This is a genomic window from Parafrankia sp. BMG5.11 (assembly GCF_004337455.1).
The window spans coordinates 56994-114132 of record NZ_SJXI01000061.1; the positions used below are offsets into that span (position 1 = coordinate 56994).

The window sequence follows — 57139 nt, forward strand, 5'->3', positions numbered from 1 at the left end:
CCCACTCCTCGTCCGTCCAGCCGCGGATCCGCTGGTAGAAGGCACGGTCGGCGCCGCCCCTGCTGACCCGCCACACGAGGCTCTCCGGGCCGTCCAGGCCCGCGGTGACGAGGGCGGCGACGTGCCCGTCGCCGCGGTGCTCCCGGAGCACGGTGGCGGCGTGCCAGATGATCTCCAGTGGGTCCTCGGGCCAGGGCAGCGCGGCGTTCGCCGCGCCCAGCACCCGTCCGGCGACCGGGACACGCTCCGCCGCCGCGCGCAGCAGCCCGGCGAGCTCCGCGAGTCCGGCCTGGTCGATCTCGGCGACCAGCGGGCCGAGTACCGCCGTGGCCGCGCTGAGCCGGACGGCCAGGGCCTTCTCCGGTGAGATGCGGGTCCAGACGTCCGGCAGCGCCCTGGCCACCATGGCCGGCGCGAAGCCGAAGAAGCTCCCGACCACCGGCCCTGGTCCGACCGGCCCGAGCGGGGCGACCCGGCCGGCGAAGTACGCGCGCCAGTACCCGCGCAGCCCGGCGTCCTGCCACGCTTGAAGGCAGCCCGGCGCGAAATAGGTGACGGCGTGCACCGGTTCGAACAGCCGCCACATCTCCTGGGCCACGTTCTCTTCGGCCATGACCCCACCTAATTGCGACCGTCCCCCCGGGTCAAGCTCTGAATGCCGACGGCTGTACCTGGCCGGGTGGACAGCACTTCGCCCGGAGAGCACTGTTCCTGGAGAGCACCGTGCCCCGCTCCGCGCGGTCAGGAACGGCTGAAGGTACGGCGGTAGTCGCTGGGCGACACCCCGCGACGTAGGACGAACTGTTCACGCAGGACGGCCGCGCTGCGGTAGCCGACCCTATCCGCGATCTGCTCGATGGACAGGTCGGATGTCTCCAGCAGTTCCTCGGCGAGGGACAGGCGCTGGCTGCGCAGCCACGCGTGGGGGACGTCCCGGTGGCCAGCCTGAAGTGGCGGGTGAAGGAGCGCCGGCTCATGAGGGCCCGGGCTGCCAGCAGGTCGACGGAGATGCGATCGCCCAGGTGCGCCCGAGCCCATGCCAGGACGGCGGCCAGCCGGCCGTCGTCGTCCGTGGGCACCGGAGCGCTGACGTACTGGGCCTGCCCCCCGTCGCGGTGCGGTGGGATCACCAGGCCGCGGGCGATCCTGTTCGCCAGCCCGGCGCACAGGTCATCGTGGGTGATCTGGACGACCGCGGGTCGCTGGACGCCGCCGCCGAAGGCGCCCACGGGGTGTTCAGCGTGCAACAGGGCGCACTGGGCACACCACCGGTTCCCTTCGAGGACGGGGCCGGAACGTGGCGGACGCGGCGGCGGCCGCCCGGGTGCCGCACCTGGTGTACGCCTCGGTCGCCGGTGTCGAGCGCGGCGGCGGTGGCCGTGCCTTCGCGAGCAAGCGGGCGATCGAGGAGCACATCCGTCGGATCGACATTCCGGCGACGATCCTGCGCCCGGCCTCGTTCATGGAGAACTACGCGGACCCGGCGTTCGGAGTGCAGACCGGCACGCTGGCCACGCCGTTCGCGCCGGACATCCCCGAGCAGCTGATCGCCCTCGACGACATCGGCGCCTTCGTCGCGCTCGCCTTCACCGATCCGGTGCGCTATCTGGGGCGGGCGGGCGGGCGGGCGGTCGCGATCGCCGGCGACGCGCTCCGGCCGGGCCGGACGGCCGAGGCGCTCAGCCGCGCCACCGGCCGCGAGATTCGCTACGTGCACGTCCCGGTCGACGCCGTCCGGACCCAGAGTGCGGACGGCGCGGACGTGGCGGGCTTCCTGAACGGTCACGGCGGGTACGGCGTCGACATCGCCGCCGCCCGCGCACTGCATCCGGGGCTGATGAACTTCGAGACCTGGCTGTCCGGTCAGGGCCGGGACAAGCTCGCCAAGTTGTTCGCGGGTGGGAACCGACCCGGCTGAGCGCCGACTCTCTCCGGCGCTTGACCTTCACGTGGGCGTCAGGGTTCAGCGTCCGGCGGCATGACCGGCCTTTCGCGTCCTGGCAGTCCGTCAGACAGCCCCACAGGCAACCCCGGAAGCAACCCCGGAGGCAGCCCCGCAAGCCTCGCCGGGGGCGGCAGTGGCTGGCAGGTGCACCTCGCCTTCGACAACACCGGCGGCGCGCGGCTCGAGGCGGCGATCGAGGTGATGAATCCGCACGGCCGGATCGCGCTGTGCGGGGCTCTGCCGGCGAAGAACGGTGGCACAGCGCAGAACGGCGGCACCGGCGCGGCCGGGGCCGTCGAACCTGACCCTGGCCATCGGTAAGCGGCTCACGATGCGGGGTTTCCTCACGAGTGATTATCTCGACCGCACGAAGCAGGCCCACACCGAAGTCGCCGGATGGCTCCGTGACGGCAGCCTGACCCTTGACCAGACGATTGTCGACGGGCTGGAGAACGCCCCACAGGCCTTCATCGCTTCAGGCACGGCCGGTGGAGGTATGTCCGGTGGAGGGGCGCCCGACGGGCTGGTCGAGGACCGCGGCGACCTGACCTCGCCGCGAAGGACACTGCAGGTCGCGGCCTCGGCATTCGTGGTGCGGGAGGCGCCGGGCAAGCCGTCCACGCCTTGACTTGCGTAGTGAGTATGTGCTTACTTTTGACTTGGCGTCGCGGCCCCACAGAGGTGAGTTCCGGCGGGAGGAGGATCGCCGAGCGCGCGGCCGAGTTCCTCCGCCTGGTGCGGGCGAGGTCCGCACCATCCTGTCCGTTCCGGTGTCCAGTTTTCGCGCGCCGCGAGGCGTGGGTGGGCGACGTACTGAGTGGGGAGCCTTCTCGTGAGTATCCAGCAACCCGAAACTCGTCCGGATCTCGGTTACCCGCTGATCGACGCCGACAATCACTACTATGAGCCGTACGACTGTTTTACCCGCCTGATCGAACCGGCCTTCGCTGACCGCGCCATCAACGTGCGGGTCGACGCCAGGGGCCGCGGCAAGCTCTACTTCGGCGACCGGCAGTTCCGTTTCATGCGGGTGATCCAGACCGACTACATCGGCGCGCCGGGATCGCTGCGCCAGATGCTGGACGACCCCGACAGCAAGGACGGCTTCGTCCACCGCGAGATCATCCGCGGCTGGGACCACCCCGACATGATGCAGCGCGACGCGCGCATAGCGAAGATGGACGAGCAGGGCGTCCAGGCGGGCCTGATGCTCGGCACGGCGATGCTGCAGGCCGAGAACGAGCTGCACGACGACGTCCCCGCGCTCTACGCGAACATCCGCGCCTACAACCGCTGGCTGGACGAGGAGTGGGGCTTCAACCGGGACGACCGGATCATCACCGCGCCGATGATCTCCCTGGTGGACGCCGAGCTGGCCACCGCCGAGATCGAGCGGGTCATCGCCGCCGGCGCCCGCGCCGTCGTCATGAAGCCCGGTCCGCTGTGGGGCCGATCCCCGGCCGACCCCGTGTACGACGGGTTCTGGTCGCGGTTGCAGGAGGCGGACGTCAAGCTCGTCTTCCACAGCACCGACCCGCGCTACCTGGCCACGCTCGGCGTGCAGTTCGGCGAGTCGCCGACGCCGCCCCTGCAGGGCCAGACGCCGTTCCAGTGGTACCTCGTCTCCGGCAGGCCGGTCGCCGACACACTCGCGTCCTACGTCCTGAACAACCTGTTCGGACGGTTCCCGCGGCTGACCGTCGTCGCGCTCGAGTGTGGCGTCAACTGGGTCGTCCCGCTGCTGCACGACGTCGACCACGCCGCGCACATGGGCCGTAAGGGGCACTGGCCGGGCGGTGAGGTGGTCGGCCGGCCGAGCGAGATCCTCCTGGAGCACCTCTACGTCTCGCCGTTCTACGAGGAGGACGTGGTCGGCCTGGTCAGGGCGATCGGCCCGGAGCGTGTGCTCTTCGGGTCCGACTACCCGCACCCGGAGGGGGTCCTGTGGCCGGTGGAGTTCGCGGCCAAGCTGGACGGCCTCGACGAGCGTTCGGTGCGCATGATCATGCGCGGTAACGCCGCGCGCCTGCTCGGCATCGAGGACTGATCCCGGCCGGCGCGAAACCCGGCCGGCGCGAAACCCGACCGGGGTGCAGTCCGGCCGGTACACAGTCCGTCTGGCATGCAGTCCGTCCGGGGTGCAGTCCGTCCGGGGTGCAACCCGTCCGGAATGAGAAGGGAGCGAGCGGAAACGGTGACCGAAGCTGTCAACCGGCCGGCCGGCATGCCCGACCCTGTCGTGGCCCCGGTCAACGAGGGGATGTGGCGGGCGGCCGCGGCCGGGCGCCTCGACGTCCAGCGGTGTGCGTCCTGCGGCGCGCACCGCTACCCGCCCACCGACGGCTGCTACCGCTGCAGCTCACCGGAGTGGGAGTGGTCGACGGTGCCCGGCACCGGCACCGTGTACTCCTACATCTGGGTGCCCGACCGGACGCGGGCGGCCGAGCCGCGACCGGCCGTCTACAACGTCGCCGTCGTCACGCTGGACGGCACCGAGGGAGATCCCGTGCGGATCCTCAGCAACGTCGTCGACGCCTGGACCCAGGACGACCTCCAGGTCGGGCAGCGGGTCGGGCTCGCGCCGGTGACCTTCGGCGACGGCCTGGCCCTGCCCTGCTTCCGGACGCTGGCATGAGCGGCGGGTTCATCCGGGACGCCGCGTGCATCGTCGGGATCGGTCACTCACAGTACGGAACCCGCGGCTCGCTGGCGGCGCTCGGCCTGACCCGCATCGCCTTCGACGCCGTCCACGACGCCTGCGCCGACGCCGGGCTCGACGTCAGGGACATCGACGGGTTCGCCGGCTACTGCGACGACCCGACCCTGCCCGCCGACCTGGCCGTAGCGCTCGGCACCCGGGAGCTGCGGTACGCCGGCATGACCTGGGGCGGTCGCGGCTCGGGGCTGCCCGGCGCGGTGGCGGGCGCCTACGCCGCGGTCGCCACCGGACTGGCCGACCACGTCGTGGTCGTGCGCTCGATCATCCAGCAGGCGCGGCTGGGGCAGTCGGTGGCCGCCGGTGTGCAGCCGGGGCAGGCGATTGGGCTGTCGGCGTCCTACACCTCGCCGTTCGGCATGGCGCTGCCGGCCGCGATCTACGCGATGAAGGCCCGCCGGCACATGACGCTGCACGGCACGACGACCGAGCAGTTCGCGCAGGTCGCCATCAACGCCCGGCGCAACGCGGCGAACAACCCCGACGCGCGTTTCCGCACGGAGATCACCGTCGAGGATCACCACGCCTCCCGGCTGATCTGTGACCCGCTGCGGCTGCTGGACTGCTGCATGGAGTCCGACGGCGCCGCCGCCGTGATCGTCACGACGCCCGAGCGTGCCCGGGACCTGCGCCAGCCACCCGTGCGCCTCCGCGCGGTCGCGGCGACCGGCGAGTACAAGTGGGCCACCGCGTCGTTCAACACCGTCGACGAGGATTTCGTCAGCACCGGGCACCGCCGAGCCGCCCGCGATCTCTACCAGCGGGCGGGTCTGGGCCCCGAGGACGTCGACGTCGCACTGATCTACGACGGGTTCACGCCGTCGGTGATCATGAGCCTCGAGGATTTCGGCTTCTGCGGTATCGGCGAGGGCGGCCCGTTCGTCGAAGGGGGCGCCATCCGGCGGGAGGGCAGCATTCCCGTCAACACCCACGGCGGGAATCTCGCCGAGGTCTATCTGCAGGGCATCACCCACCTGCTCGAAGGCGTCCGGCAACTGCGCGGGACGGCCGTCAACCAGGTGGCCGGCGCCGACGTCGCCCTCTACGCTTCCGGGGTCGGCGCCTCGCCGGGCGGCGGGGTGCTGCTCCGCCGCTGGTGAGCGGCGCCCATCCGGAAGGAGAATCATGAGCTTGTTGGAGAAGTACGGACCCTGGGCTCTGGTGGTCGGCGGCTCGGAGGGAATCGGCGAAGGCTATGCCCGCAAGCTCGCTGCCCAGGGATTCAATCTGGTTCTCACGGCGCGCAAGCCGGGCCCGCTGAACGCCCTCGCCGACGACCTGCGTGAAGCCGGTACGGAGGTACGGGTCTTATCCGTCGACCTGAGCCGGCCGGACGCCCTCGAGCAGACGCGGACCGTGACCGACGACATCGAGATCGGCCTGCTCATCTACAACGCCGGGGCCAACAGCGTCCGCGGGGACCTCGTCGAGCTGGATCCGGAGGTCTACCGGGCGGTCATCGCCGTCAACGTCCTCGGCCAGACCGAGTTCGCCCGGCACTACGGCGGCCTCATGCGCGGGCGGAAGCGCGGGGGAATCATCCTGTCCGGATCGAGCGCCGGTTACATGGGCGCGCCGTCGCTCGCCGCCTACTGCGGCTCGAAGGCCTTCAGTCGCATCTTCAGCGAGGCGCTGTGGATTGAGTGCGAGAAGTACGGAGTCGATGTGCTCCACTTCTGCGTCGGCTTCACGGCCACTCCCGCGATGGCCCGGCTGGGGTACCCACTGGACGCCGCTCAGCCCGCCGACGAGGCCGCGCAGGAGGCCCTGGACAATCTCGCGAACGGCCCGGTGTGGATCGCCGGCGGGCAGCGGTCCGTCGAGAACGCGATCAACCGGTCCAGAGTCGACGACCGAGCCGAAGCCGTTCGGACCTTCGCCACCCCGGGAAGATTCTAGGAAGGGAAGCCTCTAGGAAGAACTGACGGAGCCTGGGTGCGAGACGGTGCCGTGACCGCGGAGAAGCAGGTCGTCGTGGTGCCGGCGGGCGGCCAGGAGGTCGTCGAGGTTGTCCCGGGCCCAGCTCCGGGCCGCGTCGACCAGTTGCAGCAGCGACCGGCCGAGGGCGGTCAGCCGGTACTCGACCCGGGGCGGGTTCTCGTCGAAGGCGTTTCTGCTCACCAGGCCGTCGCGTTCCATCGCGCGGAGGGTTTCGGTCAGGACCTTCGCGCTCACCGAGCCGAGGATCTGCCTGAGCTCGGTGAACCGCCGCGGCCGCGCCTCGAGACACAGGACGACCATCGCGGTCCACTTGTCGCCGATCCGCACCGGGAATGCGCTCATCGGGCAGGCCGGATCGAACGTCGGGGCTTCGGCCGCGTTCTCCATTCGGCCAAGGGTAGCCGGTCACGTTGCGGTAACCGGCCCATCGTCCCCTAGTTTCTCCACCATGACAGGAACACAGCCCGCCGGGACGGGACCCCGGCCACCTGCTCAACTGCGCGCTGCCGTGCTCGGTGCCGGTGGCCGAGCCGGACGAGCCGTCAGCCGGGAGCTCGTCATCCGGGGACATCGAGTGACCGGGGTGGTGCGGGACATCCGTCGACACTCCTCACTCGGAGACCTCGGGGTCGACGTGGCAGAGGCGGATGCCACCCGCGGCGCCGACCTCGTCGAGATTCTGCGCGAGGCCGATGTCGTCATAGTCGCCGTGACGCCCTTTTCGGCGCCGCCGCCTTCGTTCGACGATTTTGACGAGGCATTTTACGAACATGTCGTGGCCGGGGTCGTCGGCGCCGCGCGGGGGTCGCCGGCGACCCGGCTGATCACGGTCGGGCTGTTCGCCACGCTGACCATGGCCGACGGGAGCACGGTCATGGACGACCCGGCGGTCTTCCCGCCACGGCTTCTGCCGTTCGCACGGGCCCACGCCCGCGAGCTGCCCGCGCTACGCCGCCTCGCGTCGGCGCACGACTGGTTGGTCGTCACCCCACCCGCGGGGCTGCGGGCCGATGGCGTCGATGACACGGCGGGCTACGCGCTCGTCGAACCGCCCGTCGACCACCGCGTGTTCGAAGGGGTGCTCGGGTACGGCCAGCTGGCGCGGGCCGTGGCGGATCAGTCCGAGACCCCGACCCTGCACCGGACCCAGGTGGCCGTTCTGCCCGCGCCGAGCACAGCCGTGGACGAGGCGGGCACCGGAATCGGGTGACCGCGGGCCGTGGCGCGAACGGGCGGCCGCCGGACGCCGGGACGGTGGGATGCCACCGCCCCGGCGTACCCGGATCAGGACCTCGTGTACGGCCCCGTCCAGAGTTCCTTGTAGCGCTGTGCGGCCGCCTGGTGGTAGTCGTAGCCGCATTCCTTGTCGTGCAGGGTGAACTTGCAGCTGTAGGCCTTCGAGCCGTCGAAGTAGGACTCGTAGGCCAGCCCGGTCGGCGACGCGGCGGCGTTGGTGAACACCGTGCGCATCTGCGTGATGAACGCCGGGTCGGTCGAGCCCCAGTCCTGGTCGTTGACGCCCCACTCGGGCACTGCCAGCGGGACGCCCTTCTCGGCGACCCAGGCCGCCCAGGCGCCGATGCCCAGCGGTTCGCCGTGCGGCCCGCGCTTGTCCGGGTCGCGCAGCTGGCCGTTGTCACTGATCGCGTAGAAGTCCGGCCCCGCGGCGTCGACGTACTGCGCGCCCGGCCAGAACTCGGTGACGTCGACGTCCTGGTTGGAGCTCTCGGCGTTGGGGTTCCACACCAGCTTGAAGTCCGGCGAGATGGACTTCACCACGTCGTGCCAGCGGATCCAGCAGGCCTTGAACGCCTCGGCGTCGCCCGGCTGCACACTCCAGTGGTACCAGTTTCCGTTGAACTCCCAGCCGAGCCTGATGAAGGCGTTCTTGGACGGCCAGTACTCGACGAGCTTGTTCATGAGCGTCGAGATCTGGTCCTCGGTCGCGCAGTCCTTCACGTTCTGGTCGCCGGCGAACATCGGCTGGGCGAGGCTGAGCTCACCCGGCCAGGCGGCGTCGGTGAAATACTGCTTGACCGTGTAGAGACCGTTCATCGACCCCCAGGTCGTGACGCCGGTCGCCGGGTCCTTGGCGTCGTTCCAGGTCTCGGAGATCTGGACCGGCCAGCCGCGCCACGAGGCCCATTCATCGTGGTCGGCGTAGCCGGTACCGCTCAGTGCGGCCGCGGCGGGAGTCCCGCCGCCTCCGCCGGGCGCCGGGCTGGTGCCCGGCGTCGCCCCGGCGGTGGGAGTGGCACCCGCGGTGGGCGGCGTGCTCGGGCCGGGCGTGCCGGCGGGAGCGGTGCTGGTCGGGGCGGTGCTGGGCGGAACCGTGCTCGTCGGCGCGGCGGTGACCGAGGCGGTCGCGCTCGGTACCGGGCCGGCGCCGCCGCCCGAGCCCTGGGCCGGAAGGCAGGCGGACAGCCCCACCGCGGCGGCCGCGACAACGAGCGCGGCTCGCGCGGGCAGCACGGCCCTGTTTCTGGCCGCTGGTTTCGCCCGCCGGTTTTTCTTCACTGTTGACAGCATTGTCGATTCGTCTCCTCAGACGTTCGGGTATGTCCCCCTCCCCATCCCGTCTGCAATTAACGGCGCCGGTCGCCGGCTTCTCCAAGGCCATCTGTCCGGACGCAGGGCGACCGTAGGAAAACGGTCGTCGGGTTGTCAACGACCGGGAGTTGGGTAACGCCGTGACCGTTGCGGCGACAACATCGCGCGCCGTGTGGCACATCGGCGGCGCCGGCCGGAATTGTGGCCCCGTCGTTTTCGGGGTGGTGTCCGCGGTCGGCGGTCGGCGGGTCACGGGGCGTCCCGGACCGGCTGCGGGGAGCGGACATCCCCGGTGGCGCACGTGGTCCGGGGGTGCCCGTGCGGCGGTGCCCGACGGGCCGGGTGCGACGCCGGTTGATCTACCGGTCGGTAGCGATGCCACTGTTCGAACCGCCAGCGGTGTCAGGTTCGCGACCGGCACCTTCGGGTCATGTCTTTCGTCCCTTTCCTACCCTTGTGGCCCCTCTTGGTCTCTCCGGCTCTCGGTGCCGCGGCGCCTGGGTGGCCGTCGCCGCACCGGAGCGGCGGGCTGGGCGCCTTCGGTGGTCGCCACCGCACCGCGGTGGCGGGCCGGGTTCCACGGTCGGCGGCGGGCCGCGCGTGCGGCCGGCGGGCCCGGGTGCGGCGATCGCCCCGTTGCGATGGCCGGCGGGGTGGGCCGCCGTCGGCGAGAACACTGGGAGCCACGCGGCGGCTGGTGTCGCGGCCACGACAGGTCGCCGCGTGGCGCCGGGCGTCGAGGCGTTTCTCCGCCGCGGCCGGGGCCTCGAATGCGTGCCGTAACCCGGGCACGTCGCCCCGAATCGCCAAACGTATCCGGACTTTCCTTCTGTTTCGGCCGGACGTGTGCGACACGTGTGCGACGGTGACATTCCGCCGGCCATTGCCGTCGACACGCGCCAGGTGGGCGTCCTGGACACCGACCGCCTCGCCCTCATATTTTCGTCGCGCATACGGGTTCTACTTATCCGGGCGGTGGTTTACGGTCGAAACGTGATCCGGCGGCAGGCGCGAAATGTGTCCGTCAGGTGGCGATTCGAGTCGTTGTCGATCTCGCGGTCAGGTCGGAGGGACACCCGGCCACATGATGCGTGAACGATTTCGATCAACTTTCCGGAGAGTGATCCAGATGCCGTCGCGGGAGCGGCACGCACGAACCGACCCAACTACGCAAGGAGCTTCTTCATGAACAGAACAGCCATTCGTCGCGGCATGGCCATCGCGTTCGGCGGGGCCTTCATGGCCGGAATGGTCGCGGTCGGGCAGCCGGCCGGCGCGGCCACCGGCCCCGTCACCAGCCCGAAGGTCGACGCGCCCGCGCCGGCGAGCGTCTCGAGCGTCGGGGCGGCCTCGACCAAGGCCACCCGTAACAGCACCGGGGGTGTCGGTGCCGCGCACCTGGACGGCGCCTGCAACCTGTACAGCAACGGCGACGGCGACCTCTGCCTGTGGTACTACCAGAACTACTCGGGCAGCCACGCGGACTTCTTCTTCGCGGACAGCAACCTCAACAACAACAAGTTCAACTCGCCCGGTGCCGGCCAGGGCGCCTATGTGGGCAACAACTCGGAGTCCGTCTGGAACTACGACCGCCACCTGACCGCCCGGGTCTACACCGGCGTGAACTACACCGGTACCAACGGAACCATTGCCCCGAACAGCGGGGGAAACTTCACCAGCACGTTCCGCAACAACGTCGAGTCGTTCCAGTGGATCTGAGCCGGACCAACGGCTGATCCGTCCTGATTTCACCGCTCCCGCCGACGGGACGCTGTGCGGAGCCGGTCCCCGTCACCGGTGACGGGGACCGGCTCCGGGTCCGTCGGCCGGAGTCCGGTGGTGGAACGAGAGGAGACTCGATGCCCCCCAGGGCGGGCCGCCACCGGTGCCCTGCTCCCCGCGGGTGGCTCGATGCCCGGTGGCCGCGGCGCGCCGCGCGCTGCCTGCTGGCATCCGCGCTGGTGCCGGCGGCGCTCGGCGCCGGCTGCGGTGCCGCGCCACCGCAGCCGGCGGCCACGGTGTCGGCGACAAGCCCGCCGGCGCTGCTCGACGGCGCCGCGCTGCACCTTCCGCTCGACCGCTACCTGCTCGGGCCGCAAGAGTCCGAAGCGGTCGCGCGGTCCTACCGGATCCTGCTCGCCGAGTGCATGCACCGGTTCGGGCTGCCCAGCCCGCAGCGGTCCGGCGCGGTGGACGGACCGGCCACGCTGAACGAGCGCCGTTACGGCATCACCGACCTGGAACAGGCCAGGGCGACCGGATTCCGGGTGTCGGAGCCCGGTCCCGACTCCGGTGCCGATCCCGAGTCCGGCCCGTCGAAGCCCGGGGGACCGGCGGGATCGGCGGGACCGGTCGATCCCCGGACGCTGGAGGTGCTCACCGGGACCGGCGGCGGGACGGTCGCGGGCCAGGCCGTGCCGGACGGCGGCTGCTCCGGTGAGGCGCAGCGCCGGTTGACCGCGGGCGCACCGCCGGTCGAGGACATGTACCTCGCCCAGCGGCTCGCCCAGGACAGCTATGTCGACTCCGGACGTGACCCCCGGGTACGCGCGGCGCTGCGGGCCTGGTCGGGGTGCATGCACGGCCATCATTTCGACTACCCGACGCCGCTGGCGGCCGCCGGCGACCCGCGTTTCCGCAGCGGGCCGGTGTCGGCGGCGGAGATCACCGTCGCGACCACGGACATCGCCTGTAAGCGGCAGACCAATCTGGTCGGCGTCTGGTTCGCCGTCGAGTCGGAGATCCAGCGCCCCGAGGTCGCCGCGAATCGGGAGCCGCTGGAGCGCATCAGGCGCACCAACGAGATCCAGCTGAAGGTCGCGCGGAGCCTCGGACTCGGTTAGCCCTGCCAGCCCGAGGAAGTCAGCGAAAGCGAACCGAAGTTCGGCTTCCAACCATCAAACGGAATCATGCGCGACGAGGCCGGATATCCTCCGGCCGGGTTAGGAGAAGTACGCAGCAGTGAAGAGACATCTACGCCGGGCCGCGGCTACCTGCGGATTCATCGGCGCAGTGGCGATGATTCAGTTAACTGCTCCGGGTGCCGCGTCCGCGGCGCCGCCCGACCTCACCGGCCGTTACATCGTGGTGCTGAAATCCGCGCCCTCGGCGGCCGCCTCCGCGGCGGCCGCGACCCGGGCCCGGGATCTCGGTGCCCAGGTGACCCGCGAGTTCCAGTACACGCTGAACGGGTACTCCGCGCAGCTCGACCCGGCTCAGCTTGCCGCCGTCCGGGCGGATCCCGAGGTCGCCTACGTGGAACCCGACCAGGTGGTGCGGGCCGATACCGAGCAGCGAACGGCAGACTGGGGCCTGGACCGCATCGACCAGCGCAAGCTCCCACTGAACCGGGCGTACACGTACGCCTCGACCGGCGCCAGGGTCACCGCCTACATTGTCGACACCGGTATCCGCACCAGCCACCGGGACTTCGGTGGCCGCGCCTCCGGCGGTTTCTCCGTCATCGATGACGGTTACGGAACCGAGGACTGCAACGGCCACGGCACGCACGTCGCCGGAACGACCGGGGGAACGGCGCACGGCGTCGCCAAGTCGGTGCGGCTCGTCTCGGTGCGTGTTCTGGACTGCGCCGCGTTCGGCACCGTCAGCGGCGTCATAGCCGGCGTCGAATGGGTCACCGCCCATCACGGCAGTGGCCCCGCCGTGGTGAACATGAGCCTGACCGGCGGCGCGTCGCGGGCGTTCGACCAGGCGGTGCGGCAGTCGATCGCCTCCGGCCTGGTGTACTCGGTGGCCGCGGGAAACAGCAACGACGACGCCTGCGCCATCTCGCCCGCGCGGGTGCCCCGGGCGATCACCGTCGGGGCGACGACGACCGCCGACAGCCGGGACACCACGTACTCCAACTTCGGCTCCTGCGTGGACGTCTTCGCTCCGGGGACCGGGATCACCTCGGACTGGAACACCTCCGACACCGCCACCAACACCATCAGCGGGACGTCGATGGCGACCCCGCACGTCACCGGTGTGGCGGCGCTCTACCTGCAGCAGCATCCCGGCGCCGGGCCCAACAAGGTGCGCGACGCGATCGTGGACACCGCGACCCGCGGCGCGCTGACCAACATCGGCGCCGGCTCGCCGAACCTGCTGCTCTACTCACGCGGGTCGGGCTTCTGACCCATCAAGATAGTCAACAATGTTGACGTTCCGCCTCAGGCAAAAACAATCTTGAAAACCTGAGACAGCCCAGTGCAAGGCCGGGCTCGGCGGGGGAGACGCGCTTCGCGTCAGCCCGCCGGGCCCGGCTCGCGCAGTGTGGCCAGGCCGTCCGCGAGGACGTCGATCGTGCCCCGGGGCGGGAGCAGGGCACGTGAGCTCCAGGGGAGTTCCGCGCGGATCTCCTCGGGCGTGTGGCGGCCCCCCAGGATTCCGCCGGTGAGGGCGGCGACCGTGTCGGTGTCCCCGCCGAGACCGATCGCGGCCGTCAGCGCCGCGCCGAGCGTCGGCCGCGTCGCCACGCAGTGCAACACGGCGCCGAGGGTCTCCACCGGGTCGAGGCTGACCCCGGCCGGCGGTGGTGCCCACCGTCCCCGCTCGATCGCCCTCACCAGAGCGGAAAGCGACTGAACCGCGTCGACCCCTGCCAGCGCGGCGGGCCCGGCCAGCGCGTCGGTTCCTGCCACTGCGTCGGACGCTGCCGGCGAGGCGATCCCGGCCAGCGCGTCGGCCTCCGCCGCCGCCACGGCCAGCAGCATCGGCCCGTCCACGCCCTCGACCGCCCAGGATGCGCAGGCGGCGGCGACGGCCGCCGCGGCCTGCGCGACCGGGTCGGGGTGGGTGATCGTCGACAGCGCGCGCACCCACTGACGGCGCCGTTCCGTCGCCTCCGGCGCGGTCGCCCAGCCGATCGGCAGCGCCCGCATGAGGGCGCCGTTGGTACGGCCGCCCCGCGCCGGTGGCCTCCCGTGTGCGCGGAAATGGTCGATCGCGGCGATCGTGCTCGGGCCCAGCCCGTAGATCGACGCCGCCCGGTCGGCCAGCGTCCCCATCAGCGCGGCCGGATCACCCGCGCCGCCGTGGGTGGTCAGGTGCTCCGCGACGAGCAGAGTCAGCGCGGTGTCGTCGGAGGTGCTGCCGCGCTCCCACCGCCCGCGGGCCGGGATGTCCGCGGCCCGCCGGAGGTCGACGTCCCGCGGTGCGCTCCCCTCCCACGGGAGCCCGAAGGCGTCGCCGCACGCGTACGCCGTCAGCGCCCCCGCGATCCGCCCCGCCGCGGACGCCGCGCCAGCCGGCCCCCCCGCGAATGTCTGGCCCCTGGACGTCACGACACCCTCCCCCGGCCAGCCATCCCGACGCCCCCGGATGCCCCGACGCAGTCCGGGGCGATGCGCGGCGGCTGAGTGTCACTATGGACTCGCTCAGGCCGCCACGGTTCACCGTTCTCGCGATCCGCCTCGCCGTCCGCGGCCGGCCCGACCGCGGCCGGCGAGGCCGCGGACGGTCAGACCGTCGCGGGAGGCTGGGTGCGGGTCGAGATCGCGACGCGGTTCCAGACGTTGATCGTCGCGATGGCGACCACCAGGTTCGCCGCCTCCTCCTCGCTCCAGACCTTCGTCGCGCCGTTCCACACGTCGTCGGGGACGCCGTCCTGGCCGAGCCGGGTGACGGCGTCGGTCAGTGCGAGCGCCGCCCGCTCCTTCTCGCTGAAGAAGGGCGACTCGTGCCAGGCGGCGACCGCGAACAGCCGCCGGCTCGACTCGCCGGCGGCGAGCGCGTCGCGGCTGTGCATGTCCACGCAGAACGCGCAGCCGTTAAGGATCGACGCGCGCAGCTTCACCAGTTCCAGCACGGTCCCGTCGACGGTCGACCGGACGTACTTCTCCAGGCCCATCACCGCCTTGTAGGCGTTCGGTACGACGCTCGCCATGTCCATGCGCTGCATGGTGACCTCCTCGTCATCGTGCGTGCCGTGGGATGGTTCCACCTCGACGACGACGTCCCGGGGCGCACCGTGACACCGTCTCGATGTGCTCCCGATCACATGATCGGGGCTGCGTCGGGGCGCCGCCAGCGGGCGGGCCGGGGCGTCGGCGTCGGCGGGGCGTCCTGTCAGCAGGGCTCGGGCGTGGCGGTGGCGACAACACCCTCCGGCCGGGCTCCGGCGGCGCACGGTGTCGCCGAGAGCGACGGGTCGGGCGTCGGCGGGGCGGAGGCGTCGCCGGTGGGGGAGACGGCGTGCGTCGGTGTCGCCTGCGCCGACGGGTCGGTCTGGACGCCCGCCGTCGGCTCCGGGCCGGCCGGGATGCCGGCCTGGGTCGGCGGCGCGCTGCCCTGCCCCGGCTCGGCACGGCCGGTACGCGCGACGGTGGTCGGCGCGACCACGGTGGGCCGGGAGGTGGTGGCGGGCGGGGTGGTGGCGGTGACGCCCCGCTGCGACGGGCCCGGGGACGGGCGGCTCGGGCCGCTCTCCGCCCGGGAGGCGTCCGACGCGGTGAGCAGGACGACCACGCCGACGACGAGCCCGAAGGCGACGACGGCCGCGACCATGGCGGCACGGTCCCGCCGGCCGGATGCCGCCAGCAGGCTCAGCCACGCCCGCGGGTCGGGCGGCCAGGCCCCCGGCTCCGCCCTGGCGCCACCTGGGTGGTCCGGCTCGCGGTCGCGGCCGGTCGGCTGGTCGCCGGCACCGGCCCGGGTACCGGCGCCGCCGGCGGCGCTACCGGTACTGGTACCGGTCCCTCCGGCCCCGGTGGCGGCGGGGGCCTGGGCGGTCAGCAACGGCCCTGTCACCTCCGCCGCGTTGAACGCCGACACCGAGGCCACGGTGGCGGTCCGGCGCGGCCGGATCGACGGGTCGGTGGTCTCGTTCCGGTTGTCGGCCAGCGCCGACAACCGCGGCACGGGCACGGTGCCGAGGGAGGAGTCCCCACCCGGGGGCTCCTCCCAGGAACCGGGGTCCGCGCGGGTCGCCAGTGGCTGGGTGGGCCGGTCGACGGCGCGGAACTTCGCCGGGCCGTCCCCCTGGCCGCCGGCCGGCCCCCCGGGCCCGCGCGTCGCCGTCCGCCGGATGCCGGCGGCGGGCCCGCCCGGGTCGGCGGCGCCGGCCACCGCGCCGGCCGCGGCCGCGATCCGTCCGGCACGTTCTCCGCGCTCGCCCCGCTCCCCGCGCGCCGTCTGCGTCGCCCGTTCGTCCCGGTCCGGTCGCTCGTCCCGGTCCGGTCGCTCGGCCCGGTCCGGTCGCTCGGCCCGCTCGGCGGCCGGTCGCTCATCCCGGCCGGAGTGGGCGGGGTGGTGCGCGAGTGACGCGGGCGGTTCCCACTGCCACGGGGTGAGCGCGTTCGCCGCCGCCCGGGCGGGATCAGGGGAGCCGCCGCGCGAGCCGGGTTCGGTGACCAGCGTCCGGACCAGCTCCGCCGCGCTCGGGCGGGCCTCGGGCCGGCGGGCCAGCGCCGCCCGCACGGCGGCCAGCAGGTCCGGCGGGACGCCGTCGAGGTCGGGCTGCTCGTCGCGGCGCAGCACGGTCAGCACGTCGGCCGGCTCGGCGCCGCCGAAGGGCGGGTGCCCGGTCGCCGCGTAGGTGACGCAGGCACCCCAGGCGAACACGTCGGCCGCCGGGGTCGCGCGCTCGCCGCGCAGCTGCTCGGGCGCCATCCAGGCGGGGGTGCCGACGAGGATGCCGGTGCGGGTGTGGGTCGGGGTGCCGCTGGCCCGGGCGATGCCGAAGTCGATCACCTTCGGCCCGTCCCAGGCGAGCAGGATGTTGGACGGCTTGAGATCGCGGTGCACCACGCCGACCGCGTGGATGGCGACGAGGGCGTCGGCGAGGCCCACCCCGAAGCCGTGCAGCAGCCGCTGCTCGAGCGGGCCGTGCCGGATCACCGCGTCGGCGAGGCTGGTGCCCTCGACGTACTCGACGGCCATCCAGGGCGAGGTCGCGTCGGGGTCGGCGTCGACGACCGCGGCGACGGCGCGGCCGCGGACCCGGCGGGCGGCCTCGACCTCGCGCCGGAACCGGGCGCGGAACTCGGGGTCGCCGGCGAGGCCCTCGGCGGGCACCTTGACGGCCGCGGCGCGGCCCTCGGCGGTGAACCCGAGGTACACCGAGCCCATCCCGCCGGCGCCGATCCTGTTGTGGATCTCGAACGGGCCGATGCGCCGGGGGTCACCCGCCGCCAGCGGTGTCAGCACCGTGCCCCCTCGTTACCGGCCCGGCCGGGCCGCTGCGTCGATCCTGCCGTGGGCGTCGTCCGCCCCCTGTCCGTGATGTCATGAGCGCGCTGCTTTCGCCCGACTGTGTCGGGCGTCCCACAATGCCAACTCCCGTGCCCGAATCGCGGTAGGCCCGTCCGGGTGCGTCCGTTGTGCCCGTCACACTCGCCCGGTTGGGGGGTGGGTCGCCGGTTCTCGATGGCCACGTCAGCGGTGGTCGTCCACCGTCGGATCATCGGACGGGATGGGGTCGAGGGCCACGAAATCCGTGCCGTTCCAGCGGAAACGCACCGACGTCGTCCCCGTGGGTGTCGTTCCGTTCGCGACGTAGGTCTGGTAGGTCACCGTCGCGTCGGTGTTCGTCCTGACCTCCACCGTGATGGCGTTGCTCGGCGCTTTGGTGTCGGTGCCCTGGTACTCGCCGTCGGCGAAGACGAACGCCGTCTGGCGCTGCCGGCCGTCATCCCCCTGCCTGGTGCCGCGGACGAGGTTGAGCATCCGGTCCGGGTCGTAGGAGCCCATGTCGGGGGTGTAGCCATGCTCGCGGACGACCCCGGCCGCCTCGTCGGCGCTCATCACCCGCCGTGGCGTCGAGGTGGATGTCGGCCCGCTCCCGGGTGTGGTCGGTGGCGCTGTGGTGGCGCCCGAGCCGGGGCTCGTCGGGTTCGTGACCGGCCCGGTCGGCCCGGCCGAGGTGGTGGGCCCGCCGTTGGGGGCGGTGGTCGGGCCGCTCAGGGTGGAGGTCACGTCCGGCCCCGTGGACGGGCCGGCCTGGCCGCCGTCCCCATCGCTGCCCGACAGCAGCAGGGCTCCCGCGGTGACGCCACCGACGACGAGCAGCACCGCCAGGGCGGCGAGCACGGCCACGGGCATCCCGCGACGGCCGTGATCGGGCCGTCCGCCGCCGTCCGGACGTCCTGCTCCGGGCGGTCCCGTGCCCGGCCCGCCGAAGCCGGGCCAGCCACCGCCCGACTGGCCGGAGTCGGCCCAGCCGCGCGGGCCGGAGTCCGGACCGCGGTAGCCGGCGTCCGGCGGGCCGGGGTTCGGCCGGTGGCCGGGCTGGAGCTGCGCTCCGCCCGGGTACCCGTCGTGGGGACGGGCGCCCCGGTAGGAGTCGCTGGGAGGTGGGCCGCCCCGTGGACCGGCACCGTGTGGATCGGCGTCCCGGGGATGACTGCCCGCCGGCGGGTGCCCGCGCAGCGGCGTGGCGCCCTCGGGCGGGGTCGGCGGCAGGTTCCACCACCGGCTCATCAGGAGCCCGGTCGCCGCGTCCGAGTCGGCCGGGCCGCTGACCGGCCGACCGAGCAGCCCGCCGAGGATCTCGGCGGCGCTGGGCCGCGCGGCCGGCTCCTTGCGCAGCGCGGCGCGCACGTGCGGCTCGATGGTCGGTGGCAGGCGTTCCAGCACCGGCTCGCCGGTGAGGATCTGCAGGCCGACGGCCTCGGCCCGGTCGCCGCGGAACGCCGGCTGCCCGGCCGCCGCGAACGCGACGCACGCCCCCCATGCGAAGACGTCGGCGGCCGGCCCGGCCCGGTCGCCGCGCAGCTGCTCGGGCGCCATCCAGGTCAGGGTGCCGATGAGGCTGCCGGCCCGGGTGTGCGAGGTGTTGTTCTCGGCCCGGGCGATGCCGAAGTCGATGACGCGGGGCCCGTCCCAGGCCAGCAGGATGTTGGACGGTTTGAGATCACGGTGCACCACCCCGGCGGCGTGGATGGCGACCAGGGCGTCGGCCAGACCGACGGCGAGCCCGGTGAGCAGGCGCTCGTCGAACGGGCCCCGGGTCGCGACCGCGTCGGTGAGGTTGCGGCCCTCGACGTACTCGGTGGCCATCCACGGGCGCGTTCCGGTGAGGTCGGCGTCGATGACGGCGGCTACGGCGTTGCCGCGCACCCGGCGGGCGGCGTCCACCTCCTGGCGGAAGCGGGCGCGGAACTCGGGGTCGTCCACCAGCCCCGCTGAGGGAACCTTGATCGCGGCCGGCTTGCCGTCGTCGGAGAAGCCGAGGTAGACGATGCCCATGCCGCCCGCGCCGATGCGGTTGGCCAGCCGGTACGGACCGATCCGCTGCGGGTCGTCCGTGGTCAGGGGCGTCAGCACCGCGTCCTGGATACCTCCTCGTGCGGGGGCGCCCGTGCGGCGCTCGGTGGTGGCCCGCCTGGTGCGTCCGGTGACGCTGGACGTTCCAGGTGGAACCTGTCGGGGACGCCGGAACGCGACCGGTCGGACTTTTCCGGTGATCCCAGAAGGGGATGTTCCCAGAAGGCGGGGTCGACGCACCACGCCAGGTGCCTGTATTGGTGTCTGATCTGTCCTGGTAGGAGATGATTCGTGTGGCGCGATGGGGTGGCGGGCGGCCGGGTGCCGGCGGCCCGCGGGGCCGGGCCGTCCATGATCGGATCGCGGTTCCGCTCGGTAACCGCGACCCTGGTGCCCTGACGCGGACGTCCTCGTGGGACGGCCGCGCGGTGCTGGAAGGAGGCCGGCCGTGGCCGTCATGAGTGTCGCGGGCCGCCCGGGCGGGGGGAGCCGTGCCCGGGCCGAGCCGGCCGACGTGATCCCGATGTTGTCCCGACACGTCCTCACCGACGGGTACGACGTCGTCTGCGACCTGACGGCCAGCACCGGCAGCACGATCGTCGACGCCCGTACCGGGACGCGCTACCTCGACCTCTACAGCTTCTTCGCCTCCGCGCCGCTCGGGATCAACCCGCCGGCCCTGCTGGGCGACCCGGAGTTCCTCACCGAGCTCGCCCGGGCGGCCGTCAACAAGCCGGCGAACCCCGACATGGCGACCGCCGCCTACGCCGAGTTCGTCGAGACCTTCGCGCGGGTGCTGGGCGACCCGGAGCTGCCGCACCTGTTCTTCGTCGAGGGCGGGTCGGCGGCCGTCGAGAACGCCCTCAAGTGCGCGTTCGACTGGAAGAGCCGGCACAACGAGGCACACGGGCGGCCCGCCGAGCTCGGCGGGCGGGTGCTGCACCTGCGGTCGGCGTTCCACGGCCGCGGCGGGTACACCCTCTCGGTGACCAACACCGAGCCGGTCAAGACCGCGCGCTTCCCGGTCTTCGACTGGCCCCGGGTCGACTGCCCGGCGGTGACCTTCCCCTGCACCGGCGCGGCGCTGGACGCGGTGGTCGCCGCCGAGCGGCGCGCGCTCGCGCAGGCCGAGGAGGCGTTCGCCCGCCACCGCCACGACATCGCCTGCTTCCTCGCCGAGCCGATCCAGGCCGAGGGCGGGGACAACCACCTCCGCGGCGAGTTCCTGCGCGCGATGGCGGCGCTGTGCGAGCGCCACGACGCGCTGTTCGTCGTCGACGAGGTGCAGACCGGGGTGGGCCTGACCGGCTCCGCCTGGGCGCACACCCAGCTCGGCCTGCGCCCCGACGTCGTCGCGTTCGGCAAGAAGGTCCAGCTCGGCGGGGTGATGGCCGGGCGGCGGGTGGACGAGGTCGCCGACAACGTCTTCCGGCTGCCCGGCCGGATCAGCTCCACCTGGGGCGGTGGGCTCGTCGACATGGTGCGTTCCCGGCGAATGCTGGAGATCATGGAGTCGGAGCGGCTGTTCGACCGGGCCGCCGTCCTGGGCTCCGATCTGCTGGCCGGACTCGAGGAGCTGGCCCGCCGCCACCCCCGCCTGCTGAGCAACGCCCGCGGCCGTGGGTTGATGTGCGCCGTGGACCTGCCCGACCGTGCCCTGCGCGACGAGGTCGTCCGGCTGCTGCGGGAACGCGAGCACGTCCTGCTGCTGCCGGCGGGGGAGCGGGCGCTGCGCTTCCGTCCGGCGCTCACCATCGGCGCAGAGGAGCTCGCCGCCGGGGTGCGTGCCCTCGACCGGGTGCTCACCCACCTCGTTTCGCCGGAGTCCCTCGTTCCGGCGGAGCCCGAGGCTGCTGAGAAGGCCTCGCCGCCGGTCACCGCCACGCAGGAGAAAGGACCGCTATGACGCTCGTTCATCCACGCCGGGTGGCGGCGGTGATCGGCGGCCGCCAGCACGACCTGTACGCCGCGGCCGGCCCGGCGGGCATCGCCCCGGAGACCGCGCGCGTCGTCAGCTCGACGAACCCGGCCCGCCTGAGCGACGTCGTCGCCGAGGTCGTGCTGGACGGGGCGGAGGCCATCGTCGCGGCCGCGGCCGCCGCCCGCGCCGCCCAGCGGGAGTGGGCCGACGTCCCGGCGCCGGTGCGCGGCGAGGTCGTCGGCGCCTTCGGACGGCTCGTCGAGGACAACGCGGAGACACTGGCCCGGCTGGTCACCCGGGAGGTCGGCAAGCCGCTGGCGGAGGCGCGCGGGGAGGTCCGCGAGATCATCGACACCTGCGCGCTGTTCCGCGGCGAGGGCCGGCGCCCGCACGGCCAGACGGTGCCCTCCGAGATGCCCGACCGGGAGCTGTTCACCTACCGTGAGCCGCTCGGCGTGGTCATGGTGATCACCGCCGGCAACTTCCCGGTGGCGGTGCCGTCCTGGTATCTGGTGCCGGCGCTGCTGACCGGCAACGCGGTGGTGTGGAAGCCCGCCGAGTACGCCGCCGCCTGCGCCGCGGCCCTGATGGACCTGCTGACCGCCGCCGGCGTTCCGCCCGGGGTGGCGAACCTCGTCCTCGCCGACGGCCCGGCCACCTCGCTCGGCCTCGAACGCGCCCTGGACGCCGGCCTCGTCGACAAGGTCGGCTTCACCGGCTCGACGGCCGTCGGCCGTTTCGTCGGCGCGCTCTGCGGCCGGCACCTGCAGTCGCCCTGCCTGGAGCTGGGCGGCAAGAACCCGATGGTCGTGGCCCCCGACGCCGACCTGGACGCCGCCGTCGCCGCCGCGCTGTTCGCCGGGTTCGGGACGGCCGGCCAGCGGTGCACCTCGCTGGGCACGGTGATCGCGCACGAGTCGGTGCACGACGCGTTCCGGCGCCGGCTGGCCGCGGCCGTCAGCGGCGCCGTGCTCGGCGACCCGACCCGGGACGTCCTCTACGGCCCGCTGCTCGACGCGCGGTTCGCCGCCGGGTTCGAGGATCATCTGGCGTGCGTCCGCGACCACCACGAGCCGTTCGGGTCCACCGCGCTCGGCCGGATCGGCCCGGCCAGCCCGCGGCGCGGGTTCGTCGGCGACCCCGAGCCCGGCCTCTACTACCACCCGGTCGTCGTCGACCGGGTACGCCCCGACGACGAGCTGTTCACCGCGGAGACCTTCGGCCCGATCGTCGGGCTGACCACCTACCGCCACCTGGAGGAGGCCGTCGAGCTCGCGAACCTGCCCGGCTACGGGCTGTCCTCGTCGATCTTCACCGGGGACCCGGTGACCGTCCGGCGCTTCCGGCGCGGGGTGCGCGCCGGAATGGTCAGCGTGAACACCTCCACCTCCGGCGCCGAGGCGCACCTGCCCTTCGGCGGCAACGGGCGCTCCGGCAACGGCGCCCGTCAGTCCGGCCAGTGGGTCCTCGACCAGGTGACCCGCTGGCAGTCCCTGACCTGGGAACTCTCCGGCCGCCTCCAAAAGGCCCAGATGGACGTCTCCGTCCCCCCGGCCGACCTCGGCTTCCGCCTGCCGCGCTGACGCCTCGAAGCGATGAGTATCAGGCCAGCGTGGTCGCTATGCACAGCGTCGAGGAACCGCGGCGGCTGAGTGACAGCCTGGACTCACTGAACGGCCACACATCGCCCGGCGGCGGAGCTGGCCGTGTACAAGAGCTGGATTGCGCATGATCGTTGGTGGTTCCGCGGGGGGCGCGGATGGCATCGCCTGCAGGAAATGTGCGCGGTGGGCCTGGCGGTGGCCGGCGGGCGGTCAGGGCGTTGCTGGACGGTTCCGATGTTCCTGATACCGGTACATCGCTTCTCGCCCTCCGGGCGCGAAGCGCGGTCGGTTGACGACTGCGTCTGTCTCGGCACTGGTCAGCCAGCCGTGCCAGGAAATCTCCTCGGGGTCCGGGGCCAGGGGGTGGTTCACCACCAGAGCCTCGTGCACTCCCATCCAAACGGGACCGGTGGCATCCCGGTGGAAGAACTTGAACATGAAGCGGACGGGCAGGCGCAGGCCCAGCTCCTCGGTCAGCTCTCTGGCGGCCGCGTCCTCGTAGGACTCACCCACCCCAACCGCGCCGCCGACCAGCACGTCGTAGTGTCCGGGGAACCGGGTCAGGCGCTCGGATCTCCGCAGTACCAGGATCCGGCCCGCTCCATCGCGGCAGATCGTCGCGGCGATGCGGTGCGGCAGACTCTGACGCACCGCATCGCCGCGGGTGACTACTCCAAGCACGTGGTCCTGCCCGTCGACGTGCTCGACCAGTTCGCTCACGGTGGCACGATCCCAGTCCGGGCCGACGGGGCACACCGGGGGATCCTCGGATCCTTGTCGTCCGACCTCCCAGACGGGGTCAGTAGGACGCCCAGTCGGTCAGTAGGACGGCCTCAGCGGCTGGTGCGAGGCCCCGGAGTCGGGGCGCACGCCGAGGACCTGGTGGATCTGCGACCGGCCGGCCTCGAAGCTGAGCGCGGAGCCGGCCATGTACAGCCGCCACACCCGGGCCCGGCCCGCCCCGACCAGCGCGACCGCCTCGTCCCACCGGTTCTCCAGGTTGGTGACCCACGCCCGCAGCGTCAGCGCGTAGTGCTCGCGCAGGTTCTCCACGTGGCGCACCTCGAAGCCGCCGCCCTGCATCAGCGTGACGAGCGCGCCGATCTCGTGCAGCTCCCCGTCGGGGAAGACGTAGCGGTGCAGGAAGTCGGCATCGCGGGGCAGTGGGAGCGGACCGAGTCGCGGCCGGCCGCGGGCGGCCCCGACCGGGTCGCCCGGGAAGGAGATGCCGTGGTTGAGCAGCCGCCCGCCCGGCCGGAGCAGGTGGAACAGGTTGTCGAAGTAGATCGGCAGCTTCGCCCGGCCGACGTGCTCGACCATGCCCACCGAGCTGATCGCGTCGAACGGGCCGTCGGTGATCTCCCGGTAGTCCTGCAGGCGGATCTCGATCCTGTCTTCCAGGCCCGCCTCGGTGACCCGGCGGCGTGCCTCGGCCGCCTGCTCCGCGGAGATCGTGATCCCCACCGCCTGGACACCGTGGTGGTGCGCGGCATGTAGCGCCATGCTGCCCCAGCCGCAGCCGATGTCCAGCAGCCGCTCGCCGGGCCGCAGACCGAGCTTGCGGCAGACCAGCTCGTGCTTGGCTGTCTGCGCGGCGGTCAGTCTGGTGGCCGGTGAGTCCCAGACCGCGCACGAGTAGGTCATGGACGGCCCGAGGACCAGCCGGTAGAAGTCGTTCGAGACGTCGTAGTGGTGGGAGATCGCGGCGGCGTCGCGGGAACGGCTGTGCTGCCGGCCGCGCCTACGCATCCGGGCCTCCTCCGGAGGCGGCTGCGGCGGCCGCGGGCCGAACTGGCGGACGAGCACCGCCAGCGCCCGCACCGCCGCCGGGGACGGCCGCAGCCGCGCGATCCGCTCCCGCAGCGCCAGCGCGGCGAAGACGTCCCCGTCGATCTCGACGTCGCCGGCCACGTAGGCGCGGGCGAACCCCAGCTCGCCGGGGTGGAACAGCGCCCGTCGCAGCGCGTGCGGCGAGCGGATGACCACCTTCGTCGAGGTGTCGGGCCCGAGGATGAACCCGTCCCACATCTCGACGCGGACTTCCGGGTCGGGCCCGAACAGGTCGAGCAGCAGGTCCCGGCCGGCCCGGTCGACCTCGGACGGCCAGTCGAAGCCCGCGGGCCGGGTCGTCAGGGGGCTCCACTGCCGAGGCGGCCCCGCGTTGGCCGTCAGCGGCGGCGCTGAGGGCCGGTCCGGCCGTGTCGCGGCGGCGGGCTGGTGATCGAGCGCGGGCTGGTCGAGGGCGGGCTGGTCGAGCGCGGATTGGTCGAGCGCGGATTGGTCGGGTTCTGTGTCGACGGGACGATCGACCGTCACATTCTCCTCCGGTCCCGGGATACCGGGTCCGCCTGCCGGAGGCGCCGCCACCGGGCCCGCGCGGTGCGCCACGCGGCCCGGAGGCCGGTCTCGCGGTGCACGCGGAACTCGGCCCATCAGTCTGCCAGGGGTGGCGTCGGCGAAGGCAGGGCGACGCGAACCCACGTCACCGCCCATGCTCCCCCCGGCGAGGGGTGTCGCAAACGGTGTCGCGGATCGCGTCGCGCGTGTCGCGGTGATGGGCCACCAGCCAGCGTCGCGCGGAGGAGGCGACGGCAGGCGTCGGACCGCGGCGGGAGCCCCAGGCAGGGGCCCCGGCCGGGGGTTTGTTCAGGCGACGGCGGAGGCCCCCAGCAGGGCCTTGAGGTCACCCATCAGCGCGGCCGTCCGCTGCACCTTGTAAGCGTCGTCGAGCCGGAGCAGGGTCGTGCGGCTCGCCGACTGCAGGCGCAGGTGGACCTCGGTGGTGCCGGGGTGGTCACCGAGCACCTCGCGCAGCCGATCGACGGTGGGCGGGTTGACCCGCGACGCCGGCAGAGTGATCACCACCGGCGGGCTCAGGGAGTGCTCGCTGAGGTCGGGCACGGTCAGATCCGAGGCGACCAGGCGCGGGGTGTCCTCCCGCTTGTCGACCCGCCCCTTGACGATGACGACCGCGTCCTCGGCGAGCTGGGTCGAGCAGGTCTCGTAGGTCGCCGGGAAGAACATGACCTCCAGGCCGCCCTCGAGGTCCTCCACGGTGGCCAGGGCCCACAGCTTCCCCTGCTTGGTCACCTTGCGTTGCAGGCTGGAGATGATCCCGCCGATGGTGACGACCGAGCCGTCCGGGTAGTCGCCGCCGTTGAGGGAGGCGATGCCACAGTCGGCCTTCGCGGCGAGGATGTGCTCGACCCCGAGCAGCGGATGGTCCGAGACGTAGAGCCCGAGCATCTCCCGCTCGTGGGAGAGCAGTACGGACTTGTCCCATTCCTGGTCGGAGAACTCCTGCACGCCGAAGATGGGGGCGGTGTCCTCCTCGGCGTCCTCGCCGTCGAAGGCGAAGAGGTCGAACTGGCCCTCGGCGTTCTTCTTCTTCACGCCCATCACCGCGTCGACGGCCTGTTCGTGCTTCTCCACCAGGCCGCGGCGGGTGTGGCCGAGGGCGTCGAACGCACCGGCCTTGATGAGCGACTCGATCGTGCGCTTGTTGCAGGCGACGGCGTCGACCTTGTCGAGGAAGTCGGGGAACGAGGTGAACCGGCTCTTCGCCTTCCGGTTGCGCACGATCGACTCGACGACGTTGATGCCGACGTTGCGGATCGCGGCGAGGCCGACCCTGATCTCGTTGTCGCCGTGCGCGGTGTAGTCAGCGTCGGAGGTGTTCACATCCGGCGGCAGGACGCGGATTCCCATCCGCCGGCACTCGTTCAGATAGATCGCGCTTTTGTCTTTGTCGTCGCGTACCGAGGTCAGGAGCGCCGCCATGTACTCGGCCGGGAAGTTCGCCTTGAGGTAGGCCGTCCAGTAGGAGACCAGGCCGTAGCCGGCGGTGTGTGCCTTGTTGAAGGCGTAGTCGGAGAAGGGGACGAGAATGTCCCACAGGGTCTTGATGGCGGCCGCGGAGAATCCGCTGGCCTTCATGCCGTCGGAGAACGGCACGAACTCCTTGTCGAGGATCTCCTTCTTCTTCTTGCCCATCGCGCGGCGCAGCAGGTCGGCCTGGCCGAGTGTGTAGCCGGCGACCTTCTGCGCGATGGCCATGACCTGCTCCTGGTACACGATCAGGCCGTGGGTGGTGTCCAGGATGTCGGCCAGCGGCTCGGCGAGCTCGGGATGGATCGGGGTGATCTCCTGCTGGCCGTTCTTGCGCAGCGCGTAGTTGATGTGCGAGTTGGCGCCCATCGGCCCCGGCCGGTACAACGCGAGGACGGCGGAGATGTCCTCGAAGTTGTCCGGGCGCATCATCCGCAGCAGTGAGCGCATCGGCCCGCCGTCGAGCTGGAACACCCCGAGGGTGTCGCCGCGGGCGAGCAGCTCGTAGGACGCGGTGTCGTTGAGCTCCAGAGCCATCAGATCGATCTTGAAGCCGCGGTTCGCCTCCACGTTGCGCACCGCGTCGTCCATCACGGTGAGGTTGCGCAGGCCGAGGAAGTCCATCTTCAGCAGGCCGAGGTTCTCGCAGGTCGGGTAGTCGAACTGCGTGATGATCGCGCCGTCGGCGTCGCGGCGCCACACCGGGATGTGGTCGATGATCGGTTCAGCCGACATGATCACACCGGCAGCGTGCACGCCCGCCTGGCGGATGAGCCCCTCCAGGCCCTTCGCCGTGTCGATGACCTTGCGGACGTCCGCGTCGGACTCGTAGAGACCCCGGATCTCGCCGGCCTCGCTGTAGCGGGGGTGCTTGGGATCGAAGATCCCGCCGAGCGGGATGTCCTTGCCCATGACGGCCGGCGGCATCGCCTTGGTGATCCGGTCGCCCACCGCGTAGGGGTAGCCGAGGACCCGGGAGGAGTCCTTGATGGCGGCCTTCGCCTTGATGGTGCCGTAGGTGACGATCTGGGCGATGCGGTCGTCGCCCCATTTCTCGGTGACGTAGCGGATCACGTCGCCGCGCCGACGTTCGTCGAAGTCGATGTCGATGTCCGGCATCGAGACGCGGTCGGGGTTGAGGAACCGCTCGAACAGCAGGCTGTGCGGGATGGGGTCGAGGTCGGTGATGCCCAGGGCGAAGGCGACCATGGAGCCCGCCGCGCTCCCGCGCCCGGGGCCGACCGGGATTCCCTGGCTCTTCGCCCACATGATGAAGTCCGCGACCACCAGGAAGTAGGACGGGAAGCCCATCGCGAGGATGACCCCGAGCTCGTACTCGACCCGGGCGCGGTGCTCCTCGTCGAACCCGTCGGGGAAGCGGCGGGCCATGCCCGCCCAGGTCTCCTTGCGGAACCATGACTCGTCGGTCTCCCCGTCGGGGACGGGGAAGCGCGGCATCAGGTTCTGCTTGGTGAACATGCCGGCCGGGTCGACCCGCTCGGCGATCATCAGTGTCGTCTCGCAGCCCTGCTGCCAGGCGTCGGACGTGTCGATCGCGTACATCTGCTCGGCGCTCTTCAGGAAGTAGCCCGAGCCCTCGAACTGGAAGGCCGGGTTCGCCACCGTCGACGCGGTCTGGACGCACAGCAGCGCGGCGTGGGTCGTCCGCTCGGCCTCGTAGGTGTAGTGCGAGTCGTTGGTGACCACGAAGCGCATGTCGAGCGCGCGGGCGATGTCGACCAGCCCGTCACGGACCCGGCGCTCGATCTCGATGCCGTGGTCCATGATCTCGCAGTAGTAGTTGTCGCGGCCGAAGATCTCCTGGTAGGTCGCGGCGGCCTTCAGCGCGGCGTCGTACTGGCCGAGCCGCAGCCTGGTCTGGACCTCTCCGGAGGGGCATCCGGTCGTCGCCATCAGGCCCGCGGCGTGTTCGGTGATGATCTCCTGGTCCATGCGCGGCCACTTGATGTAATGGCCCTCGATGGATGCCCGGGAATTGAGCCGGAAAAGGTTGTGCAGGCCTTCGGCGTTCCGCGCCCATATCGTCATGTGGGTGTAGGAGCCACCGCCGGAGACGTCGTCGCTCTTCTGGTGCGGCTCGCCCCAGCGGACGCGCTGCTTGAGCAGCCGTGATTCCGGCGCGACGTACGCCTCGCAGCCGATGATCGGTTTCACGCCAGCCGCGGTCGCCTGCTTGTAGAAGTCGTACGCCCCGTACATGTAGCCGTGGTCGGTGATCGCCACGGCGGGCATGCCCTGCTGCGAGACCTCGTTGAACATGTCCTTGAGTCGTGCCGCACCGTCGAGCATCGAGTACTCGGTGTGAACGTGAAGGTGGACGAAAGAGTTCGGCATGTCGTCGGACCTTCCCGCGCGCGGAGGGCACGCCGGTCGATGCTCTGTGGGAGGCGGTACTGGGGCGGTGGCTCAGGGTGTTCGGTGACGCGCTGAGAAACGTGTGACGAGATTTAGGTAGTTCCCTCGTTCAATTGTCCTCAGGTTGATTCTCGGGGTGGCGGTGACGGCATTGTGTCTCTCGGTGTCCGTGTGGGGTGCCGGTCGTCGTCCGGCGTCTTCCCAGCAGCCTAACCCGGCCCGCTGGACGGACTTCGGGAAGATGCCGACGTGTCCCGCCCGGGGGCACGCAAACAGGCCGTCGCACACCCGCCGGCCCTTCATCGGACTACACGCAGGACTACACGTAGGACTGCGCATCGGACTGCACCGAGGACGGTGCGGCGCTGGTCGGGCCGAGTCGGGCTACCCGCCTGCCGAGCCCGCGCGAGGATGGCTGGTCGTGTGGGCGGCGGCGGCGCGGGGGCGGTTGCCGGCGCGGGCCCCGGTGGCGGCGGCCGCCACCGCGGCCACCGCCCGGTCGACGTCGGCCTCGGTCGTCGTCCAGTTGCAGACCGAGACCCGCATCGCCACCCGGCCGCGCCACACCGTGCCCGACACGAACGCCTCCCCGCCCGCGACCACCAGATCCGTGGTCGCGGCAGTCGTCGCGTCGTCGTCGTCCACCCGCACCAGCACCTGGTTGAGCTCGACCTCGTTGAGCACCGCGACGCCGTCCAGCGCGGCAAGGGACACGGCGAAGCGCCGCGCGTGCGCGCAGCAGCGGTCGACCAGCTCGGTCAGGCCCGACCGCCCGAGCGAGCGCAGCGCGGCGTACAGGGCGAACCCGCGGGCCCGCCGGCTGAACTCCGGCGTCCACTCCAGGGGGTCGAGCTCGCCGTCCGTGGCGTGGACGAGGTAGTCCGCCCGGGTGGACATCGCCGCCCGGTGCGCCCGATCGTCGGCGACGATCGCGATCCCGCAGTCGTAGGCCACGTTGAGCCACTTGTGCCCGTCCGTGGCCCAGGAGTCGGCAGCCGCCATCCCCGCGACCAGGTCCCGGCGCCGGGCCGACGCGGACACGGCCGCCCACAGCCCGAAGGCGCCGTCCACATGCACCCACGCCCCGTGCTCGTGGCCGATCGCGCAGATCTCCGCGAGCGGGTCGAAGGCGCCGGTGTTGATCTCGCCGGCCTGGGCCACCACGATCGCCGGGCCGGACCCGTCCGCGAGCGCCGCGCGCAGCGCGTCGGGCCGCATCCGCCCCGCCTCGTCCGCGGCCACCACCGTCAGCCGGCGGGTGCCGAACCCCAGCAGGCGCAGCGCGACATCCACCGTGGTGTGCCGGTCGGCGCCCACGAGAACGCGCACCGGCGGGGCCCCGTGCAGGCCGTCGGCCTCCACATCCCAACCGTGGCGGGCCAGCACCCGGTGCCGTGCGGCGCCCAGCGCGGTCACGTGCGCCATCTGCGTGCCGGTGGTGATTCCGACCGAGGCGGACGCGGGCAGCCCGAGCAGCTCCTTGACCCACGACCCGGCCACCGACTCGGCGGCGGCAGCCGCCGGGGCCAGGCTGGACAGGCCCGCGTTCTGGTCCCAGGCGACGGCCATCACGTCGGCGGCCAGCGCCGCGGGCACGATCCCGCCGATCACGTACCCGAAGAAGCGGGGCGACCCGGTGGCGGTGAGCCCGTCGGCCGCCGCGGCGGCGAGCGTGTCGACGACCTCGACGGGATCGCAGGGCCCGGCCGGCAGCGGCCCGCCGAGCTGGGCGCGGATCTTCTCGTATCCCGAGGCCGGGGCGACGGGGCGCTCCCGCAGGCCGTCCAGGTACCCCGCGACATGCTCGAAGGCCCGGACCGTCGCCGCCCGGACCTGCGCGGCCTGGGCTGTCGAAGTCTGCGCGCCGTTCGGGGTGTCCGTGCCGCCGAGTGTGTCCGTGCCATCCGGTGCGTCTGTGCCGTCCAGCGTGTCTGTGCCGTCGAGTCGGCCTCCCGCCACCGGTCACCCCTCCAGTCCTGGACGGTCCGCGCCGGCCGCCGAGCCGCCTGCTTCCCGTCGGCCGTTCCGGCCCGTCCGCGAGCTGTGTCCCGAGAATGCCGGACATCCGGGCCCACCCGCGCGCCGGCGTGACCCTCCCGACTGGATGCCGGCGCCACGCGGCCGGCCAATCGTCCGTGCTGGTGGTGGCTGTGAGTGGCACGGAACGTCCGGAGCGAGCACATCGGACCCGGCGCCGGGGGCGGGTCGGGATCACTGTGACCGCAGACACCTGGTGCGTAAGGATGTGGGTCCACTCGATACCGTTTTGGTATCCAGTGTCGATTCGGCGCCTCTTCGGAAAGGTGTTGCGCATGGAGCAGGACGAGTCGGTTGGCCCCGAGATGGGGTCTGTGGTGCCAGGTCAGCGGGAGGTGGTCTCAGTAACGGCGGATGTCGCCGACCTCTCGGAGACGAGCACCGATGGGCTCTCCTTGGGCCCGGTGGCGAACCCGAACCGGCTGCGACTGGGCGTCTCGCGCTCGCTGTGACCACCGTCGGGTGATCCTCCGGAGGTCGCGGCCCGCGACTGATCCAGGAAGCCGAGACGAAACCACCGGTGCCCCGGAACGCTTCCGCGTTCCGGGGCACCGTTCGTATGAGAGCCATCCCCGGGCCTGACCCCGAAGTCGGAGTCAGGCCCGGGGCGGTGGGATCAGGCTCCGGGCGCGGGGTGGGGGTCCGCCCGCGGCGCGGGGCGCGTCTGGGCCAGGCCCCGGGCCGGGCGGCCCGGGCGGTGAGCGTCGCGGGCCGCCCCGGTGAAGGTCGAGCCGGCGGTGCGGGCGCCCGGCCCGCCGCGCCGGTGGCCGCCCTCACGCGGCGCGCCGTCGCGCCGGGCGGAGTCCCGGCGGCCGCCACCGTCGCGTCGGCCGTCACCACGTCGGCCGTCGCTGCGCTGGCGGCGGGCCTGGATGGTCGCCGGGTCGACCGGCGGCGCCGGCGGTCCGGCGAGCTCGGCGACGATCGGGTCGTCGGGCTGCGTCGGGACCGGCTGGGTCGGGATGCCCATGGCCCGCAGCAGCGACCGGGCCTTGCCACGCTCGGCCGGCACGGTCACCAGGACGTCGGCGCCGTCGGCCCCGGCCCGGGCGGTGCGCCCGCCGCGGTGCTGGTAGGTCTTGGCGTCCTCGGGCGGGCCCAGGTGCAGTACGAGGCCGATGCCGTCGACGTGGATGCCGCGGGCGGCGACGTCGGTGGCGACCAGAACCCGGTAGAACCCGTCGGTGAACCCGGCGAGCGCCCGGGTGCGGGCCCCCTGCGGCATGCCGCCGTGCAGGGGCTCGGCCGGTACCCCGGCCTCGGTGAGCGCCTGCGCGACGCGGTCGGCGTCGCGCTGGGTGCGCACGAACACCAGGGTGCGGCCGGCGCCGCAGGCGAGCGCGGTGACCAGCCGGAGCTGGGCGGTGCGGTCGACGGACTCCATCGCGTGCCGGGCCAGGGTCGAGACCTGCGACACCTCCGGGTCGACGGCGACGAGGACCGGCTCGGGCAGGTAGCCCCGGACGAGGACCTCGACCTCGCGGTCCAGCGTGGCGCTGAACAGCAGCCGCTGGCTGTCGGACGGGGTCATGTCCAGCAGCGCCTTGACCGCGGGGAGGAACCCGAGGTCGCACATGAAGTCGGCTTCGTCCAGGACGGTGATCTCGATCTCGTCGAGGATGCAGGCGTCGCGCTCGACCAGGTCGGTGAGCCGGCCCGGGGTGGCGACGACGAGGTGCACACCCCGGCGCAGGGCCGAGATCTGCCGGCTGATCGACGTTCCGCCGTAGACCGGGGTCATCCACAGCCCCAGCGCCCGGGTGAGCGGGGCCAGCACGTCGTTGACCTGCTGGGCCAGCTCACGGGTCGGGACGAGGATCAGCCCGCGGGGCTGACGGGGGCGGGCGGCGCCGGTGGTGGCGAGCCGGGCGAGCAGCGGCAGGCCGAACGCCAGGGTCTTGCCGGAGCCGGTGCGGGCCCGGCCGAGCACGTTCTCGCCGGCCAGCACGTCGGGCAACGTGGCGGCCTGGACCGGGAACGGCCCGTGGATGCCCTTGTCCGCGAGCGCGGAGACCAGCCGCGGGGGCAGGCCCGCCTCGGCGAAGGACTCGGCGGGCGGACGGGGGGAGCGGGTGGCGAGCGCCGGGCGCGCCGCCGGGCGCTCACCGCCGCGGAACGGGGCGGGACGAGGCCCGCCGCGGCCGTGTCCGGTGGGACGGGTACGGCCGCCCCGGGAGGGACGGGCCGGACGGTGGGCGGGGGTGGGCTGGGTGCTGCGGGGCTGAGTCAGGGGATCCGCCGATCAGGTCAGGGCCGACAGAACAACGCCACGTCGGTTCCACGCGCCATGCGGCGTGGTCTACAAGCGCGGAAAGTGTCGTCCGGCGGCCAGGGGGCGGCCGGTTTTCACGCGACCGGACCCAACCGCGGTCTGAGACCGCCATGGCGCTCGCACCGACCTTCGGACATCCGGCCCGATTGGCCGGATGCCCCAGAGATCTTGTCGCCGCCCCGTGGGTGGTTGCCCTCGGTGACGCCGACATGAAGACGTTACCTCGTACCGGGCCGTGATCGGGGGGCGCGAGGTGTGTGGTTAACCATCAGGGGAGGAGGTTCTACGTCACATCTGGTCCAGTGAAGCGCCGAACTGCGGTTCGGAGTCGGTTGGACGACATTTCCTCTTTAGATGACCTTGAAGACCTCAGCATACGCCGGATTGCCCATGCCTGGCGGGCATCTGTTACTGGGGGTGCACCCGGCCCGTTCGGGTGCGCAGCGCGCCGGTGGCGGGCATCGGCACCGGCCACCGGACCCGGCGCCGGCGCGGGCTCACCGGGCCGAGCGGGCCCGCCGGACCAGGCTGCGCGGCCCCCCGGTCCCGGCTGGCGCCGACCGCCCAGGCCAGCAGGGCCAGCGTTCCGACGAGCGCCCCGTAGGCGCCGACGACCCGCGCGTCCTCGCCGCGGGCGCGCGCCGCGATCCAGCACACCGCCCCGACCCCGCCGACCAGCGCGGCCACCAGGACAGCCCGTAGCGCCGTCATGGCCATCCGTGGCGCCGCCACCGGCTCGGACGCGGCCAGCCCGGGTACGGGGCTTTCAGGCACCGCCACGGCCGGTGCCGCGACCGCCGGCTCGGCCACATGGCCCGACCCAGCCACATGGCCCGGCTCGGCCGCCTGGTCCGGGTCGGCTGGACGTCCTTCCCGCCGCCGACGGGCCGTGCGCACCAGCGGCAGGGCGACCAGCGGACCGAGGACGACGGCCGCCACGAGCAGGTCGATCGGAGTGCTCAGATGTGGGGTCACCAGCAGCCAGCTGCCGCCGGTGAACAGAGCGAGGGGCAGGTCCGGGTCGCCGGGGGCGGCCGGGTGGCCCGGGCCGCCGCGGGTGATCGCGAGCAGCGGGGCCACCAGCAGGAGCAGATAGTGGCTCCACACGATCGGCGAGGCCACGAGTGCCGCCGCCACCACGCCGGCGAACAGCAGCCCGTCGCCGCCGGCGCGGCTCCGCCCGCGGGCCCGCCACAGACATCCGGCCAGCAGCAGGCCGGCGGCGGCGCGGGCGCCCCAGGTGGCGGCGCCGAGGCCGAGCCCGACGTTCATCAGCAGCCCGGTGAGGCTCAGCCCGTCGGGCGCCTCCTCGCGGGCGAGGACGGACAGCATGTCGGCGTAGGTGTGCGCCGCCACCGGGCTGTAGATCTCCCCGACGCCGAACAGCGCGGCCAGGGTGACGAGCGCCACCACCGTCGCGCGCGGCCGGCGGGTCAGCGCGAGCCAGAGCGCGACCGGGACGAGGAAGAGCTTGCTGTACACGAGCACCGCGGTGAGGACCCCGGCCGCCACGGGGACGTCCCGCAGCCGCCACAGTGCCACCAGCCCGCAGAACAGCAGCGCGTTGAGGGTGCCCATCTGCAGCCCGGTGATGGTGCAGGACGCCGTCAGCACCAGGGCGAACGTCCACCGGCCGGCGCCGGCGAGCCGGCAGGCGGCGAGCAGGGCGACCACCGACAGCGCGATGAACAGCTCGGAGGCGCCGGGAAGGGCGGAGAGCGGGACGAACGGCAGCGACACCAGGTACGGGTAGACGAAGGCGAAACCGGAGTAGACCTCGGGTGTGCCGGGCGGGGGGTAGGGGTCGCGGCCGTCGGCGACCGCCGCGCCCGCGCGGAGAAAGACGTCGACGTCGAAGTGGGCGATCGGGGCCACGTAGCCCACCCAGATCAGGGCGAGGAGCCCGGCGATGACGAGCGGGCCCGCGGCGCCGGCGGCCGTGCCGCGTTGCTCCGGTCGGCGCTCCACCCAACCCCCAGGGTCGTCGTGTGCTGCGTCGGTCATGTTCCCACCCGTCAGAGCAGCAGCTCGGTGAGCAGGTGGATGACCAGGCCGGCGAGCGCGCCGACCACCGTCCCGTTGATGCGGATGAACTGCAGGTCGCGACCGACGTGCAGCTCGATCCGCCGGGACGTGTCAGCCGGCTCCCAGCGGGCCACGGTGTCCCCGATGACGGCGGCGATGTCCTCGCGGTAGCGGCCGACGGTGCGGGCGGCGATGTCGGCGGCGGCCCGGTTCACGGTGGACGCCAGCGCCGGCTCGGTGGCGAGCCGGTTCCCGAAGGCCGCCAGCTCCTCGGTGGCCCTGGTGCGCGCGGTTCCGTCCGGGTCCGTGGTCAGGTCGAGCAGTACGCCGCGGGCGGTCGCCCAGATCGCCGACACCGCCCGGTCGGTCTCCGGGTGGGCGATGATCCGCCGCTTCAGCGCCTCCACCCGCTCGCCGAGCTCGTCGTCGGTGCGCAGGCGCTCTGCGAACGTGGTGAGGAAGGAGTCCAGCGCGCGGCGCACCCGGTGGTCGGGGTCCCTCCGCAGGTCGGCGGCGAACCGCAGCGCCTCGGCGTACGCCTTGGCGGCGACCGCCTCGTCGAGCCACTTGGGCGACCAGGCCGGCGCCTGTTCCCGGACCATCCGCACGACCGTGTCCGGGTTCTGCTTCAGCCAGTCCTCGATCTCGGCGACGAGCAGGTCGACCAGGTGATGATGCGTGCCCTCCGCGACCACCCGGTCGAGGGCCACCCCGAGCACCCCCGCCCACCGCCGCTCCACGAGCCGGGGCAGGACGGTCTTCTCGACCAGCTCGCGGACGAGGTCGTCACTGATGCCGGAGATCATCGAGGCCACCCGTGCCGAGACCTCGGAGGTCACGCGTTCGGCGTTCTCCCGGCGGCGCAGCCAGCCACCGACCCGGCTGGCGACCCCGAGCTGGTCCAGTTTCTCGCGGATCACCTCCTCGGCGAGGAAGTGCGTTCCGACGAAGTTCTGCAGGCCGCGGCCGAGGGCGTCCTTACGGCGCGGGATGATCGCGGTGTGCGGGATCGGCAGCCCGAGCGGGTGCCGGAACAGCGCGGTGACCGCGAACCAGTCAGCCAGCGCGCCGACCGTGCCGGCCTCGGCCGCGGACGCCACGTAGCCGACCCAGCCCGGCGCGCCGGAGGCGTCCCACCGCCAGGCGACGACGTACACGGTGACCATGAAGGCGAGCAGCCCGGTCGCGATGGTGCGCATCCGGCGCAGCCCCTGGCGCATGCGGGCCTCGCTGAACGGGTCGCCGCCGAGATCGCGTGGGGCCCCGCCCGTCGCTGTCAGTGTCATCGCCCGCCCACCGGTGTCATCCGCGCCCGCCCGCCCCTCCGCAGGACCCTGCCGGAGAGCGCGGGCCTGGGGGCCGGGCTCGCGCGGCGGCGCCGACCCGCTCCGGCGGGGAGACAGCAACACCCTACGGGCGCGGCCCGTCAGCCCGGCGGGCCGCGCCCGCGCGGCGATGGATGACGACGAGGTCGACCAGCGCCGTGGCGGCGATGATCCCGAGAACGACCGCCGGCACGGTTCGGCCGGCCACCGCGAGCAGACCGCTGAAGACCCCGCAGAAGACCAGGCCGAACACGGCCAGCGCCCGGCGCAGGCCGAGGGCGCTGGCGGCCGGCGCGGCACCCGTCCGCGCGTCGCCGAGCGAGCCCAGCCGGCGCCACCACGGTGTGCGCCACCAGGGTGGGGGGTGCGCGGGGCGTTCGGTGCGCTGCCGGGGCACTGGAGCGGTCACGCCCTGCGGTGTGCCCGCCCAGGCGCGGACGAACCAGGACCACCCCGCAGCAGGGGAGGTCACAGGAAAGCAATCATCAGACATAAAAAGGGTATCGAAAAGGTTTGGCAGGAAGTTGCCTGTCGGCCTGCCTGGCCCCCTCTGATACTTCATCTCGTGATAATGGGGTTGAGGGGTCTGTGAGCGTAGGTGACGGCGCGTTCCCGCCTGTTCCCGCGATGTTCTCGCCAGCGCGGCCCGGTCGGTCGCCGGGCGGCGGCCTCGGTGTCCCGCCGCCAGAGCCCCGGTGCCGGTAGCCCGGCGTTAGCGTGCCTGCGCGGCCGCGGCGTCGCCGACCGCGTCGATGAGCAGTTTCGTCGCGGTGAAATCGACCGGGACCTCGATCACCCGGACCCCGCCCGCACCCAGCGCGGCGGCCAGGCGTTCGCGGTGGTCGGCGGCCGAGCGGAGCCCGCCCCTGCGGCCCCACACCTCGACGACCAGGCTGGCATCCAGATCCGAGGCCAGCTCGAGCAGGGTGGCGGCGGTACCGGTCGGGGGCTGCTCGACGACCGCCACCCCCACCCGGCCCTGCCGCCATGCCAGCAGGGCACCGGCCACCGCCACACCGCCCCCGGCTGGCGCGACGCGCACCTCTCCGCCGACAGTGGGCACGGTGTGATCCACCCACAGCCCGGCGGCACCCGGCTCGGCCAGGACGATCCCGTTCGCCGGCAGCGTCTCGGCGACGTCGGCGGCGGCGCGGGCCGGGTTGAGTGGCGCGTCGTCCCGTGCGAGGAGCGAGCCGACGACCTCGGACGCCGCACCGGCCGCGGTGCCCGATTCGGTCGCCGTCGCCGTCGCCGTCGCCGTCGCCGTCGCCACGGCCACGGGCGCGTGCACGGGCGCGGCGGCAGACACGGGAACGGGGAAGTCCAGGGGGAAGCCCAGCCGCAGCCGGATCTCGGCCGTGCCGCGGGCGCGGGCCGCCTCGAGCGCGGCGACCAGGGCGGCCGGTGAGGGGATCGGATCCACCCGGGTCGGTGCGGCGGGCGGGGCCCCGGGGGAGGCCACGGCCGGCGCGGACAGCAGCGTGAGCACCTCGCCGTCCCAGGTCGCGCCAGGTCCGTGGCCCAGTGCGGCGGCGGCTGTCGCCAGCAGGCGGGCGCAGGCCTCATCCGGGGCGGTGATCTGGTGGGGCGAGCCCGGCCCCGTCAGCGCCGCACCCGGGGACGGCCCGTCCGGCATCGTCACCAGATGACGCACCCCGACCGAGACGAGCCACTCCCCGACAGTCATGGACCGAACGCTCCTTCTCCAAACGGATGGCGGGCGTCGGTGTGATTCGGCTGCTCATGGTGGTCTGGCCGCGTCGGCCCCGTTGCGCCCCGGTGTCCTGCATGTCCACGGTGGCGTGCCAGGTGGCGGCGGGGAAAGTGTTGTGACCTGCATCCACGGGGGGCGGCCGCCGCTGGTCGCGCTGCGTGGGTGGTACCTGGCGCTGAGCGCCTGCCTGCCGCGTCGGGCGACCGTATCGAGAATGGGCGCTCGCTCAGCGTGTGCAGGGGTCGAGGAAGGGGACGTCCGGCAGTTCCCGGGACCACCACCGCTCGTCGGGCGCGTCCTCACCGGCGCAGGCCAGCCGGACGAGCCGCGCCGGGTCCACGGTGAACACGGTCGGGCCGCCCCCGCCGCCCGCGGCGGCGAAGGTCGTCCCGGCACCGTCGACGGCGAGGCGGCGCCGCCCGGCCGCGCTCTGCTCCAGCCGTGCGACAGCCGGGCAGGCCGTCCAGGCGCGGTGTGCCGTGGATGATGCGGTACAGCACCGCGTCCGTGGGACCGGAGTCGAACGGCGGACGGCCGGTACCCGCGTAATGCCCGATCGAATGAGCCTGATCGCTCGCGCCCTGTCCGCGGTCTTGCGACCATCCCGTGCTCGGACAGCGGCTTGCGGGTTGTGCGGGTCCGCGGGTTGCGCGCGGCGGCCGGCGGGACGTCCGGTGGCCAGCGAGGATGTCTGGTGGCCAGCAGTGCAAACCGGGTTGGGCGGTGCGGTCGGCGGGGAGCGGCCTGGTCGAAGCTGCTACACGAAGAATGCCGCTTTCGGTCAAATCCAGGGGTGTGAGGGCGGGACCCGGTCCGTCCCGGCCGGTCTCTCCGGGGCACGTCCCACCTGGGTCTTCACGCGGTTGCGCGCGGGATCGCCGTCGCGCGGCAGTGAGTTCGGCCGCCGCGACAGCGACCGTCCGAGGCGCCGGCGGTGGATGGCCGCCGGGTCGCGCGGCGGGTCGGCGCAGCGCTCCGGATCGCGAACCCAAACCCGACTTCAACCCAACGGGCGGCAAATTTGCTCATCCGGGGCGCTCCGTGCCGTCGGATGCCTCGGGCGTGTCGGCCCGCGTTCGGGCGCCGGGCATGGTGGCCTGCGCCGTGGGCGAATGGGCCGCCGGGGCTTCCCCGTCCGCTGCGCCGTTCGTCGACGGTGATCGGTTCCTGTTTGCGAATGCGCAGGTAGTACGCCTGCTGACGGCTATCGGGACAGGATCTAGACCACGCCTGATGTGATGTGCATCACCATGCCGTATGTATTCCTGTATATCAAAGGGCGTCCAACAATCGCTGGCGCCAAGGCGGGGAGCGCTTACAGCCTGTGATTCCGTGATTCCTGCCGGGAATACCCCTTCCGTGAGCCGGTTGACAAAGGCCGCCCACTCTCGCCGTCCTCATCGGTGTGCTGATGGGACGTGCTGAGGGGACTTGCAGGCAGGCTCGCTACAGTTGTCCGACGTCGGACGCTTTCAGGCGGGCGCGGGCCGGGTGTCATTCGATCGCGGTCCGCCCTTGTCGCGCGCCGTCCGTCGCGGACCAGGCATCGAATGAGCGACTCGCTCAACCCGCACACGAGGCGCCCAACCCCGGGGCGTCGGACGAGAGGACTGGATGCTCCGGAATTGGCCCATCCGCTCGAAGCTAGTGGTGATTCTGATCGTCCCGCTGGCCGCGCTGGCCGTGCTGAGCGCGATACAGGTGCGCGGGGACGTCGACAACGTCCGGGCCGCGGACCGCATCGAGGCGCTCGCCGACTTCTCGATCAAAGGTAACAACCTGGTCCACGTGCTTCAGCGCGAACGCTATGCGACCAACTCTTACGTCGGATCGGGCTTCACCAACCCGGTGCTGGGGGAGGGGGCGGTGGCGGCGCGCAAGCCCGTCGACGAGGCCCTCGCCGCCTACCAGGCCGACGAGCAGACGCTGCCCGCGTCCGCGCGCGACGCCCTCGGCTCGACGCTGAGTTCCATCCGGACACATCTCGACCAGCTGGCCGAGCACCGCAAGCAGATTGACGCTCGCCAGACCCAGATCGCGGCGAACGGGGCCTTCTACAACGAGGCCGTGAACGAGCTGCTGCTACTCAACGCGCGAGTCGCGGCCGGTAGCTCCGACGCCAAGCTGGTCAACGGTGCTACCACGCTGGCCGGTATCTCCCAGGCCAAGGAACAGGCCTCCCAGCAGCGTGGTTCGGTCGCCCAGATGCTCTCCCTGGGCGGGGCCAACCCGCAGATGCTGCGCGCGCTGCTGGCCACCGCCGGCGCGGAGACCGCCTGGACCGAGCAGTTCCGCACCACGGCGACGCCGTCCGAGCTGGAGCTGTTCACGAACACGGTCGGGCGCTCGGCCACCGGCGTCAACCAGATGCGCGAGGACGTGGTCAGCGCGCTCAGCGCGCAGCAACCCCCCACCGTCGGCCTTCGTGACTGGCTGACCGCCGCCGACGGCAAGATCGGCCAGATGCACGACGTCGAGGTGCAGATCGCGACCGACCTGGCGGCGATAAGCCGCGACATCGCGAGTACGGCCTCGCGGGACGCCCTGCTCGGAAGCATCGGCGTGGCGATCATCCTCGTGTTGTCGGTCGTGATCTCGTTGCTCGTCGCGAGCCCCATGATCGGCCAGCTCCGCCGCCTGCGTGGAGGCGCGCTCGACGTCGCCAACGAGCGGCTGCCCAGCGTCGTCGACCGGCTGCACCGGGGTGAGCCCGTCGACATCGACGCCGAGTCCTTCCCGGTACCCGCGACCAGCAAGGACGAGATCGGCCAGCTGGCGGAGGCGTTCGCCACGGTGCACGAGGTGGCGGTGCGCACCGCCGTCGAGCAGGCCGCGATGCGCAAGAGCATCGGGGACACCTTCCTCAACCTCGCCCGCCGCAGCCAGGCCCTGATCCACCGCCAGCTGAAGATCATCGACGCGCTGGAGCGCAAGGAGACCGACCCGGACGAGCTCGAGGAGCTGTTCCGCCTCGACCATCTCGCGACCCGTATGCGGCGCCACGCCGAGGACCTCATCGTCCTCTCCGGCTCCAAGCCCGCCCGTGGCTGGCGCCGGCCGGTTCCGATCAAGGACGTCGTCCGCGGTGCGGTCGCCGAGGTCGAGGACTACACCCGGGTCAAGGTCCTGCCCATCACCGGTGGCGCCGTCTCCGGCCACGCGGTCGGTGACGTGATCCACATGTTCGCCGAGCTGATCGAGAACGCTACCTCCTTCTCGCCCCCGCACACGCCCGTGCAGGTCGCCGGGCACCCGGTCTCCAACGGCTTCGTGGTCGAGATCGAGGACCGCGGACTCGGGATGAACCAGGAGGAGATCGACGCGCTCAACAACCGGCTGGCGAACCCGCCGCCGTTCGACCTGTCGACCAGCGAGCGGCTGGGTCTGTTCGTGGTCAGCCGGCTGGCGGAGCGGCACGACGTCCAGGTGCGGCTGCGGCCGTCGCCGTACGGCGGCACGATGGCGATCGTCCTGCTGCCCGCGACCCTGCTGCGTGCCTCCGACGACAAGGGCGAGGACAGCAGTCCGCGCGAGTTCGCCGCGGTCGGCGCGTCGAGCGCCGGCACGCAGGGCTCGGACCTGGCCGGTTCGCTCAACGGCATCGGTGACCGGGTGAACGGGGCCGGTGGCGCCAGCCCGGAGAGCAACGGCCACTGGGCGGGGGACATCCCCGGGGACGCCCTGGACGCGGCGGCGCTGTCGGCGGGCGGAGCCGTCAACGGTGCCGGCACCAGCGCCGACGAGACGCTGATCGACGACCTCCCGGTCTTCGCCACGGCGCGGTCGAGCTGGTTCGTCGCGGAGAAGCCCGGTGGCAGGAACCGGACAGACGACGAGGGAGACGACGACGGTCCGGTACCGCCGCGCCGTCCGGGCGAGCTGACCGGCCCGACGCGGCGGGCCGAGCTCCCGCCGTCCCGGGACGGCGCCGGTTACCCGGACGACGCGGGGGCCGGGAGGAACACGGGCTGGTCCGACGGACGGTCCGACCCGGCGGCCTCGCTGTTCGGTCCGCCTCCGGGTGGTGGCGAGTTCGGTGGCGGCTCGCTGTTCAGCGCTCCGCCCGACACCGGTCAGTTCAGCGGCTTCGGTCCGAACGGCTTCGGTGACGGCGGCGGCTACGGTGACGCGGGCTTCGGTGACGGCGGCGGCTACGCCGGCGGCTTCGGTGGCGGCGCGACCGATGTCGGCGCCAACGGCATGGCCGGCAACGGATCGGGTGGCTTCGCTGACTCGGATTACCACACCGCCGAGTTCAGCCGGTCCGGTTTCGGTACCGGCGGCGGCCTCGGGACCGATGGTGGTCCCGGGAACGACGGCGGTTTCGGGAATGGCGGCGGCCTGGGGCAGGAGACCGGCGACGGCTTCGGCTCGGCCGGAGGTTTCGGTTCGGGTGACGGCTTCGGCTCGGGTGACTCCCAGCCCGGGGCCGGGCTGCCGTCCCGCTCACGGACCGGGCGGGCCTCGGGCGACTACGCCCGCGCCGACTACACGCCACCGGGCCAGCAGAGCCCGGCCGGGGACGGGACCGGCTACCGCGAGCCCCGCGCGGACCGCGGCCAGGAATTCGGCCGTCCCATGCGGGAGAACGGGTACGGCGGGGCGGAACAGGCCTACCCCGGACGCCAGGACGGCGGCATCGGCGACGGCGCCTTCCGCCGCTCGGCCCGGTCGTCGCACCCGGGGCAGTCCACCGGTGGGGGCTCCGCCTACCCCGGGGCCAACCCGCCGCCGGCGGCACCCCCGTTCGACACGGGAGCCGCCGCGGCGGAGGAGTCCGCCGACGACGGTCTCGACGAGCTCGGCCTGCCCAAGCGGCGGCGGCGCGCGAACCTGGCGCCGCAGCTGCGCCGGGAGAACGCGGACGCGGGCCGTTCGTCGCTCGCCGCGGGCCCTCGTTCACCCGAGGAGATCCGCAGCATGATGTCGTCCTTCCAGGCCAACTTCGGCCGTGGGATCGAGGACGGAACGGTGTCCAATGACGGAGATGATGTGAGGAAGGTAACCTGATGCGTCCGCTGGGGCCGTCGGAGAACATGAACTGGTTGCTCAACAACCTGGTCAAGAAGGTCCCCGAGGTCACCTATGTGATCGTGCTTTCTTCGGACGGTCTGCTGCTTGCGACCTCGCGTGGAATGGACCGGGCCACCGCTGACCAGCTCGCCGCGGTGGCGTCCGGATTCAACAGCCTCGCCCGGGGCGCCGGCCGGTTCTTCGGCGGCGGTAACGTTCGGCAGACCATCGTCGAGATGGAGGCGGGATTCCTGTTCGTCACCGCGGTCGGTGACGGCTCGTGCCTGGCTATTCTCAGCAGCCCGGGCGCGGATATCGGTCTCATCGCCTACGAGATGGCGCTGCTGGTGACGAGGGTGGGTGAGTTTCTGACGCCGGAGCTTCGCGCCGAAATGCAGTCGGCGCTGCCGATTTAGGACCTGTCCGAATGCACGCGCGGTGGCGCGTCACCGGTTCCGGCCCGTTCCCCACGGGCTGGAACCGGTGACGCGCCACCGCGGGCAAATGACGATCCCAGGCAGGAGGACCGCGGTGTCAGGGGATGAGGAATGGTTCGACGACGAGGCCGGGCCGGTGGTGCGGCCCTACGCCGTCACGGGGGGGCGCACCCGTCCCAGTAACCGGACCCTGGATCTGGTGGCCCTGGTGTCCACCTCTCCGCAGGGGCGGGCCATCGCGACCACGCTGGAACCGGAGCAGCGTGCCATAGCGGTGCTCTGCCAGCGGCTCCAGTCCGTCGTCGAGATCTCCGCCCGACTCAACCTCCCAGTCGGCGTGGCACGTGTGCTCGTCGGCGACATGCTCGACGCCGGGCTGGTGAGTGTGCACCGGCCCGAACGAACGTCGGACCGCCCCAGCGTGGCGATTATCGAAAAGGTGCTCAGTGGACTCCAGGCTCTCTAGGACCCGAGCGGCCGATACACCGGCGCCGCATCCGGTCAAGATCATCGTTGCCGGTGGTTTCGGAGTCGGGAAGACGACGTTCGTCGGCGCGGTGAGCGAGATTCCCCCGCTCACCACCGAGGCCGCGATGACGTCCGCGAGTATCGGTGTTGACGACACCAGCGCCGTCGCGTCCAAGACGACGACGACGGTGGCCATGGACTTCGGCCGAATCACCCTGGTCGACAGCGTGATTCTCTACCTGTTCGGGACCCCCGGCCAGGACCGCTTCTGGTTCATGTGGGACGAACTCGTCCTGGGTGCGATCGGCGCGATCGTGCTCGTCGACACCCGCCGTCTCGCCGACTCGTTTCCCGCCATCGACTACTTCGAGGAACGTGACATCCCGTTCCTCATCGCCCTGAACCACTTCGAGGGCGCGCGCCGTTACCGCAGCGAGGACATCCGCGCGGCGCTGGACCTCGACCCCCGCCGGCCGATGGTGCTGTGCGACGCCCGCCAGCGGGAGTCGGTGCGCCAGTCGCTCATCGCGCTGGTCCGCCACGCCCTGGAGGTGGTCTCCGCGGAGAGCCAGCGACCGGGGCTGCCGACCGGCTCACGGTGAACGACACCGCGCGTGCCGCCCCAGCGCCCGCGGACCATCCGCTTCGACCTGGGAAGGGGATCTTGCTCGAGCTTCTCGGTCTCGACGACGTCACGCTGTCGGCCTACCGGTTGTGGCTGAGACATCCCGACATGGATGTCGACGGGGTGGCCACGGCGGTGGGGCAGGCGAACGACACGGTCCGCCGGTCACGGGACCGGCTCGTCGAGTTGTCACTGCTGTTGCCCTCCACCGAACATCCCGGCCACCTGGTCGCCGTCCACCCGGAGGCCGGTCTGGAGCATCTGCTCCAGGCTCAGCACGAGGCGCTCATCCGCCGCCACGAGCGGCTTGTCCGGGCCCGGGCGCAGGTGAGCACGTTCGTCTCGGAGTACCTGGACAACCGGCCCGGTGGGGACGGCGCGGAGGTCGAGCACATCGACAGCGCCGACCAGGCCCGGGCCGAACTGCTCACCCTTGTCGGCCGGGCCGAGAAGGAGGTGCTCGCGCTGCACACCCGGCGCGGCCGCCCGCCGGCGTTGACCGCGGAGGTTCTCCCGGTCGAGCTGCGGGCGCTGCAGCGCGGTGTGGCGATGCGCAGCGTCCTCCCACGCACGGTCAGCACCGACGAGACGGGTGTCGGTTACGTCCGCACGGTCGCCTCGCACGGCCTGGAGGCCCGGCTCGCCGACGACCCGCGCATCGACGCGACGACCGTGGACGGCCGGGTCGGGCTGGTGCAGTTCGTGCAGCACGGCACCGACCCGCACGCGCTGATCGTGCGCTCGCCCGCGCTGGCGAACCTGGTCACGATGCTGTTCGAGCAGGTCTGGGACAGCGCCGAGCCGCTGGCCGCGGAGGCCGACGGCGACCTGGAGAGCCCTGCGGACGACCGGCCGAACGACACCGAGCGGCTGCTTTTAAGGCTGCTCAGCCTGGGTGTGAAGGACGAGGCGGCGGCCCGCCATCTCGGGGTGTCCGTCCGTACGGTGCGTCGGATGGTCGCCGACCTCATGACCCGCCTGGACGCCCGTAGCCGCTTTCAGGCCGGGACGGTCGCGGCCCGGCGGGGTTGGTTGTAACCGCGTTGTGATCAGTTGGTCGGATCGTTGGCAGTAGATGGTCAGGGCAACTTCCTGCCACCCGGAATGCCGGACAGAAGTTCCGATGGGCCGCATGATTCCGATGAGCAACCGGAATTACGTATAACTGGCGCGGACCACCACAGCAGGAACCGGCCAGGTGGCTTCGCCGACCGGCGAACGCGTGAGACCGGTCACTTGCGCGTGTCGGTGCCGAGCGCATCCGATATGGCCGGTGCCTTCGGGTCGATCCGGCCCTTCGGTAGCGGTCGGCCGTGTTCGAACACGCGCGGCGCAGCCTGTTCATCGTGACTCCGAAAGAGGAGATCGAGTGCCGACGGAATCCGGCTCGGTTCCGAACCAACGCACGACCAGCCAGCGGACGCTGATTGTCGCCCGGATGAACCCCGAAGACGCCGGTGCGGTCGCCGACGTCTTCGCGGAGTCGGACGCCGGCGAGCTTCCACATCTCGTCGGCGTCGCCCGGCGCGACCTTTTCCGTTTCCACGGGCTGTACTTCCATCTCATCGAGAGCCGGGCGGACATCAACGGCACGCTGCCGCCGGTTCGGGAGCACCCGCTGTTCGTCGACGTGAACAGCAAGCTCGAGAAGTACATCGCGGCGTACGACCCGCAGACCTGGCGCGGCCCCCGGGACGCGATGGCCGACAGCTTCTACACCTGGGTGGCCGATCAGAGCGGTCCCTGAGCCCGCGCCGGCGCGGGACCAGGTTCCGCGCCGGCCCCGGGGCTCCGCCTCCGCGCGGCCGGCCGCCGCAGGACGAACGGGCCGTCCCGACCTTCGTCGCATGCGCCGCAGCCATCCGCCCCGCGCGGCTGGTGGCCCCGCCATGCCCGCAGGCCGCCCTGCCCGAGCCTCGGACGCCGCTGTCCGGGCCGGGTCCGCGCGCCCGCGGCCGGCGGTCCGCCGGCCGTCCGCTCCCAGCCCCCCGAACGCAGGTCACCGTGGTTTCGGGTGCCCTGGGTTCAGGCCGCCCGGTCTCCGGAGCGCTGTCTTTCGAGCTTTCAGGCTGCCCGAGTTTCAGAGATTGATGTCACAACCGTATCCCGCGGACGCGGGAATGGTGAGAAGGGAACGCAGATGCCCCTGCAGTGGACCGCCGACGAGCTTCTCGACTTCCTCGTGGAGCAGGCCGGCCTGCCGCCGGAGGACCGTCCGACCGAACTCGGCGTGACGTTCACCGACATCGGTCTGGACTCGCTCGCCTACCTGCAGCTCCAGGCCGAGGTACAGGAGCGGTTCGGTGTCGACCTGCCGAACGAGGCGCCGGAGGGATACACCCTCGCCGACATCCTCACCACGGTGAACAGCGCGCTCCTGCAGTCCGAGGTCGCCTGAGACTCCAGGCCGAGACCATTCCCCTCCAGTGAGCGAACCGGAGAAACACATGAGCGGGCACACCGACAACTCGATCTTCATCGATGCCGACATCGACCTCGTCTGGTCCATGACGAACGACCTGGAGTCCTGGCCGTCGCTGTTCACCGAGTACGCCTCGGTCGAGATCCTCGAGAAGGCCGAGAACACCTTCAAGTTTCGGCTGACGATGCACCCGGACGAGAACGGGACGTCCTGGAGCTGGGTGTCCGAGCGCACCCTCGACCCGGTGAACCACAAGGTCCGCGCCTACCGGGTGGAGACGGGGCCCTTCGAGTACATGCACATCGAGTGGACGTACCTGCCCGAGGGCACCGGCACCCGGATGCGCTGGGTGCAGGACTTCAAGATGCGCCCGACGGCGCCGGTGACGACCGAGCAGATGACCGAGCGGATCAACACGAACACACCGCGCGAGCAGGCGGCCATCCGCGGCAAGGTCGAGGCGGCGGCCCGCGCCGCCGCGCCGGCGGCCGACCAGGTCCAGGTTCCCGAGCAGGTCTGAGGAGATAACGGTGAGCATCGCAACCCCCGCGCCCCTGACGGTCCCCAAGGTCCTCTCGATCCACGACGTGCCGGCCAACCGGCGCCGCGGCGGTGACATCCGCACGCTGCTGTCCCCGGCGACCGTCGGCGCCAAGTCCGGGTTCCTGGGCACCCTCACCCTGCAGCCCGAAGAAGTGGTGACCGAGCACTGGCACCCCTACTCCGAGGAGTTCCTCTACTGCGTCAGCGGCGCGGTCACCGCCCGCCTCGACGGCGAGCACACCGCGCTGCCCGCCGAGCACGGCCTGCTCATCCCGATCGGCATGCGGCACCGGATCGTGAACACCGGCGACGAGGTGGCCTTCCTCGTCTTCCACCTCAGCCCGCTCGCGCCGCGGCCCGACCTGGGGCACGTGGACACCGAGCCGCTACCCGAGCAGTCGCAGCAGTGAACAAACCCACGCAGCGGTCGCGGCCGGACGACGCTCACGGGCCGGCGTCACGGGACGGGGGTCCGCGCCGCACCGCGGTGACCGGGGTCGGCGTCGTCGCCCCCGGTGGCTCGAACCGCAAAGAGTTCTGGACCCTGCTCACAGACGGCCGCACCGCCACCCGCCGGCTGTCCTTCTTCGACCCGTCGCCGTTCCGGTCACAGGTCGCGGCCGAATGCGACTTCGACCCGCTCGCCGCCGGCCTCACCCGCCAGGAGATCGCGCGCAACGACCGGTTCGTGCAGTTCGCGCTGGCCGCGGCCGCGGAGGCGGTGGCCGACAGCGGGCTGGACCTCGGCCTCGGTGTCGGCGGCACCGAACGCGAGCCGGGCGACGGGCCGGTCGTCGGGGTGAGCATGGGCAGCGCCGTCGGGGCGACCACCCGGCTCGAGAACGAGTACGTGGTCGTCAGCGACGGCGGGAAGCACTGGGAGGTCGACCCGCGCTACGCGAGCTCGTTCCTCTACCACGCGCTCGTGCCGAGCTGCCTGGCCACCGAGATCGCCTGCCGCTTCGGCGCGCACGGCCCGTCGTTCGTGGTCTCCACCGGGTGCACCTCCGGCATCGACGCGGTCGGCTACGGCCACCAGCTCATCGTCGACGGCGAGGCGGACATCGTGATCGCCGGCGCCTCCGACGCGCCGCTCTCGCCGATCTCCATCGCCTGCTTCGACGCCATCCGCGCCACCTCGGCCCGCAACGACGACCCCGAGCACGCCTCGCGGCCGTTCGACGCCAGCCGCGACGGCTTCGTGATGGGAGAGGGCAGCGCCGTGCTGATCCTCGAGGAGCTGGAGTCGGCCCGGGCCCGTGGCGCGCACATCTACTGTGAGGTCGGCGGGTACGCCTCGCGGTCCAACGCCTTCCACATGACCGGCCTGCGCCCGGACGGCGTCGAGATGGCCGAGGCCATCCGCATCGCCCTGGACCAGGCGCGGCTCGACCCGTCCGCCGTCGACTACGTCAACGCCCACGGGTCGGGGACGAAGCAGAACGACCGGCACGAGACGGCCGCTTTCAAGCGGTCGCTGGGCGCCCACGCCCACGAGGTGCCGGTCAGCTCGATCAAGTCGATGGTCGGCCACTCCCTCGGCGCGATCGGCTCCATCGAGCTCGCGGCCTGCGCCCTGGCGATCGAGCACAACGTGGTGCCGCCGACGGCGAACTGGTCGACCCGCGACCCCGAGTGCGACCTGGACTACGTCCCGAACACCGCCCGCGACCACACGGTGGACGCGGCACTGTCGGTCGGCAGCGGGTTCGGCGGGTTCCAGTCGGCCATCGTCCTGGCCTCGGCGGACCGGGCATGACCGTCCTGGACACCGCGCCGGCCGGTACGGCCGGCCGGGCCGCGGGCCCGGTGCGGCCGGTCATCACCGGGCTCGGGGTCATCGCGCCCAGCGGGGTGGGCCTCGACGCCTACTGGGCCTCGACGCTGCGCGGCGAGCTGCGCGTCGCGCCGATCACCCGGTTCGACGCGAGCCGCTACGACACCCGGATCGCCGGCGAGGTCCCCGACTTCGTCGCCGAGGAGTTCGTCGACCACCGCTACCTCGTGCAGACCGACCGCTGGACCTGGATGGGCATGGCCGCGTCCAAGCTGGCGCTGGCCGACGCCGCCTACGACCCGGCCGAGCACGACCCGTACGAGACGTCGGTGGTCTTCGGTAGCGGCTCGGGGGGCAACGACTTCGGCCAGCGGGAGCTGTCCCGGCTGTGGACGCGCGGGCGCACCGCGGTCAGTGTCTACCAGTCGATCGCCTGGTTCTACGCGGCGACGACCGGCCAGACCTCGATCCGGCACGGGCTCAAGGGCCCGTCGGGCGTCCTCGTCTCCGACGGCGCCGGCGGCGTCGACAGCCTCGCCCAGGCCCGGCGCACCATCCGGCGCGGCACCCCCACGGTGCTCGCCGGCGGCGCCGAGTGCGGGCTGACGCCGTACGCGCTGACCTGCCACCTCAGCAGCGGCCGGGTCAGCTCCGCGGCGAGCCCCGCGGACGGCTACAAGCCGTTCGACGTCCGCGCCAACGGTTACCTGCCCGGTGAGGGTGGGGCGACCCTGCTCGTCGAGGACCCGGCTGCCGCGGCCCGCCGCGGCGCCCGCGTCTACGGCGAGATCGCCGGCTACGCGGCCACCCACGACGGCGCGCACCACGAGCAGGCGCCGGCGGACTCGCGCTGGCTGGCCGCGGCGATGCGTCGCGCGCTCGCCGACGCGGAGCTCACCCCCGCCGACGTCGACGTCGTGTTCGCCGACGGCGCCGGCTCACCGGACCTCGACGCGCTGGAGGCGGAGGCCATCCGGGCCGTCTTCGGCGCCGGAGCGGTGCCCGTCACCGCCCCGCAGGGGCTCATCGGACGGCTGTGCGCCGGCGGCTCCGCCCTCGCCGCGGCGACCGCGCTGCTGTCGATCCGCGACGGGGTGATCCCCGCCGTGGGCAACCTCGACGAGCCCGACCCCGCCCACGGCCTCGACCTGGTGCGCTCGCCGCGCGAGGGCCGGGTCCGGGTCGCGCTGGTCAACGCGCGCGGCCACGGCGGGTTCAACAGCTCGCTCGTCCTGCGGGCGGTCGACACCGACTGACCTGCCTCTCCGGTGCGCTGACGACGCCGTCGGCGCGCCGGGGGATCCCGGGTGGCCAAGGCCACCGGAACGTTCCGGACTCACCTTTCGAGAGGATCACTGATGTTCCCAGACCTGGCCGGCAAGCGTGCCCTGGTCACCGGCGGCACGCGCGGTATCGGCCGGGCCGTCGTGCTCGGGCTCGCCCAGGCCGGCGCCACCGTCGTGGTCGGCCACCAGCGCCAGACCGAGGACGCCGAAAGCCTGCGCCGCGAGCTCAAGGACACCGGCAACGACCACCTGCTGGTGCAGGCCGACGTCGCCGACCCCGCGCAGATCACCGAGCTGCTGTCAGCGGCCGGCACCCACCTCGGCGGCAGCCTCGACATCGTCGTGAACAGCGTCGGGACGATCAGCCACATCCCGTACGCCGACCTGCCGCTGGACGCCTGGACGCAGGTGCTGACCACCAACCTGACCGCGACCCACCTCGTCACCCAGGGTGCGCTGCCGCTGCTCGGCGACTCCGGGACGGTCGTCAACATCGGGTCCGGCGCCGGGCTCGTCGGCGTGCCGCTGCGCGCCCACTACACGGCGGCCAAGACGGGCCTGATCGGCCTCACCCGCTCGCTGTCCAAGGAGCTCGGCTCCAAGGGCATCCGGGTGAACCTGGTCTCGCCGGGCGTCATCGAGACCGACCAGGCGGCCGGCATGCCCCCGGCGGCGCGCGCCGCGTACACCAACCGCATCCCGCTGGGCCGGCTCGGCGAGGCCAACGAGGTCGCCGCCGTCGTCCTGTTCCTCGCCAGCGACGTGTCCAGCTACGTCAACGGCGCCACCTTCACGGTCGACGGAGGAATCTGATGGGCCACCCCCAGCCGTTCCGCATCATGCTGACCATGCACATCCACCCGGGCCGCGAGCAGGAGTTCGAGCAGACCTGGCTGCGGATCGGGGACGGCGTGACCAGCCACCCGGCGAACCTCGGCCAGTGGCTGATCCGCTCCGAGGACGAGCCGAGCACGTACTACATCATCAGCGACTGGGTGGACGAGCCGAAGTTCCGCGAGTTCGAGCTGAGCCCCGGCCACCTGGAGCACCGCAAGATCCTCCACCCCCTGCGGGCCAGCGGCTCGATGGTCACCGGGACCGTGCTCACCCACCTTGTCGGCGCGGCGGCCGAGTGATCCGCCGCAAGAAGAAGGCGGATGCCCCGCCGGAGACCGACCCGCAGGAGACCGCCTCAGCGGAGTCGGCTCCAGCGGAGCCGGCCGTTGCGGAGTCGGCGACCGCGGAGCCGGCTGTGGCCGAGTCGTCCACTGGCGAGTCGGCTGTTGCCGGGTCGCCCGCGTCCGGCCCGGTCGAGGCTGAGGCCGGTGACGGTGGCCGGGTGCGGGTGATGCTGTGGGCGGTCGACCCGGCCGAGGATCAGGGCGCGGTCGAGCGTGCCTACCACGAGATCAGCTCCAAGCTGGTGGGCACGCCCGGCCTGCTCGGGAACCGCCTGCTGCGCTCCGCCGCCGAGCCGACGAAGTTCGCCGTCGTCAGCGAGTGGGCGAGCATGGCCGAGTTCGTGACCTGGGAACGTGGAGCGGACCACAAGCCGGCCACCTCGCCGCTGCGTCCGCTGCAGGACCCGGCGATGCGCGCGACCATCTTCACCGAGGTCGCCGCCTACGGCCCGGACGGCCCCTTCACCGAGCCGGACGGATTCTGAACCGCGGCGAATTCGAGCCGGCGCGAGTCGGCACGTTCCGGCGGCGCGCGGGAGCCCGGCTCCCGCGCGCCGCCGGGCTCCGTCCTGACACAGGCCGCGCGTTCGGCATTGTGCTGCTGGCCCAGCACAATGCTGCTATACCGACGGCGATCACTATTCGGGTTCCCAACACCGCCGCGGTCGCGGCCTGTGCCCGGCGGCGGTCCACAACTCCCGGACGGTCACTGCCGAGCCGACTGCGCCCACCGCACCACGCCGCTGGCCGTTCGTCCGCCCAGCGCCCGTTCGCCGGTCCCGTCCAGGTTCATCACGTGCACCGGGCCGGTGGCGGCGAGAAGTCGCCGGCGCTGTCGTCCTTGACGAAGACGAGTGTGCCCTGGGGGACCAGCCCGGGTGCCAGATGTCCGGGCCGGCGACCTGGCGGACGTCGCCGCCGCTCGGACTGATCAGGTAAATGCCGCCCGCCGAGGTGCTGAAGGCCAGCACCAGTACGGCGGAGACGATGGCGGCGACCAGCGCCGCCGGTGATCGCCACACCGGCCGGGCCCGGCCGGCGACCGGAGCGGGCGGGAGACTCCGGCCGGGATCGGGATCGGGACCACCCGCCGTCGGGAACGGCGCGGCCCGGCTCGGCGGCGTGAGACGGTCCGCGCCGAGCGGGCGGGTCGCCGGGGCGGGAGCCGACCACGCCGCGTCGCCCGCACCGGGGTGATCGGCCGTGCCGCCGCCGCTGCGACCGCCGTCGCGGCCACCGGCGTCGCCGTCGCTGCCGCCGGCCGCCGGGCGGGCACCCGGGCGGATGGCAACCGCGGCTGGCTCACTTCGCCCGGGGCCGTCTGGAACCGGCTGTGGTGCGGATGCTCGTCCAGAAGGCGTCGAACAGGGCGTCCGAGCGGTGCCGCGCCTCGTCGGCCCGGGTGGCGATCTCGGCGCGCAGGGCGGCGGCGTCGACGCCGTGACCGCGCAGCCACGGCTCGAGCCCCTGCTCCCGCCACCCGCGGACCCACCCCTCGAAACTGGCCGGCGTGATCTCGGGATGGAACTGGACGGCCAGGTGCGGCCCGGAGCGGAACGCCTGCGGGGCGTCCGCGGTCCAGGCGATCTCCTCGGCGCCGGGCGGGACGTCGAAGGTGTCGAAGTGGAACTCGAGCCATGGGCCCGCGGGGACGAGATCCGGCGCCGCTGTCGTCACCGAGCGCCAGCCGAGCTCGGGGCGCGGCGCCTGCCGCACGGCGGCGCCGAGGGCGCGGGCGAGCAACTGGCCGCCGAAACAGATCCCGAGCACCGGTGTCCCGGCCTCGACCGCGGCCCGCAGGTAGGCGAGCTCGGACGGCAGCCAGGGCACGGTGTCGTCGTAGGCGGACTTGTCCGAGCCCATGACCACGACCAGGTCCAGCGACCGCGGCGAGGGCGGCGGTGAGCCGGAGGTGACGAGGGTGAAGTCGATGCCGTGGTGGCGCAGTCGGTCGCCGACGCTGCCGATCTCGGCCACGGCGGCCCCATCCGTGACGTCGTGCACGATCACCACCGCCCGTGGCGGTGTGCCGGCCCGGATCGCCTTGTCGGAGCCCAGCGTGTTCTCGACGCCCACAGTGTTCCCGACGGTACGCCACGTGCTCGCGGACGGCTCAGAACCAGATCCCGATCGGGACGCCCCGGTCGTCGAGCTGGCCCGGCCCGGGGTCCGGAAGGCAGCCGGTGCGGCCCGGCCGCTGGGCGCGCCTGGCGGGGCGCGCCGTGCGACCGCCGGGACGGGCGTGAGGCGCTGATCTCTGGGAATGTCCCAGGCACCCGGCCGACCCGGCGGCCGGCAGTGCGGGGCGGGGAACGTCGCACCTGGGCGGGGGATGCCGTACCTGGGCAGGAGAGGAGCTGGGCGATCCATGGTCGAACCGAGCGCGTTTCACGAGGCGGTGAGCGTCGTCAGCTATCCGATGGCGATCGTGACCACCGCGGCGGGCGGTGAGCGCAGCGGTTGCCTCGTCGGCTTCCACACCCAGTGCAGCATCGATCCGCCGCGTTACCTCGTCTGCGTCTCACGCGGCAACCACACCTTCGGCGTGGCCCGGCGGGCGACGCACCTGGCCGTGCACCTCCTCGACGTCGCCGACCGGGAGCTGTCGGAGCTGTTCGGCGAGCTCACCGGCGACGAGGTCGACAAGTTCGCCCGCTGTCGCTGGTCGGGTGGGCCGTTCGGGATGCCGGTGCTGGCGGGTCCGCGTGCCTGGTTCGCCGGTCCCGTGATGACCACAGTCGAGGTCGGTGACCACACGGCGTTCGTGATCGATCCGGTCGCGGGGGAGTTCCACGGTCCGCTGCGCCAGCTGGGGTTCCAGGACGTGCGCGACATGGAACCGGGCCACCCCGCCTGACGGGCCCCGACTGATCGGCCCCGCCGGGTCGGCTCTCAGGCAGGCTCGCCGGCCGGTGCGCTGTCGGGGGCGTCCGACGCGTCGGCGAAGAAGACGAAGCAGCGGGTGCCGACGAAGGCGTCGTCCCGCATCACCATGCTCGAATAGACGATCATCGGCAGGAGTGAGTCGTCGAGCCGGCGGATCGTGGTCGGGAAGTTGACGATCCCACTCTGGCCGGTCATGGCCTCGCCCATCGCCACCAGGTCCGCCTCGACCGCGAAGATCGGGAGGAGGTTCTGGCCGACGAACCGCGCCGGTTCGTCCTCGCAGCCGAGCAACCGCAGGTGAACCTGGTTGGTCCGCCGCACCTCGGCGGTGCGGGCCATCGCGTGGACGGGGACGGGCAGGAGCTCGAAGAGATCGTCGAGCTCCTTCGTCAGCGACTGGACGCCCGCCTCGTCGAGCGGCTCGATGAGCGGGGTGACGTCGGCCTGGTCCCACTCGCGGTGCCACTCCGACGCGTCGGTGCTGTCGGGCCCCGGCAGGGACGCCTGGAACGCCGGCCGGGTGACGATGCGGAGCATGCCGCCGTCCGGCTCGCCGTTGACGTCGAGCAGGCAGTCCGCGGTCGAGTCGTCGGCCCGGCGGACCGTGACCGGCACGTTGTGGAGCGCGTACCCGTCGGCCGCGGTGGCCGTGAGCCGGTCCCAGGTCGCGGCGTCCAGGAGCGCCCTGGCCGACAGCCCGGAGGGCGACGAGCTGGCGTCGGGCCAGTCCGCGATCCGGTGTTGCGCCCGGTTCGCCCGGCGCACGGTTCCGTCGAAGCCCGTGACCATGATTCCGATGTTCGAGTTCTCGAACAGGTCGACGAGCTCGAGCAGGTAGTCGGTCGCGGAGACGCCGGCGTACTGCGACACATCGATGGGCATGAACTGGAGCCTTTCTCTGGCGCGGGCCGCTCGGGCCGCGGGCTCTCGGCGCTGGCTACCGGGACGCCGCCGCGGATCACACGGCCGGGTGAACCGGGTGCGACGAGGGTCCCTGGCGCAGGTAGCGCGCGGCCAGCGGACCGGTAGCGGCCTTGCCGCTACCGGCTCTGGCACTGCGGGCGAGATGTAGCCCACCGTACCGAAGCGGTTCCAGAGGGGCATTTAACACGGAAGGAGCCCGGAGCTTAACTTCCGGTGAATCGCCGTGTGCGACTCTTGGTTTGCGTGACATCCGGTGGTGTGGTACCGGGTCGGCCCATCCGCGTCACAACGGCGGGAGAGTGGTATTCCCATGACGGACATCGTCAGGCTGGTCGAGTCGATCAATGATGTTCCCACCATGGAGGAAACGGACGTGATCCTCGAGGAGCTGCGTCAGCTCCCGAGGACCCCGGAGAACATCAAGCTGATGGACGATCTTCTCGAGTTTCGGTCACTACTCGGCGCGGCGGAGTGAGAGCACGCGCCGAGTAGCGATCGAAGTTCGGGCGGGGTGCCGGCTTACGTCACGTTCCCCCAGGATGTGCCGAGTCCTGGCCGGCCTGGCATTCCTCTACCGTGGGGTGCCGGACGGCTGGCGCTGCCGATCGCCCGGCTGTCCAGCGCCGAGATGCGCTGGACAGTCCATTCAGACGAACAGGCCGCCCTGGTTGGCCGCGACACCGGACAGCTCGCGCAGGCGGTTCTCGACGTACCGCTCGCTGTGGTTCGTCTTGTCCGCGATACGGGCGACGAGGTCGTTGATGTTGGTGGCGGCGTCGAGGTCCGCCGTGCTGACCTGGCCGAACTGGTCGAGGATGCGGTAGCGCAGCTGCCGCCAGTTCTGGCGCAGCTGCTGCTCCACCTGGCGCCGCTGCTGCTCGATCTGGCGCTGCTCCTGCTGCTGGATCATTTTCTTTGGATCCCCTTCTCGGTGGTCGTTTTCCTGACGCGCCTGAAGGCGCGCAGCGAACGCTACCCCAGCTGCTTCGGATGGCGTTGAAGCGCCGCCGGAATGCGAACTCAAGGTCGCACTTGGGATGTCTGGCGCCGAATGGGCTGCGGCATCTGGGATGCTCCCCGATCGGGAATCGAAAAGGGCGCACGAGAGGCGTTAATA

The 57139-nt window shown here is 72.4% G+C and carries 51 protein-coding genes and 1 pseudogene (1 of these 52 running past the window's edge); 31 read left to right on the plus strand and 21 right to left on the minus strand.

Features of this window, described 5'->3' with window-relative positions; translation table 11 throughout:
- Positions 1-613, minus strand: the 5' portion of a protein-coding gene (locus tag E0504_RS35180; protein WP_112108423.1) for a hypothetical protein. 275 nt of this gene lie to the left of the window's left edge; 613 of the gene's 888 nt are visible here — the first part of the coding sequence; it begins with the start codon at positions 611-613; its stop codon lies off the left edge, out of view.
- A gap of 128 nt (positions 614-741) precedes the next feature.
- A pseudogene (locus E0504_RS35185) lies at positions 742-1163 on the minus strand (helix-turn-helix domain-containing protein); the annotation flags it as partial.
- Positions 1164-1297: 134 nt separating this feature from the next.
- Here E0504_RS35185 and E0504_RS35190 point away from each other — a divergent pair.
- The 7 genes from E0504_RS35190 to E0504_RS35215 all read left to right on the plus strand — a co-directional run bounded on the left by E0504_RS35190 (position 1298) and on the right by E0504_RS35215 (position 6560).
- Complete coding sequence (locus E0504_RS35190; protein ID WP_243657764.1) at positions 1298-1918, plus strand: NmrA family NAD(P)-binding protein; 621 nt, start codon at positions 1298-1300, stop codon at positions 1916-1918.
- Between the two features lie 60 nt (positions 1919-1978).
- Positions 1979-2266 (plus strand): hypothetical protein, encoded by a 288-nt coding sequence (locus E0504_RS51500; protein ID WP_207974637.1) that lies wholly within the window; start codon positions 1979-1981, stop codon positions 2264-2266.
- Between the two features lie 10 nt (positions 2267-2276).
- Positions 2277-2573 (plus strand): hypothetical protein, encoded by a 297-nt coding sequence (locus tag E0504_RS35195; RefSeq protein ID WP_112105187.1) that lies wholly within the window; start codon positions 2277-2279, stop codon positions 2571-2573.
- A 204-nt stretch (positions 2574-2777) separates the two neighbouring features.
- Positions 2778-3992, plus strand: coding sequence for an amidohydrolase family protein (locus E0504_RS35200; RefSeq protein WP_112105188.1), 1215 nt, complete (start codon positions 2778-2780; stop codon positions 3990-3992).
- 147 nt (positions 3993-4139) lie between these two features.
- Positions 4140-4580 carry a Zn-ribbon domain-containing OB-fold protein gene (locus E0504_RS35205; RefSeq protein WP_235013722.1) on the plus strand — a complete coding sequence of 147 codons (441 nt, stop codon included), beginning with the start codon at positions 4140-4142 and terminating at the stop codon, positions 4578-4580.
- The gene (locus E0504_RS35210; RefSeq protein WP_112105189.1) at positions 4577-5761 is read left to right on the plus strand and encodes a lipid-transfer protein; all 1185 of its coding nucleotides are present in this window, start codon (positions 4577-4579) and stop codon (positions 5759-5761) included. The genes E0504_RS35205 and E0504_RS35210 overlap by 4 nt, the downstream gene beginning before the upstream one ends.
- A gap of 25 nt (positions 5762-5786) precedes the next feature.
- Positions 5787-6560 (plus strand): SDR family oxidoreductase, encoded by a 774-nt coding sequence (locus E0504_RS35215; protein ID WP_131626672.1) that lies wholly within the window; start codon positions 5787-5789, stop codon positions 6558-6560.
- Between the two features lie 12 nt (positions 6561-6572).
- Here the strand turns inward: E0504_RS35215 and E0504_RS35220 are convergent, their stop codons facing one another.
- Complete coding sequence (locus E0504_RS35220; RefSeq protein WP_131626673.1) at positions 6573-6989, minus strand: helix-turn-helix domain-containing protein; 417 nt, start codon at positions 6987-6989, stop codon at positions 6573-6575.
- A gap of 61 nt (positions 6990-7050) precedes the next feature.
- On the opposite strand from E0504_RS35220, the gene E0504_RS35225 reads away from it, so the two are divergent.
- On the plus strand, positions 7051-7812 hold the full coding sequence (locus tag E0504_RS35225) for an NAD(P)H-binding protein (protein ID WP_235013723.1): 762 nt from the start codon (positions 7051-7053) through the stop codon (positions 7810-7812).
- A gap of 74 nt (positions 7813-7886) precedes the next feature.
- Here E0504_RS35225 and E0504_RS35230 read toward each other — a convergent pair whose 3' ends face one another.
- A complete protein-coding gene (locus E0504_RS35230; RefSeq protein ID WP_112105193.1) occupies positions 7887-9074 on the minus strand; it encodes a hypothetical protein in 1188 nt (395 codons plus the stop codon).
- Between the two features lie 1263 nt (positions 9075-10337).
- Between E0504_RS35230 and E0504_RS35235 the strand changes: the two genes are divergently transcribed.
- From E0504_RS35235 to E0504_RS35245, 3 genes are all read left to right on the plus strand, one after another.
- Positions 10338-10871, plus strand: coding sequence for a peptidase inhibitor family I36 protein (locus E0504_RS35235; RefSeq protein ID WP_112105194.1), 534 nt, complete (start codon positions 10338-10340; stop codon positions 10869-10871).
- Positions 10872-11011: 140 nt separating this feature from the next.
- A complete protein-coding gene (locus tag E0504_RS35240; RefSeq protein WP_131626674.1) occupies positions 11012-11995 on the plus strand; it encodes a hypothetical protein in 984 nt (327 codons plus the stop codon).
- A 175-nt stretch (positions 11996-12170) separates the two neighbouring features.
- The gene (locus tag E0504_RS35245) at positions 12171-13289 is read left to right on the plus strand and encodes a S8 family peptidase (RefSeq protein ID WP_243657765.1); all 1119 of its coding nucleotides are present in this window, start codon (positions 12171-12173) and stop codon (positions 13287-13289) included.
- A gap of 110 nt (positions 13290-13399) precedes the next feature.
- Here E0504_RS35245 and E0504_RS35250 read toward each other — a convergent pair whose 3' ends face one another.
- The 4 genes from E0504_RS35250 to E0504_RS35265 form a co-directional block, all read right to left on the minus strand.
- The gene (locus tag E0504_RS35250; RefSeq protein WP_131626676.1) at positions 13400-14437 is read right to left on the minus strand and encodes an ADP-ribosylglycohydrolase family protein; all 1038 of its coding nucleotides are present in this window, start codon (positions 14435-14437) and stop codon (positions 13400-13402) included.
- Positions 14438-14613: 176 nt separating this feature from the next.
- On the minus strand, positions 14614-15054 hold the full coding sequence (locus E0504_RS35255; RefSeq protein WP_112104558.1) for a carboxymuconolactone decarboxylase family protein: 441 nt from the start codon (positions 15052-15054) through the stop codon (positions 14614-14616).
- A gap of 167 nt (positions 15055-15221) precedes the next feature.
- Positions 15222-17300 (minus strand): serine/threonine protein kinase, encoded by a 2079-nt coding sequence (locus E0504_RS35260; protein WP_131626677.1) that lies wholly within the window; start codon positions 17298-17300, stop codon positions 15222-15224.
- 228 nt (positions 17301-17528) lie between these two features.
- Positions 17529-19418: a protein kinase gene (locus E0504_RS35265; protein ID WP_112104985.1), complete on the minus strand. Its 1890-nt coding sequence runs from the start codon at positions 19416-19418 to the stop codon at positions 17529-17531.
- A 397-nt stretch (positions 19419-19815) separates the two neighbouring features.
- Between E0504_RS35265 and lat the strand changes: the two genes are divergently transcribed.
- Together lat and E0504_RS35275 are read left to right on the plus strand one after the other, a co-directional pair.
- Complete coding sequence (gene lat, locus E0504_RS35270; RefSeq protein WP_235013671.1) at positions 19816-21264, plus strand: L-lysine 6-transaminase; 1449 nt, start codon at positions 19816-19818, stop codon at positions 21262-21264.
- Positions 21261-22862, plus strand: coding sequence for an aldehyde dehydrogenase family protein (locus tag E0504_RS35275; protein ID WP_112104986.1), 1602 nt, complete (start codon positions 21261-21263; stop codon positions 22860-22862). The genes lat and E0504_RS35275 overlap by 4 nt, the downstream gene beginning before the upstream one ends.
- Before the next feature lie 231 nt (positions 22863-23093).
- Here E0504_RS35275 and E0504_RS35280 read toward each other — a convergent pair whose 3' ends face one another.
- From E0504_RS35280 to E0504_RS35295, 4 genes are all read right to left on the minus strand, one after another.
- Positions 23094-23639, minus strand: coding sequence for an NUDIX domain-containing protein (locus E0504_RS35280; protein WP_243657766.1), 546 nt, complete (start codon positions 23637-23639; stop codon positions 23094-23096).
- 63 nt (positions 23640-23702) lie between these two features.
- Positions 23703-25199: a cyclopropane-fatty-acyl-phospholipid synthase family protein gene (locus E0504_RS35285; RefSeq protein ID WP_112104987.1), complete on the minus strand. Its 1497-nt coding sequence runs from the start codon at positions 25197-25199 to the stop codon at positions 23703-23705.
- Between the two features lie 330 nt (positions 25200-25529).
- Entirely contained in the window at positions 25530-29066 is a 3537-nt protein-coding gene (dnaE, locus tag E0504_RS35290) for a DNA polymerase III subunit alpha (protein WP_131626678.1), read from the minus strand.
- Between the two features lie 405 nt (positions 29067-29471).
- Positions 29472-31046: an aminotransferase class V-fold PLP-dependent enzyme gene (locus tag E0504_RS35295; RefSeq protein ID WP_131626679.1), complete on the minus strand. Its 1575-nt coding sequence runs from the start codon at positions 31044-31046 to the stop codon at positions 29472-29474.
- A 353-nt stretch (positions 31047-31399) separates the two neighbouring features.
- Here E0504_RS35295 and E0504_RS52535 point away from each other — a divergent pair, with 353 nt between their 5' ends.
- Entirely contained in the window at positions 31400-31576 is a 177-nt protein-coding gene (locus tag E0504_RS52535; RefSeq protein WP_235013670.1) for a hypothetical protein, read from the plus strand.
- A 164-nt stretch (positions 31577-31740) separates the two neighbouring features.
- Here E0504_RS52535 and E0504_RS35305 read toward each other — a convergent pair whose 3' ends face one another.
- The 6 genes from E0504_RS35305 to E0504_RS53630 form a co-directional block, all read right to left on the minus strand.
- Positions 31741-33081, minus strand: a complete 1341-nt coding sequence (locus E0504_RS35305; RefSeq protein WP_235013672.1) for a DEAD/DEAH box helicase — start codon at positions 33079-33081, stop codon at positions 31741-31743.
- Positions 33082-33804: 723 nt separating this feature from the next.
- The gene (locus E0504_RS35310; protein WP_131626680.1) at positions 33805-35400 is read right to left on the minus strand and encodes a glycosyltransferase family 87 protein; all 1596 of its coding nucleotides are present in this window, start codon (positions 35398-35400) and stop codon (positions 33805-33807) included.
- Between the two features lie 11 nt (positions 35401-35411).
- Positions 35412-36707 (minus strand): DUF445 domain-containing protein, encoded by a 1296-nt coding sequence (locus E0504_RS35315; protein ID WP_112107960.1) that lies wholly within the window; start codon positions 36705-36707, stop codon positions 35412-35414.
- A gap of 124 nt (positions 36708-36831) precedes the next feature.
- Positions 36832-37155, minus strand: a complete 324-nt coding sequence (locus E0504_RS35320; protein WP_083391396.1) for a DUF6343 family protein — start codon at positions 37153-37155, stop codon at positions 36832-36834.
- 303 nt (positions 37156-37458) lie between these two features.
- Positions 37459-38433, minus strand: a complete 975-nt coding sequence (locus E0504_RS35325) for a hypothetical protein (RefSeq protein WP_131626681.1) — start codon at positions 38431-38433, stop codon at positions 37459-37461.
- A gap of 253 nt (positions 38434-38686) precedes the next feature.
- Entirely contained in the window at positions 38687-38809 is a 123-nt protein-coding gene (locus E0504_RS53630; RefSeq protein WP_255565680.1) for a hypothetical protein, read from the minus strand.
- A gap of 1301 nt (positions 38810-40110) precedes the next feature.
- On the opposite strand from E0504_RS53630, the gene E0504_RS35330 reads away from it, so the two are divergent.
- From E0504_RS35330 to E0504_RS35400, 15 genes are all read left to right on the plus strand, one after another.
- A complete protein-coding gene (locus E0504_RS35330) occupies positions 40111-43470 on the plus strand; it encodes a nitrate- and nitrite sensing domain-containing protein (protein ID WP_373693971.1) in 3360 nt (1119 codons plus the stop codon).
- Complete coding sequence (locus E0504_RS35335) at positions 43470-43889, plus strand: roadblock/LC7 domain-containing protein (RefSeq protein WP_018505681.1); 420 nt, start codon at positions 43470-43472, stop codon at positions 43887-43889. The genes E0504_RS35330 and E0504_RS35335 overlap by 1 nt, the downstream gene beginning before the upstream one ends.
- Positions 43890-44004: 115 nt before the next feature.
- On the plus strand, positions 44005-44376 hold the full coding sequence (locus E0504_RS35340) for a DUF742 domain-containing protein (protein ID WP_020459983.1): 372 nt from the start codon (positions 44005-44007) through the stop codon (positions 44374-44376).
- Positions 44357-44980: an ATP/GTP-binding protein gene (locus tag E0504_RS35345; protein ID WP_020459984.1), complete on the plus strand. Its 624-nt coding sequence runs from the start codon at positions 44357-44359 to the stop codon at positions 44978-44980. Before E0504_RS35340 ends, E0504_RS35345 begins: the two co-directional genes overlap by 20 nt.
- A gap of 62 nt (positions 44981-45042) precedes the next feature.
- Complete coding sequence (locus E0504_RS35350; RefSeq protein ID WP_020459985.1) at positions 45043-46041, plus strand: LuxR C-terminal-related transcriptional regulator; 999 nt, start codon at positions 45043-45045, stop codon at positions 46039-46041.
- Between the two features lie 331 nt (positions 46042-46372).
- Positions 46373-46750, plus strand: coding sequence for a TcmI family type II polyketide cyclase (locus E0504_RS35355; RefSeq protein WP_018505685.1), 378 nt, complete (start codon positions 46373-46375; stop codon positions 46748-46750).
- Positions 46751-47143: 393 nt separating this feature from the next.
- Positions 47144-47401 (plus strand): acyl carrier protein, encoded by a 258-nt coding sequence (locus E0504_RS35360; RefSeq protein ID WP_071066855.1) that lies wholly within the window; start codon positions 47144-47146, stop codon positions 47399-47401.
- A 49-nt stretch (positions 47402-47450) separates the two neighbouring features.
- On the plus strand, positions 47451-47945 hold the full coding sequence (locus E0504_RS35365) for an SRPBCC family protein (RefSeq protein WP_071066856.1): 495 nt from the start codon (positions 47451-47453) through the stop codon (positions 47943-47945).
- A 10-nt stretch (positions 47946-47955) separates the two neighbouring features.
- The gene (locus E0504_RS35370; protein WP_018505688.1) at positions 47956-48378 is read left to right on the plus strand and encodes a cupin domain-containing protein; all 423 of its coding nucleotides are present in this window, start codon (positions 47956-47958) and stop codon (positions 48376-48378) included.
- A 77-nt stretch (positions 48379-48455) separates the two neighbouring features.
- Positions 48456-49727, plus strand: coding sequence for a beta-ketoacyl synthase (locus tag E0504_RS35375; protein ID WP_112105928.1), 1272 nt, complete (start codon positions 48456-48458; stop codon positions 49725-49727).
- On the plus strand, positions 49724-51001 hold the full coding sequence (locus E0504_RS35380; protein ID WP_112105929.1) for a beta-ketoacyl synthase N-terminal-like domain-containing protein: 1278 nt from the start codon (positions 49724-49726) through the stop codon (positions 50999-51001). The genes E0504_RS35375 and E0504_RS35380 overlap by 4 nt, the downstream gene beginning before the upstream one ends.
- Before the next feature lie 102 nt (positions 51002-51103).
- On the plus strand, positions 51104-51844 hold the full coding sequence (locus E0504_RS35385; RefSeq protein WP_071066858.1) for an SDR family NAD(P)-dependent oxidoreductase: 741 nt from the start codon (positions 51104-51106) through the stop codon (positions 51842-51844).
- A complete protein-coding gene (locus E0504_RS35390) occupies positions 51844-52167 on the plus strand; it encodes an antibiotic biosynthesis monooxygenase (protein ID WP_018505692.1) in 324 nt (107 codons plus the stop codon). The genes E0504_RS35385 and E0504_RS35390 overlap by 1 nt, the downstream gene beginning before the upstream one ends.
- Before the next feature lie 212 nt (positions 52168-52379).
- The gene (locus E0504_RS35395; protein ID WP_041255782.1) at positions 52380-52697 is read left to right on the plus strand and encodes an antibiotic biosynthesis monooxygenase; all 318 of its coding nucleotides are present in this window, start codon (positions 52380-52382) and stop codon (positions 52695-52697) included.
- A gap of 454 nt (positions 52698-53151) precedes the next feature.
- A complete protein-coding gene (locus E0504_RS35400; protein WP_112105930.1) occupies positions 53152-53409 on the plus strand; it encodes a hypothetical protein in 258 nt (85 codons plus the stop codon).
- A gap of 105 nt (positions 53410-53514) precedes the next feature.
- On the opposite strand, the gene E0504_RS35405 is transcribed toward E0504_RS35400, so the two are convergent.
- Complete coding sequence (locus tag E0504_RS35405) at positions 53515-54288, minus strand: type 1 glutamine amidotransferase (protein ID WP_112105099.1); 774 nt, start codon at positions 54286-54288, stop codon at positions 53515-53517.
- Positions 54289-54580: 292 nt separating this feature from the next.
- Between E0504_RS35405 and E0504_RS35415 the strand changes: the two genes are divergently transcribed.
- On the plus strand, positions 54581-55069 hold the full coding sequence (locus tag E0504_RS35415; protein ID WP_112105100.1) for a flavin reductase family protein: 489 nt from the start codon (positions 54581-54583) through the stop codon (positions 55067-55069).
- A gap of 35 nt (positions 55070-55104) precedes the next feature.
- Here E0504_RS35415 and E0504_RS35420 read toward each other — a convergent pair whose 3' ends face one another.
- Positions 55105-55980: a hypothetical protein gene (locus E0504_RS35420; RefSeq protein ID WP_235013704.1), complete on the minus strand. Its 876-nt coding sequence runs from the start codon at positions 55978-55980 to the stop codon at positions 55105-55107.
- A 352-nt stretch (positions 55981-56332) separates the two neighbouring features.
- Between E0504_RS35420 and E0504_RS50700 the strand changes: the two genes are divergently transcribed.
- Entirely contained in the window at positions 56333-56497 is a 165-nt protein-coding gene (locus tag E0504_RS50700; RefSeq protein ID WP_165938707.1) for a hypothetical protein, read from the plus strand.
- 171 nt (positions 56498-56668) lie between these two features.
- On the opposite strand, the gene E0504_RS35425 is transcribed toward E0504_RS50700, so the two are convergent.
- A complete protein-coding gene (locus tag E0504_RS35425) occupies positions 56669-56932 on the minus strand; it encodes a hypothetical protein (protein ID WP_071066869.1) in 264 nt (87 codons plus the stop codon).
- Positions 56933-57139 lie beyond the last annotated feature (207 nt).

What these genes read in the sequence shown, in the direction of transcription:
- E0504_RS52535 (WP_235013670.1), top strand. Translation starts at nt 31,400, where the DNA reads ATGGAGCAGGACGAGTCGGTTGGCCCCGAGATGGGGTCTGTGGTGCCA.
- E0504_RS35275 (WP_112104986.1), top strand. Translation starts at nt 21,261, where the DNA reads ATGACGCTCGTTCATCCACGCCGGGTGGCGGCGGTGATCGGCGGCCGC.
- E0504_RS35235 (WP_112105194.1), top strand. Translation starts at nt 10,338, where the DNA reads ATGAACAGAACAGCCATTCGTCGCGGCATGGCCATCGCGTTCGGCGGG.
- E0504_RS50700 (WP_165938707.1), top strand. Translation starts at nt 56,333, where the DNA reads ATGACGGACATCGTCAGGCTGGTCGAGTCGATCAATGATGTTCCCACC.
- E0504_RS35255 (WP_112104558.1), bottom strand. Translation starts at nt 15,054, where the DNA reads ATGCAGCGCATGGACATGGCGAGCGTCGTACCGAACGCCTACAAGGCG.
- E0504_RS35420 (WP_235013704.1), bottom strand. Translation starts at nt 55,980, where the DNA reads ATGCCCATCGATGTGTCGCAGTACGCCGGCGTCTCCGCGACCGACTAC.
- E0504_RS51500 (WP_207974637.1), top strand. Translation starts at nt 1,979, where the DNA reads ATGACCGGCCTTTCGCGTCCTGGCAGTCCGTCAGACAGCCCCACAGGC.
- E0504_RS35395 (WP_041255782.1), top strand. Translation starts at nt 52,380, where the DNA reads ATGCTGTGGGCGGTCGACCCGGCCGAGGATCAGGGCGCGGTCGAGCGT.
- E0504_RS35245 (WP_243657765.1), top strand. Translation starts at nt 12,171, where the DNA reads ATGATTCAGTTAACTGCTCCGGGTGCCGCGTCCGCGGCGCCGCCCGAC.
- E0504_RS35385 (WP_071066858.1), top strand. Translation starts at nt 51,104, where the DNA reads ATGTTCCCAGACCTGGCCGGCAAGCGTGCCCTGGTCACCGGCGGCACG.
- E0504_RS35210 (WP_112105189.1), top strand. Translation starts at nt 4,577, where the DNA reads ATGAGCGGCGGGTTCATCCGGGACGCCGCGTGCATCGTCGGGATCGGT.
- E0504_RS35225 (WP_235013723.1), top strand. Translation starts at nt 7,051, where the DNA reads ATGACAGGAACACAGCCCGCCGGGACGGGACCCCGGCCACCTGCTCAA.
- E0504_RS35315 (WP_112107960.1), bottom strand. Translation starts at nt 36,707, where the DNA reads ATGACACTGACAGCGACGGGCGGGGCCCCACGCGATCTCGGCGGCGAC.
- E0504_RS35415 (WP_112105100.1), top strand. Translation starts at nt 54,581, where the DNA reads ATGGTCGAACCGAGCGCGTTTCACGAGGCGGTGAGCGTCGTCAGCTAT.
- dnaE (WP_131626678.1), bottom strand. Translation starts at nt 29,066, where the DNA reads ATGCCGAACTCTTTCGTCCACCTTCACGTTCACACCGAGTACTCGATG.
- E0504_RS35390 (WP_018505692.1), top strand. Translation starts at nt 51,844, where the DNA reads ATGGGCCACCCCCAGCCGTTCCGCATCATGCTGACCATGCACATCCAC.
- lat (WP_235013671.1), top strand. Translation starts at nt 19,816, where the DNA reads ATGAGTGTCGCGGGCCGCCCGGGCGGGGGGAGCCGTGCCCGGGCCGAG.
- E0504_RS35425 (WP_071066869.1), bottom strand. Translation starts at nt 56,932, where the DNA reads ATGATCCAGCAGCAGGAGCAGCGCCAGATCGAGCAGCAGCGGCGCCAG.
- E0504_RS35215 (WP_131626672.1), top strand. Translation starts at nt 5,787, where the DNA reads ATGAGCTTGTTGGAGAAGTACGGACCCTGGGCTCTGGTGGTCGGCGGC.
- E0504_RS35310 (WP_131626680.1), bottom strand. Translation starts at nt 35,400, where the DNA reads ATGACCGACGCAGCACACGACGACCCTGGGGGTTGGGTGGAGCGCCGA.
- E0504_RS35195 (WP_112105187.1), top strand. Translation starts at nt 2,277, where the DNA reads ATGCGGGGTTTCCTCACGAGTGATTATCTCGACCGCACGAAGCAGGCC.
- E0504_RS35400 (WP_112105930.1), top strand. Translation starts at nt 53,152, where the DNA reads ATGCCGCCCGCCGAGGTGCTGAAGGCCAGCACCAGTACGGCGGAGACG.
- E0504_RS35325 (WP_131626681.1), bottom strand. Translation starts at nt 38,433, where the DNA reads ATGACTGTCGGGGAGTGGCTCGTCTCGGTCGGGGTGCGTCATCTGGTG.
- E0504_RS35380 (WP_112105929.1), top strand. Translation starts at nt 49,724, where the DNA reads ATGACCGTCCTGGACACCGCGCCGGCCGGTACGGCCGGCCGGGCCGCG.
- E0504_RS35240 (WP_131626674.1), top strand. Translation starts at nt 11,012, where the DNA reads ATGCCCCCCAGGGCGGGCCGCCACCGGTGCCCTGCTCCCCGCGGGTGG.
- E0504_RS35335 (WP_018505681.1), top strand. Translation starts at nt 43,470, where the DNA reads ATGCGTCCGCTGGGGCCGTCGGAGAACATGAACTGGTTGCTCAACAAC.
- E0504_RS35360 (WP_071066855.1), top strand. Translation starts at nt 47,144, where the DNA reads ATGCCCCTGCAGTGGACCGCCGACGAGCTTCTCGACTTCCTCGTGGAG.
- E0504_RS35365 (WP_071066856.1), top strand. Translation starts at nt 47,451, where the DNA reads ATGAGCGGGCACACCGACAACTCGATCTTCATCGATGCCGACATCGAC.
- E0504_RS35220 (WP_131626673.1), bottom strand. Translation starts at nt 6,989, where the DNA reads ATGGAGAACGCGGCCGAAGCCCCGACGTTCGATCCGGCCTGCCCGATG.